This window comes from Streptomyces sp. NPDC048411 (assembly GCF_040704695.1).
In the GTDB taxonomy this organism is placed as follows: domain Bacteria; phylum Actinomycetota; class Actinomycetes; order Streptomycetales; family Streptomycetaceae; genus Streptomyces.
The window spans coordinates 1-42,907 of sequence record NZ_JBEZKL010000062.1 but is presented as its reverse complement, the minus strand read 5'-3'; the positions used below and the strand labels follow the sequence as shown (position 1 = coordinate 42,907).

36 protein-coding genes, 3 pseudogenes and 1 riboswitch are annotated in these 42,907 nt (G+C 69.0%); of the genes and pseudogenes, 29 read left to right on the top strand and 10 right to left on the bottom strand.

What is annotated here, in order from left to right; translation table 11 throughout:
- Positions 1 to 214 precede the first annotated feature (214 nt).
- A complete protein-coding gene (locus AB0915_RS22095; RefSeq protein ID WP_366692706.1) occupies positions 215 to 520 on the bottom strand; it encodes a hypothetical protein in 306 nt (101 codons plus the stop codon).
- A 127-nt stretch (positions 521 to 647) separates the two neighbouring features.
- On the opposite strand from AB0915_RS22095, the gene AB0915_RS22090 reads away from it, so the two are divergent.
- From AB0915_RS22090 to AB0915_RS22080, 3 genes are all read left to right on the top strand, one after another.
- Positions 648 to 2,081: a transcription antitermination factor NusB gene (locus AB0915_RS22090; protein ID WP_366692705.1), complete on the top strand. Its 1,434-nt coding sequence runs from the start codon at positions 648 to 650 to the stop codon at positions 2,079 to 2,081.
- 123 nt (positions 2,082 to 2,204) lie between these two features.
- A complete protein-coding gene (gene rpe / locus AB0915_RS22085) occupies positions 2,205 to 2,888 on the top strand; it encodes a ribulose-phosphate 3-epimerase (RefSeq protein ID WP_366692704.1) in 684 nt (227 codons plus the stop codon).
- 176 nt (positions 2,889 to 3,064) lie between these two features.
- On the top strand, positions 3,065 to 4,081 hold the full coding sequence (locus tag AB0915_RS22080) for a sugar-binding domain-containing protein (RefSeq protein ID WP_358861707.1): 1,017 nt from the start codon (positions 3,065 to 3,067) through the stop codon (positions 4,079 to 4,081).
- 136 nt (positions 4,082 to 4,217) lie between these two features.
- On the opposite strand, the gene AB0915_RS22075 is transcribed toward AB0915_RS22080, so the two are convergent.
- Positions 4,218 to 5,273 carry a terpene cyclase gene (locus AB0915_RS22075; RefSeq protein WP_366692703.1) on the bottom strand — a complete coding sequence of 352 codons (1,056 nt, stop codon included), beginning with the start codon at positions 5,271 to 5,273 and terminating at the stop codon, positions 4,218 to 4,220.
- Positions 5,274 to 5,579: 306 nt separating this feature from the next.
- Between AB0915_RS22075 and AB0915_RS22070 the strand changes: the two genes are divergently transcribed.
- Entirely contained in the window at positions 5,580 to 7,046 is a 1,467-nt protein-coding gene (locus AB0915_RS22070; RefSeq protein ID WP_366692702.1) for a GuaB1 family IMP dehydrogenase-related protein, read from the top strand.
- Between the two features lie 22 nt (positions 7,047 to 7,068).
- On the opposite strand, the gene AB0915_RS22065 is transcribed toward AB0915_RS22070, so the two are convergent.
- Positions 7,069 to 8,094, bottom strand: coding sequence for a GDSL-type esterase/lipase family protein (locus AB0915_RS22065; RefSeq protein WP_366692701.1), 1,026 nt, complete (start codon positions 8,092 to 8,094; stop codon positions 7,069 to 7,071).
- A 156-nt stretch (positions 8,095 to 8,250) separates the two neighbouring features.
- Here AB0915_RS22065 and AB0915_RS22060 point away from each other — a divergent pair, with 156 nt between their 5' ends.
- Complete coding sequence (locus tag AB0915_RS22060; protein ID WP_266987999.1) at positions 8,251 to 8,706, top strand: Lrp/AsnC family transcriptional regulator; 456 nt, start codon at positions 8,251 to 8,253, stop codon at positions 8,704 to 8,706.
- Positions 8,707 to 8,727: 21 nt separating this feature from the next.
- Here the strand turns inward: AB0915_RS22060 and AB0915_RS22055 are convergent, their stop codons facing one another.
- On the bottom strand, positions 8,728 to 9,291 hold the full coding sequence (locus AB0915_RS22055; protein ID WP_366692700.1) for a Repetin: 564 nt from the start codon (positions 9,289 to 9,291) through the stop codon (positions 8,728 to 8,730).
- Between the two features lie 306 nt (positions 9,292 to 9,597).
- Here AB0915_RS22055 and AB0915_RS22050 point away from each other — a divergent pair, with 306 nt between their 5' ends.
- Together AB0915_RS22050 and AB0915_RS22045 are read left to right on the top strand one after the other, a co-directional pair.
- The gene (locus AB0915_RS22050; protein ID WP_366692699.1) at positions 9,598 to 10,395 is read left to right on the top strand and encodes a carbon-nitrogen hydrolase family protein; all 798 of its coding nucleotides are present in this window, start codon (positions 9,598 to 9,600) and stop codon (positions 10,393 to 10,395) included.
- 49 nt (positions 10,396 to 10,444) lie between these two features.
- Positions 10,445 to 12,151, top strand: a complete 1,707-nt coding sequence (locus AB0915_RS22045) for an NAD(P)/FAD-dependent oxidoreductase (protein ID WP_366692698.1) — start codon at positions 10,445 to 10,447, stop codon at positions 12,149 to 12,151.
- Between the two features lie 71 nt (positions 12,152 to 12,222).
- Here the strand turns inward: AB0915_RS22045 and AB0915_RS22040 are convergent.
- Both AB0915_RS22040 and AB0915_RS22035 read right to left on the bottom strand, forming a co-directional pair.
- A pseudogene (locus AB0915_RS22040) lies at positions 12,223 to 12,339 on the bottom strand (fumarylacetoacetate hydrolase family protein); the annotation flags it as partial.
- A 139-nt stretch (positions 12,340 to 12,478) separates the two neighbouring features.
- Positions 12,479 to 12,847, bottom strand: a pseudogene (locus tag AB0915_RS22035) (DUF5995 family protein); the annotation flags it as partial.
- A 25-nt stretch (positions 12,848 to 12,872) separates the two neighbouring features.
- On the opposite strand from AB0915_RS22035, the gene AB0915_RS22030 reads away from it, so the two are divergent.
- The 9 genes from AB0915_RS22030 to AB0915_RS21990 all read left to right on the top strand — a co-directional run bounded on the left by AB0915_RS22030 (position 12,873) and on the right by AB0915_RS21990 (position 25,263).
- Complete coding sequence (locus AB0915_RS22030) at positions 12,873 to 14,453, top strand: recombinase family protein (RefSeq protein ID WP_366692697.1); 1,581 nt, start codon at positions 12,873 to 12,875, stop codon at positions 14,451 to 14,453.
- Positions 14,454 to 14,867: 414 nt separating this feature from the next.
- Complete coding sequence (locus AB0915_RS22025) at positions 14,868 to 15,575, top strand: hypothetical protein (protein ID WP_366692696.1); 708 nt, start codon at positions 14,868 to 14,870, stop codon at positions 15,573 to 15,575.
- Positions 15,576 to 16,945: 1,370 nt separating this feature from the next.
- The gene (locus AB0915_RS22020) at positions 16,946 to 17,848 is read left to right on the top strand and encodes a hypothetical protein (protein ID WP_366692695.1); all 903 of its coding nucleotides are present in this window, start codon (positions 16,946 to 16,948) and stop codon (positions 17,846 to 17,848) included.
- 18 nt (positions 17,849 to 17,866) lie between these two features.
- On the top strand, positions 17,867 to 18,244 hold the full coding sequence (locus AB0915_RS22015; RefSeq protein WP_366692694.1) for a hypothetical protein: 378 nt from the start codon (positions 17,867 to 17,869) through the stop codon (positions 18,242 to 18,244).
- 53 nt (positions 18,245 to 18,297) lie between these two features.
- The gene (locus AB0915_RS22010; RefSeq protein WP_366692693.1) at positions 18,298 to 18,468 is read left to right on the top strand and encodes a hypothetical protein; all 171 of its coding nucleotides are present in this window, start codon (positions 18,298 to 18,300) and stop codon (positions 18,466 to 18,468) included.
- 1,162 nt (positions 18,469 to 19,630) lie between these two features.
- Complete coding sequence (locus tag AB0915_RS22005; RefSeq protein ID WP_366692692.1) at positions 19,631 to 20,176, top strand: bifunctional DNA primase/polymerase; 546 nt, start codon at positions 19,631 to 19,633, stop codon at positions 20,174 to 20,176.
- A 73-nt stretch (positions 20,177 to 20,249) separates the two neighbouring features.
- Positions 20,250 to 20,579, top strand: coding sequence for a hypothetical protein (locus AB0915_RS22000; RefSeq protein ID WP_366692691.1), 330 nt, complete (start codon positions 20,250 to 20,252; stop codon positions 20,577 to 20,579).
- Positions 20,580 to 20,677: 98 nt separating this feature from the next.
- Complete coding sequence (locus AB0915_RS21995; RefSeq protein ID WP_366692690.1) at positions 20,678 to 20,944, top strand: hypothetical protein; 267 nt, start codon at positions 20,678 to 20,680, stop codon at positions 20,942 to 20,944.
- Entirely contained in the window at positions 20,941 to 25,263 is a 4,323-nt protein-coding gene (locus AB0915_RS21990) for a hypothetical protein (RefSeq protein WP_366692689.1), read from the top strand. The genes AB0915_RS21995 and AB0915_RS21990 overlap by 4 nt, the downstream gene beginning before the upstream one ends.
- Before the next feature lie 308 nt (positions 25,264 to 25,571).
- Here the strand turns inward: AB0915_RS21990 and AB0915_RS21985 are convergent, their stop codons facing one another.
- On the bottom strand, positions 25,572 to 25,850 hold the full coding sequence (locus tag AB0915_RS21985; RefSeq protein ID WP_366692688.1) for a GntR family transcriptional regulator: 279 nt from the start codon (positions 25,848 to 25,850) through the stop codon (positions 25,572 to 25,574).
- A gap of 809 nt (positions 25,851 to 26,659) precedes the next feature.
- Positions 26,660 to 27,001: pseudogene (locus AB0915_RS21980) on the bottom strand (DUF5995 family protein); the annotation flags it as partial.
- A 154-nt stretch (positions 27,002 to 27,155) separates the two neighbouring features.
- On the opposite strand from AB0915_RS21980, the gene tnpA reads away from it, so the two are divergent.
- Together tnpA and AB0915_RS21970 are read left to right on the top strand one after the other, a co-directional pair.
- Complete coding sequence (gene tnpA, locus AB0915_RS21975; protein WP_366692707.1) at positions 27,156 to 27,584, top strand: IS200/IS605 family transposase; 429 nt, start codon at positions 27,156 to 27,158, stop codon at positions 27,582 to 27,584.
- Complete coding sequence (locus AB0915_RS21970; RefSeq protein ID WP_366692687.1) at positions 27,581 to 28,789, top strand: transposase; 1,209 nt, start codon at positions 27,581 to 27,583, stop codon at positions 28,787 to 28,789. The genes tnpA and AB0915_RS21970 overlap by 4 nt, the downstream gene beginning before the upstream one ends.
- A 503-nt stretch (positions 28,790 to 29,292) precedes the next feature.
- Here AB0915_RS21970 and AB0915_RS21965 read toward each other — a convergent pair.
- A complete protein-coding gene (locus AB0915_RS21965; protein ID WP_366692686.1) occupies positions 29,293 to 30,684 on the bottom strand; it encodes a solute carrier family 23 protein in 1,392 nt (463 codons plus the stop codon).
- 456 nt (positions 30,685 to 31,140) lie between these two features.
- Complete coding sequence (locus AB0915_RS21960; RefSeq protein ID WP_366692685.1) at positions 31,141 to 32,370, bottom strand: MFS transporter; 1,230 nt, start codon at positions 32,368 to 32,370, stop codon at positions 31,141 to 31,143.
- Between the two features lie 149 nt (positions 32,371 to 32,519).
- On the opposite strand from AB0915_RS21960, the gene AB0915_RS21955 reads away from it, so the two are divergent.
- The 11 genes from AB0915_RS21955 (at position 32,520) to AB0915_RS21905 (ending at position 42,684) form a co-directional block, all read left to right on the top strand.
- On the top strand, positions 32,520 to 33,710 hold the full coding sequence (locus tag AB0915_RS21955) for an ROK family transcriptional regulator (protein ID WP_358861540.1): 1,191 nt from the start codon (positions 32,520 to 32,522) through the stop codon (positions 33,708 to 33,710).
- Positions 33,711 to 33,808: 98 nt separating this feature from the next.
- A riboswitch (FMN riboswitch) is annotated at positions 33,809 to 33,939 on the top strand.
- Between the two features lie 159 nt (positions 33,940 to 34,098).
- The gene (gene ribD / locus AB0915_RS21950; protein WP_366692684.1) at positions 34,099 to 35,199 is read left to right on the top strand and encodes a bifunctional diaminohydroxyphosphoribosylaminopyrimidine deaminase/5-amino-6-(5-phosphoribosylamino)uracil reductase RibD; all 1,101 of its coding nucleotides are present in this window, start codon (positions 34,099 to 34,101) and stop codon (positions 35,197 to 35,199) included.
- Complete coding sequence (locus AB0915_RS21945) at positions 35,200 to 35,808, top strand: riboflavin synthase (protein WP_366692683.1); 609 nt, start codon at positions 35,200 to 35,202, stop codon at positions 35,806 to 35,808.
- The gene (locus AB0915_RS21940; protein ID WP_366692682.1) at positions 35,805 to 36,449 is read left to right on the top strand and encodes a nicotinamide mononucleotide transporter family protein; all 645 of its coding nucleotides are present in this window, start codon (positions 35,805 to 35,807) and stop codon (positions 36,447 to 36,449) included. Before AB0915_RS21945 ends, AB0915_RS21940 begins: the two co-directional genes overlap by 4 nt.
- Positions 36,446 to 37,741, top strand: coding sequence for a bifunctional 3,4-dihydroxy-2-butanone-4-phosphate synthase/GTP cyclohydrolase II (locus AB0915_RS21935; RefSeq protein WP_366692681.1), 1,296 nt, complete (start codon positions 36,446 to 36,448; stop codon positions 37,739 to 37,741). Before AB0915_RS21940 ends, AB0915_RS21935 begins: the two co-directional genes overlap by 4 nt.
- A gap of 29 nt (positions 37,742 to 37,770) precedes the next feature.
- The gene (gene ribH / locus AB0915_RS21930) at positions 37,771 to 38,256 is read left to right on the top strand and encodes a 6,7-dimethyl-8-ribityllumazine synthase (RefSeq protein WP_366692680.1); all 486 of its coding nucleotides are present in this window, start codon (positions 37,771 to 37,773) and stop codon (positions 38,254 to 38,256) included.
- A 35-nt stretch (positions 38,257 to 38,291) separates the two neighbouring features.
- A complete protein-coding gene (locus tag AB0915_RS21925; protein WP_018524273.1) occupies positions 38,292 to 38,564 on the top strand; it encodes a phosphoribosyl-ATP diphosphatase in 273 nt (90 codons plus the stop codon).
- Positions 38,565 to 38,630: 66 nt separating this feature from the next.
- On the top strand, positions 38,631 to 39,479 hold the full coding sequence (hisG, locus tag AB0915_RS21920) for an ATP phosphoribosyltransferase (protein ID WP_358861546.1): 849 nt from the start codon (positions 38,631 to 38,633) through the stop codon (positions 39,477 to 39,479).
- Between the two features lie 44 nt (positions 39,480 to 39,523).
- Positions 39,524 to 39,988 (top strand): PH domain-containing protein, encoded by a 465-nt coding sequence (locus tag AB0915_RS21915; protein ID WP_366692679.1) that lies wholly within the window; start codon positions 39,524 to 39,526, stop codon positions 39,986 to 39,988.
- Between the two features lie 183 nt (positions 39,989 to 40,171).
- On the top strand, positions 40,172 to 41,542 hold the full coding sequence (locus tag AB0915_RS21910) for a hemolysin family protein (protein WP_366692678.1): 1,371 nt from the start codon (positions 40,172 to 40,174) through the stop codon (positions 41,540 to 41,542).
- Positions 41,539 to 42,684, top strand: a complete 1,146-nt coding sequence (locus AB0915_RS21905) for a hemolysin family protein (protein ID WP_366692677.1) — start codon at positions 41,539 to 41,541, stop codon at positions 42,682 to 42,684. The genes AB0915_RS21910 and AB0915_RS21905 overlap by 4 nt, the downstream gene beginning before the upstream one ends.
- Positions 42,685 to 42,907 lie beyond the last annotated feature (223 nt).

Below are 42,907 nucleotides of genomic sequence, written 5' to 3'. Positions count from 1 at the left end.
GCCGCAGGACCGGTGGCTCCGCCACATGACCTGCGACACCGCACGCCGATCGCACGCACCGACCACCGCTGCGCCCGCGCTTCGCGCGGACGACGGGGAACTCAGAACAGGCCCTAGGGGCTTCCGTTCGGATCGGGCCGGATCGCGGAGCGGCCCGCCGACCGAAGTGCCTCGGGGGTATGGCAGAGACCGGGGCCGGTGCTGGGCGGTCGCGTTACCGGGGGACGAGGCCACCGTTCACGGCCCGTTTCCAGAGCGTGCGGTGCCACTCATTGGCGCTGGGGTCGGGCTCGGCGGTCAGCACCGGGTTCGGACCGGTCTCGATGAGGTGCAGCAGCGACCAGGCGACGCCGTAGCAGTCGTCGGGCCCGAAGCAGGCCACCAGCGCCTTCGCCTCCTCCGCCGTAACCGGTCGGGAGATGGCCACCAGCTGCTTGTCCCGCCTGTCGATCTCCTCCTCGCTCGCGTCCCAGTCGGGCAGTGGGCCATCGGCGACGAACGCATGCACCGCGGGTCTCATCCACCCATGATCGGTTACCACCGATGCCCTGAGCAAGGCGTCCCGGCAGCTCACTGAGCCACTGTCCCGGTACGGAGGGATTACGCTGGGAGGATTCGCCCCTCACCATCAGCGGAGCACCTTTCACGTGAACGACCAGCAGCGTCGCCGTCCCGCCAAGCCGCATCGCCGGCCCCAGAAGGACCCGGTCCGGTTCCTCGCCTTCGAGGCGCTCAGGGCCGTCGACGAACGCGACGCGTACGCCAACCTCGTCCTGCCCCCGCTGCTGAAGAAGGCACGCGCCAAGGGCGATTTCGACGCCAGGGACGCGGCGCTGGCGACCGAACTGGTCTATGGGACGCTGCGCCGCCAGGGCACGTACGACGCGATCGTCGCGGCCTGCATCGACCGGCCGCTGCGGGAGGTCGACCCGCCGGTTCTCGACGTGCTCAACATGGGCGTGCACCAGCTGCTCGGCACCCGTATCCCCACCCACGCCGCGGTCTCCGCCAGCGTGGAGCTGGCCCGGGTGGTGCTCGGCGAGGGGCGCGCCAAATTCGTCAACGCCGTGCTGCGGAAGGTCGCCGCGGACGACCTCGACGGCTGGGTGGCGCGCGTCGCCCCGTCGTACGACGAGGACGCCGAGGACCACCTGGCGGTCGTGCACTCGCATCCGCGCTGGATCGTCTCCGCGCTCTGGGATGCGCTGGGCGGCGGCCGCGCCGGGATCGAGGACCTCCTCGAAGCCGACAACGAGCGACCCGAGGTCACCCTCGTCGCCCGCCCCGGCCGCTCCACCACCGAGGAGCTGCTCACGGCCCTCGGCGACGAGAACGGCCTCCCCGGCCGCTGGTCGCCCTATGCCGTGCGGATGGCGGAGGGCGGCGAGCCCGGCGCCCTGGGCGCCGTGCAGGAGGGCCGCGCCGGGGTCCAGGACGAGGGCAGCCAGCTGGTGGCCGCCGCCCTCGCCAACGCGCCGGTGGAGGGCAGCGACAGCCGCTGGCTCGACGGGTGCGCCGGACCGGGTGGCAAGGCCGCCCTGCTCGCTGCCCTCGCCGCCGAACGCGGAGCCGCGCTGCTGGCCGCCGAGAAGCAGCCGCACCGGGCCCGTCTCGTGGAGCGGGCGCTGGCCGGCAACCCCGGCCCGTACCAGGTGATCACCGCCGACGGCACCCGCCCGCCGTGGCAGCCCGGCGTCTTCGACCGGGTCCTGATGGACGTACCGTGCTCCGGCCTCGGCGCGCTGCGCCGCCGCCCGGAGTCCCGCTGGCGCCGCCGCGCCGAGGACCTGGAGAACTTCGCGCCGCTCCAACGCGGTCTGCTGCGGGAGGCGTTGAAGGCCGTGCGGGTCGGCGGCGTCGTCGGTTACGCGACCTGCTCGCCGCATCTCGCGGAGACCAGGGTGGTGGTCGAGGACGTACTCAAGGGACGCGGCGGTGAGCCGGTCGAGGCGGAGTGGGTGGATGCGCGTCCGCTGATGCCGGGTGTGCCCGCGCTGGGCGACGGACCCGACGTCCAGCTGTGGCCGCATCTGCACGGCACGGACGCGATGTACCTCGCGCTGTTGCGTCGTACGGCCTGACGGCGACCTTCCGGGCCCTCGGCGCGGGCCGAATCGCCGGGATTGCGCGAACTGTAATGATCCCGTGAGGCTTTGGGGCGCACCGAGGCAGGGAAGTGCCGCGGAACGTGGCAGGCTTGGCACATGGCCCAGATCAACCCGAGCATCCTGTCCGCCGACTTCGCCCGGCTCGCCGCGGAGGCGACAGCCGTCGAAGGCGCCGACTGGCTCCACGTCGATGTGATGGACAACCACTTCGTGCCCAACCTGACCCTCGGCGTGCCGATCGTGGAATCGCTCAGCCGGGCCACGGAGACGCCGCTGGACTGCCATCTGATGATCGAGGACCCGGACCGCTGGGCGCCGCAGTATGTCGAGGCGGGTGCCGGTTCCGTCACCTTCCACGTGGAGGCCGCGGCAGCGCCCGTACGGCTGGCGCGGGAGATCCGGGCCAAGGGCGCCCGCGCCTCGATGGCGCTCAAGCCGGCGACGCCCATCGAGCCGTACGAGGACCTGCTCCCCGAGCTCGACATGCTGCTGATCATGACGGTGGAGCCGGGCTTCGGCGGCCAGGCCTTCCTCGACATCATGCTGCCGAAGATCCGCCGCACCCGTGAGCTGATCTCCAAGCACGGTCTGGAGCTGTGGCTGCAGGTCGACGGTGGCGTCTCGGAATCCACCATCGAGCGGTGCGCCGAGGCCGGTGCGGACGTCTTCGTCGCCGGCTCGGCGGTGTACGGGGCCAATGACCCGGCCGAGGCGGTACGCGCCCTGCGCGCCAAGGCGGACGGGACGATCGCCTCGGCGGCCTGGGCGTGCAACCACTGAAGCCGACGGGGACGTCGGCAGGGATTGCGGCACCGACTCCGGCCCCCGATTGTCGGTCGGCTCGGCCACGTGCAGATGAACGCGGTCCGACGGGACCGATCAAGGATTGCCGTATCTGACAGGATGAACGGCGTATCGAGCGTGTGAACAGCAGTGAGGAGATCGCGGTGTCTGCAATGTCGGCGGGCAGGTCCGCCCTGCGGATGGGGCCCGCGGAGCTGGTGCAGGCGGCGGCCATGGCCCGTCGCTTCTACCTTGAGGGGAAGTCGAAGATCCAGATCGCCGAAGAGTTCGGCGTCAGCCGCTTCAAGGTGGCCCGGGTCCTGGAGACGGCCCTTGAGCGTGACCTCGTACGGATCGAGATCCGGGTCCCCGCAGAACTGGACGCGGAGCGCTCCGACGCGCTGCGGGCCCGCTACGGGCTGCGGCACGCAGTCGTCGTCGAATCGCCGGCAGAGGAGGAGGACGACGCCCCGGACCCGGAGAATCTGGGCGAGGTCGCGGCCGACCTTCTGGGCGAACTGGTGAACGAGGGTGATGTGCTGGGCCTGGCCTGGGGCCGGTCCACCATTCACATGGCGGCGGCCCTCGACCGGCTGCCGCCGTGCACGGTCGTCCAGCTGACCGGGGTGTACGACGCGGGAACGGCCGAGCGCGGCTCGGTCGAGGCGGTCCGCAGGGCCGCCCAGGTGTCCGGCGGCGAGGCCCACCCGATCTATGCGCCGATGCTGCTGCCCGACCCGGCCACGGCCGCCGCGCTGCGTCACCAGACCGGCATCGCCCGTGCCTTCGAATACTTCGACAAGGTGACGGTCGCCGCGGTCTCCATCGGCTCGTGGGAGCCGGGTATCTCCACCGTCCACGACATGCTCACGGACGAGGAGCGGGCGCACTACGCGTCGCTGGGCGTCGCCGCCGAGATGTCCGCCCACCTCTTCGACACGCAGGGGCGCCGGGTCGGCCGCGACCTGGGGGAGCGGTGCATCACGGTCGAGGCGGACCGGCTGCGCCGGATCCCCGAGGTGGTGGCGATCGCGGGCGGCCAGCGCAAGGCGGCGGCGATCGGGGCGGTCCTGCGGTCCGGTCTGGTCACCAGCCTGGTGACGGACACGGCCGCTGCCGACTATCTGCTGACGGAGTCGGCGGCGCCGCAGCGGCCCGCGCTGGAGCGCGCCGACCCGGACGGTGCTTAGACCGACCGGCCCATGGGAGGCGGCGTCGCGGGGCTGGGCACGCACATCTGCCGCGTTGTCGTCAGTCAGGAGGAAAGCCGGGTGCGGCACGCGCACCCGGCTTTCTCCGTACGGTCTGCTCTTTTCTGCGTGATCCTCAGCCGACGCGTCCCTCGGCCCCGCAGTCGGCGGGTTCCGCTCCGATGCCCAGGACCGTCGCCTCCAGGTACTGCTCCGGCGCCTTGTACTGGCTGACGTCGGCCGGGTTGTAGCGGGGTGTCTGCTGTGTCCAGTCCAGATTGCCGCGCATCCAGCTCCGCATCCCGTCCAGGTACGGGAGGAGTGTCCCGGACAGCTGGGGATAGGTCAGGAGCAGTTCGGCCTCGGCCGCCAGGAAGCGCTCGGTCTCGGTGGCGATCTCCGCGCAGACGTGTTCGAGCGCCTGCTGCTTTCCGTAACCGCGGTGGTGCCGGACCAGATGGACGAGGTTGTGGATCTCGCCGAGCACCTGTTCCTTCTCGTACGAGTACACGTCGTTGGCCCAGCACACGACGTTGCACGAGGCTTCCACGGCGACGATGAACCGGGGGTCGTTGTGGATCGACTCGGGCGCCTCGATGCCGGCCACGATCTCGATCAGGTCCATGCAGACGTGTATCGCGCCGCTGTGCCGCCGGTTGGCGATGTAGGTCTCCTCGGACGGCACGACACCGTTCGCCCGGTTCCCCGCCTCCCAGGTGGTGGCCGTGGTGAGGTAGGTGACCAGGTGCCAGGCGAAGCGCCGGAGCCAGTGCGCCGCCGCGTTGGGCGTCGTACGTTTCCACAGGTCGGCCAGGGCGACCACGGCGGCCGGGAGGTCCTCGTCCGACAGTGGGCCGGTACCGGTGCCCTCGACCACGCTGCGCATCAGGGCGACCACGTCCCGCACCCGCTCCGGGCTGCGGCCGAGATGGCCGTCGTCGAGCTGGTCGTCGACGAGGAACAGCCACACGAACCAGTCGGCGACGAGGTCGAGATCGTGCTCATTCGCGGTCGGGTGCACCATGCCGACGAAGGCGCCGAAGTCGGCTTGCTCGAAGCGCTCCCTGGCTGAATCGCGTTGCACCAGACCGGTGTTGCGCGTCCAGTTGGCGAGATGTTCGCGGGTGTGCGCGACGTGCGGATTCGTCCGCGGCGGGAACGGGCAGTAGATGTCCGGCAGTTCGTTCTCCACGGGCGGGTCTGGATCCTCTCCGGTCGTACGTATGACGGAAGTTGGGGCCGTTCCGCCTGTTCCCCGGGACGTCGTCGTGACCCGCGGGACCTGCGCGTTTGAAGCTACCTGACCCCTTGTCATCAGGTCCAGGGAAGATGATCACGAATGGTTCGCATGTCATTCGGGTAGGGTCCCCGCACAAGGCAGGTTTCACTTGCCCCGGGCTCCCGCCCTCGCTCCTTGGAGGAACGTACGAACGCGGGGGTCATTTGCTGTGTCTTCGGGGCAGCGACTTGCGCTGTTTCGCGTGAAAATATGAGTGTCATGCGTTTTCTTGAACCCGGCACTGGTCGTTATACACAGTCCCCCGCGGTCCCGTACGACCTCACGTACGACGATGTCTTCATGGTTCCGGGCCGCTCAGCGGTCGGTTCCCGCCAGGGGGTCGACCTCTCCTCGCCGGACGGCACCGGCACCACCATCCCGCTCGTCGTCGCCAACATGACGGCGATTGCGGGCCGCCGGATGGCCGAAACGATCGCCCGCCGAGGCGGTCTGGTCGTCATTCCGCAGGACATCCCGATCGATGTCGTCACCGACGTCATCTCCTGGGTGAAGACGCGCCACCTCGTGCTCGACACACCGATCGTGCTCGCCCCGGGCCAGACGGTCGCCGACGCCCTGTCCCTGCTCCCGAAGCGTGCCCACGGCGCGGGTGTCGTCGTCGACGAGGAGCAGCGGCCGATCGGCGTCGTCACCGACCACGACCTGACCGGCGTCGACCGCTTCACCCAGCTCTCCGTGGTCATGTCCAAGGACCTCGTGCTGCTCGACGCGGACATCGACCCGCGCGACGCGTTCAACAAGCTCGACGGCGCCCACCGCAAGCTCGCCCCCGCGGTCGACGCGGACGGCCGGCTCGTCGGCATCCTCACCCGCAAGGCGGCGCTCCGCGCCACGCTCTACACCCCGGCCACCGACGCCGACGGCAGGCTGCGGATCGCCGCCGCCGTCGGGATCAACGGCGATGTCGCGGGCAAGGCCAAGCAGCTCCTCGACGCGGGCGTCGACACGCTCGTCGTCGACACCGCGCACGGCCACCAGGAGTCCATGATCAGCGCGGTGCGCGCGGTCCGGGCGCTCGACCCGCAGGTGCCGATCGTCGCGGGCAACGTCGTCGCCGCCGAGGGCGTGCGCGACCTCATCGAGGCCGGCGCGGACATCATCAAGGTCGGGGTCGGCCCCGGTGCCATGTGCACCACGCGGATGATGACCGGTGTCGGACGGCCGCAGTTCTCCGCGGTGCTGGAGTGCGCCGCCGAGGCGAAGAGGCACGGCAAGCACGTCTGGGCGGACGGCGGCGTCCGCCACCCGCGCGATGTCGCCATGGCACTCGCCGCGGGCGCGTCCAACGTGATGATCGGCTCCTGGTTCGCCGGTACGCACGAGTCGCCCGGCGACCTCCAGCAGGCCGCCGACGGCCGGTACTACAAGGAGTCCTTCGGCATGGCGTCCGCGCGCGCCGTGAAGAACCGTACGTCGGACGAGTCCGCGTACGACCGGGCCCGCAAGGCGCTCTTCGAAGAGGGCATCTCCACCTCGCGGATGTTCCTGGACCCGGCCCGTCCCGGCGTCGAGGACCTGATCGACTCGATCATCGCGGGCGTCCGCTCCTCCTTCACGTACGCCGGTGCGGCGTCCCTGGAGGAGTTCGCCGAGAAGGCGGTCGTCGGTGTGCAGAGCGCCGCCGGTTACGCCGAGGGCAAGCCGCTGCACGCCAGTTGGAGCTAGGCGTATCGCCCTGTGAGGTTGTTCACGAGGACTGCGCCCGGGCCGCCGTTGCGGCCCGGGCGTTCTCCGTTGCCAGGGGTACGTACGGGGTGAGGGCATCTGCGACCGCCGCCGCCAGCAGGGCGTGGCCGCTGTCGTCCGGGTGGAGGCCGTCCATCAGGTGTTCCGGGCCCAGGACATCCCGTCCCGGCAGCACCGACAGCCGGGCGTCCCCCGCCCGGATGAGGCTCGCGCCGGCCCGCTCCAGCGCCGTCCGCAGCTCGGACAGCGTGGCTCCGAGGGCGTTCGGGGTGTCCTCCGCGTCCGGGCGCAGGAGCGGCGAGACCAGCAGGATCGGCGTCCCCGGGTGGCCCGCGCGCACCAGGGCGACGAAGGCGTGCACCGTTTCGTACAGCAGCGGTGCCGAGAACGGTACCGACGACCAGCAGTTCGTACCGAAGGCCAGCGTCAGTACGTCGGCCGGGAGCCCGGCGATCTGCTCGGCGACGCACAACTCCCCGCGCGCCGAACCCGCGTACCCGAGGTTGACCGGGTCGAGGCCCAGCGCGCGGCCCGCCACGGCGGGCCAGGCGTGGGCCGGGCGCGTCGACCACCAGCCCTCGGTGATCGAGTCCCCGTGGACCACCCACCGCGGCCGCACCGGGGCGGGCAGCAGCGCCCCGCCCACCGCCCGCAGCCCCAGGATCGCCGGGCCCAGCGTCTCCGGCGGATGGACGGTGAACGGGCCTTCCCCCGGCGGGAGTCCGATCACGGTGACGGCCTCCTCGGCGGGCGCGACAAGGACCTCCGCGACACACCGCCCGCCCTGCCACAGTGCGAAGAGCCCGGCTTGGACGTCCGCCACACCCCGGGCCGCGGCGCGGTAGCGGATCTCCACCGCACGCGCTCCCGGTGCCAGGAACTCCAGCCGGATCCCGGTCGGCAACAGCGCCCGCTCCGCGGTGTCCCACGGCAGCCGCGCCAGATCGGCCGGGTCGGCCCGGACCGGGCGCACGCCGTCCCGCCAGGCGACACCTCGCAGGAAGGGGTCGGGGTCCAGCCAGGTCATCGGAGCTCCATTCGCCGGGTACGCACTCCACCCCTACCACCGTTGCACCGTGCCGACGTCCGTACGGCCCCGCCCACCACCACGTGTTCTACTTCGGTTGCGGCACCGTGCTGCCGACGCCCCGACCGGCCATCGCAGAGAAGTGATCCACCTGAAGTGCGACTGAACGATCTCGACGAACGCATCGTCCACGCCCTTGCCGAGGACGCCCGCCGCTCCTACGCCGACATCGGCGCGATCATCGGCCTGTCCGCGCCTGCGGTGAAACGCCGGGTCGACCGGTTGCGGGCGGAGGGGGCCATCACCGGATTCACCGTACGGGTGGACCCGGCGGCGCTCGGCTGGGAGACCGAGGGTTTCATCGAGATCTACTGCAGCCGCAACACCTCCCCGGAAGCGATCAAAAGCGGTCTGGCGCGCTACCCCGAGATCGCCTCGGCCTCCACGGTCACCGGGGAGGCCGACGCGATCGTCCAGGTCTTCGCCGCCGACATGCGCCACTTCGAGCAGGTGCTGGAGCGGATCGCGGGCGAGCCCTATGTGGAGCGAACCAAGTCCGTGCTGGTGCTGTCGCCGCTGCTGCGGCGGTACTCCTCGGGGACGCCGGGCTGATCCTGCGGGCGGGCATCAGCTCTACTGCTCGTACTCCGGGTGCCAGGGCAGCACCGTGAAGTCGCCGGTGCCCGCCTCGACTTTCTCGAACGGGGCCGAGGACACGCATGGGGGCAGGTGGTCCTCCGCCTCCTGGTTCACCCAGCTGTACCCCAGCCGGTCGTGCCTGCCCAGGTCGTGGACCGACATGCCGACCCGCTTGCCCTTGATGCCGATGTCGGTCGCCGTGATGACGCCGGTGACCACGGCCACCTTGCCGCCGGTCAGCAGGCAGTCCACCGAGCCCTCGGCCCAGCCGGACGTGCCGTTCGGGAAGACGTGGCGGAAGCGGAAGGTGCCGTACGCCCGCTCCGGGTGCATGTTGTCCTTCGCGGCGAGGTGGGCGTCGAAGGTGAAGGTGATGTCGTCCCCGGCCGGGCGGTACAGCTTCGCGGTACCGGTCAGGGCGGCTGCTTCCCGTTGCTCCCTCGCAGATCCGGGGACGGAGTCGCCGAGCGCCGCTGCCGAGCCGGCGGCGCTCGCGGTGATCAGCAGCGCAGCTGCGATCGCGGCGAGCCGGGTGCGGGTGTGCGCGATGCGGGTCATGACAGGCCTTCCGTAGGGCGGAGCGGGAGTCGCTCGGACGACTCCCACTCTTCCGGCGGGACCGCCGCCGCACATCGCGCCAGGGTCCCTGTCCGCTCTCCGCCGCGCGGCGGGGACCTACTCCGACGCGAGACCGATATCACCCCTCTGACCTGCCCAGACGCTCCACGCAACGAATCACCGCCGGACCGGCGTATCGCGCAATGGATCGACGGTGGGCGCGCAACGCTCGCGCCTTGTCCGGCCGGATTACCGGCCCGTACCGTCTATACGTCCCCGCTCCGCCCGCACTGCCCGAGGTCAGCCATGCCGCCGTTGCGCACCGCCCTGCTCCAGAGCTCCGGACGTCCGGGCTCGGTGGCCGAGAACATCAAGGCCCTCGACGAGGCGGCAGAGCGCGCGGCAGCCGCCGGGGCGCGGCTGCTCGTCTGTCCCGAGCTGTTCCTGACCGGGTATGCCATCGGCGACGACGTACCCCTGCTGGCCGAGCCCGCCGACGGCGCCTCCGCGCAGACCGTCGCCTCCATCGCTGTACGGCACGGGCTCGCGGTCCTCTACGGGTACCCGGAGCGCGCGAACGAGCTGATCTTCAACTCCGCGCAACTGATCGGCCCCGACGGCGCCCGGCTTGCCAACTACCGCAAGACCCACCTCTTCGGCTGCTTCGAGCAGCAGTGGTTCACCCCCGGCGAGCAGACCGTCGTCCAGGCAGAACTGGACGGCGTACGCATCGGGATCATGATCTGTTACGACGTCGAGTTCCCGGAGAACGTACGGGCGCATGCCCTCGCCGCCACCGACCTGTTGCTGGTGCCGACCGCGCAGATGCACCCCTTCCAGTTCGTCCCCGAGTCCCTCGTGCCGGTCCGCGCCTTCGAGAACCAGATGTATGTCGCGTACGTCAACAGGACTGGTCCGGAAGGCGAGTTCGAGTTCGTCGGGCTGAGCTGTCTGGCGGGTCCCGACGGCACGGTACGCACCCGCGCAGGACGTGGCGAGGAGCTCGTGGTCGGCGAGGTCGACCCGGAGTTCCTGACTGCGTCCCGCGCCGCCAACCCGTATCTGCGCGACCGCCGCCCCGGTCTGTACGGCTCCCTCGTCTGAGCCCGCCGCGCCCTTCTCTTCCACTGCCCCCGTAAGGAGTCCCCACCCCATGACGTCCACGGTGCCCAACGCCGTCCAGCACACCGACGCGCAGCCGCCGATCACCATGTTCGGTCCGGACTTCCCCTACGCGTACGACGACTTCCTGGCGCACCCCGCGGGGCTCGGGCAGATACCGGCGACCGAGCACGGCGCCGAGGTGGCGGTCATCGGCGGCGGGCTCTCCGGCATCGTGGCGGCGTACGAGCTGATGAAGATGGGCCTCAAGCCCGTCGTCTACGAGGCGGACCGGATAGGCGGCCGGCTGCGTACCGTCGGCTTCGACGGGTGCGACCCTTCACTGACCGCAGAGATGGGCGCGATGCGCTTCCCGCCGTCGTCCACGGCGCTGCAGCACTACATCGACCTGGTGGGCCTGGAGACCAGCCCGTTCCCCAACCCGCTCGCGTCGGCCACCCCGTCGACCGTCGTCGACCTCAAGGGCGAGTCGCACTACGCGGAGACGATCGACGACCTGCCGCAGGTCTACCGCGACGTCATGGACGCCTGGAACGCGTGTCTTGAGGAGGGCGCCGACTTCTCCGACATGAACCGGGCGATGCGCGAGCGCGACGTCCCGCGGATCCGGGAGATCTGGGCGAAGCTCGTCGAGAAGCTCGACAACCAGACCTTCTACGGCTTCCTCTGCGCCTCCGACGCCTTCAAGTCGTTCCGGCACCGCGAGATCTTCGGCCAGGTCGGGTTCGGCACCGGCGGCTGGGACACCGACTTCCCCAACTCCATCCTGGAGATCCTGCGGGTCGTCTACACCGAGGCCGACGACCACCACCGCGGCATCGTCGGCGGCAGCCAGCAGCTCCCGCTGCGGCTCTGGGACCGCGAACCGCAGAAGATCGTGCATTGGCCGCTCGGTACCTCGCTGTCCTCGCTGCACGACGGGGAGCCCCGTCCCGCCGTGACCCGGCTGCACCGTACCGCCGGGAACCGGATCACCGTCACCGACGCGACCGGCGACATCCGCACCTTCCGGGCGGCGATCTTCACAGGGCAGTCCTGGCTGCTGCTCTCCAAGATCGCCTGTGACGACGAGCTGTTCCCCATCGACCACTGGACGGCGATGGAGCGGACCCACTACATGGAGTCGTCGAAGCTGTTCGTGCCCGTCGACCGGCCGTTCTGGCTGGACAAGGCCGTTGACGACAACGGGGTTCCCACCGGGCGCGACACCATGTCGATGACGCTCACCGACCGGATGACCCGGGGCACGTACCTTCTCGACGACGGGCCCGACAAGCCGGCCGTCATCTGCCTCTCGTACACCTGGTGCGACGACAGCCTGAAGTGGCTGCCGCTCTCCCCGAACGAGCGCATGGAAGTGATGCTGAAGTCGCTCGGCGAGATCTACCCGAACGTCGACATCAGGAAGCACATCATCGGCAACCCGGTGACGGTCTCCTGGGAGAACGAGCCCTATTTCATGGGTGCGTTCAAGGCCAACCTGCCGGGCCACTACCGCTACCAGCGGCGGCTGTTCACCCACTTCATGCAGGACCGGCTGCCCGCCGACAAGCGGGGACTCTTCCTCGCGGGCGACGACATCTCGTGGACGGCCGGGTGGGCCGAGGGCGCCGTGCAGACCGCGCTCAACGCCGTATGGGGTGTGATGAACCACTTCGGCGGCGCCACGGACGCGACGAACCCCGGCCCCGGCGATGTCTTCGACGACATCGCCCCGGTTGAACTTCCGGAGGACTGAGCGGCGTTACGCGGGCCGGCAGACGCTGCGCTGCCGGCCCAGGCCGGAGATCTCGACCTCCATCACGTCGTCGACTCCTCCAGTTGGAAGGCGCGCTCCGAGACGTCGTTGCTGACGGCGCAACCGGCGATGTACGAGGCGGCGTCGGCCGGCGAGTCGAGGCAGGCGGCGCGGCGGCCGATGACGACGTACGCGGTGGCGGGGGAGGAGCACGTGGGCATGGCCGGTCCGTTGCCGGCCGACCCGGCGGCGGTACGGGCGACGGTCACCGCGCCCGGAGCGGTCCACTGGTACGGCGACGGTTTCTGAGGACCCGGTGGGGCGCGGTCAGCGGCAAGGAGTGAGCAGACAGCGCCCCACCAGACCGGCCCCCGCGTCCATCCGCTGCCGGAACTCCTCGGCGAGGAGCGGGAGATCGCGCAGCCGCCACAGCACCCGGGTCGCCGACCACGCCGCCTCGCGGGCCCGCTCCAGGCTCCACGATCCCAGCAGATGGGTGAGCGGATCCGCGACCTCCAGCAGATCGGGCCCCGGCATCAGATCCTCCCGGATCTGCTCCTCCAGCATCACGAGGAGATCGCCCACCTGCTCGAATTCGTCCTCCAGCTCCGGCGGAGCGCAGTGCAGCGCATGGCAGGTGTCCACGACCGCGAGTGCCAGGTCATGGCCGATGTGTGCGTTGATACCCGCCAGTGCGAGATAACGCGATACCCTCACACGCATGGAGCAGCCGCGCGGAGTAGTTCCCGCCACCTTCAAGGCACCCCTGCGCATCGTGGGTGCAGTCCGACTCAGCCGGTACCACGACGCCACCACATCCCCTGACGTTCAGGAAGGCATGATCACGCACGCCGCTGGACGGATAGGGGGTGATTTCATCGGGTGGGCCCACGACGTCGACGTGTCCGCACTCAAGACGACGCCGTGGGAGCGCGAGGAACTGTCGTACTGGCTTGAGCGGCCCGACGAGTGGGACGTCATGATCTGGCAAAGGCTTGATCGTGCGGTGCGCTCCATGGCTGACATGGCGGACCTAGGACGGTACGCCAAAAAGCACGGGAAGCGGCTCGTGTTCGCGTCAGGTCCGGGCGGGGACCGGCTGGAGCTGGACTTTACCTCGCCCATGTCCGAACTGATCATGCTCATCCTCGCCTTCGCCGCCCAGCTCGAAGGTCAAACCATCATGGAGCGCAACCAGGGGACTGCGGCGCACCTCCAGTCGATGGGGCGCTGGACTGGTGGGCCCGTGCCGTACGGCTTTGAGCCTGTACGCAAGGTGTTTCCCGACGGGAACGAGGGGTGGTGGCTGGGGGAGCACAAAGAGACCGCGGACATTCGACGGGCCGCTGTCGCTCGCGGCATCGCCGGATCCTCGTACGCCGCCATCACGACGTGGCTCAACAAGTCCGGTGCGATCACGCCTGCCAACCACCGGGCACTGCTGGCAGACCGAGAAGCGGACCCGTCAAGCCGGTGGATGAGCACTACGGTTCGGTCAATGCTGCTGTCTGACATCGTGCTGGGGCACATCGTCACGCGGGACGGCGTGACGATCCGGAATGCCGACGGATCACCCACACTGCAAGGGGATGCGCTCGTCGACGCCGCAACGCAACGGCTCCTGAAGGAGAAGCTGAAGGAGCGTGTCGTTCCTGCGCTCGCTGCGCCTCGTCGGAAGGACGCGCACGAACTTCTAGGTGTGCTCGTGTGCTATGCCTGCGCGGCGAACGTGCACTCAGGGAGCCGAACGGCGCGGGATGGGGGGCGAAACCCCGTCTTCCGCTGCAACAGTGGAGCCCACCCCGAGGGCGTCGCATACCCCGCAATCAACAAACACGAGACGCTGGCGTGGGTCGAAGAGCAGTTCCTGAAGCGCTTCGCACGCTTCCGGCGCACGCAGTCGGTGCGTGTGGCTGGCGTCGACAACCGCCCGGAGATCGAAGAGCTGCGGGACAACCTGCGTGAGCTTGGCTCGCGCATGGCCTCCATGCGTGGAGCTGCGGCCGACATCATCATGGAGCAGATGAACGGCATCGGGGACCGGCTGGCGGAGCTGGAGAAGGTGCCCATCGTGCCCGCGCGGGAGGAATTGGTCGAGCTGGACACCACATGGGCCGACGACTGGCACGCCTCCGATGCGGAGGAGCGACGTCAGATGATGCTTGACCTATGCGTGCGCGTCACGGTCGGCCCTCCCACGGGATGGCGTCGGCCGGTGGGGGAGCGGCTCTCGTTCGACATCGTCAGGCCGGACCCGGAGGCCGACGCCCTGGAGGAAGCGGCGCTCCAGGCTGCCCCCTAACCCACATGACAGAGCGGCCCTCGTCCTTTTCGACGGGGACCGCTCTCGTGTGCGCCTACTTGGCCGGAGGGGGCGCACTCCACGGTCCGGCCGGCGGACGTTCCGGAGCATCGTCAGAGCGGCCGGTGAACCACTCCATGAACTCCTTCAGAGTGGCGGAGCGATCGCTCCCCCCAGCCTTGGTCGCAGCTTCGAACTCCGACCAAAGATCTCCGTCGATGCCGCGCAGACCGCGGACCGGGTGCTTATGCATGTTCGCCATGACAACAGCTTGCCAGGGTGGTTGACCACCTCGCAACCGTGTGTCATTCTTCAGGGGTGGTCAACCACCCGGGAGCAGCCCGGGAGCATGACACAGCCCCGCATCAACTTGGCGGAAGACCGGGGCTGCGTCCTACACGAGGAGTGTCCATCATGGCATACACCACGATCACCGTCCCCGGCATCGAGATCATCCCTGGCGACATACTGAAGCGCCTTCCTGGCGTCCCCGTCGCCTCTGTGGCCGACGTCGACCCCGCGTTCCCTCACTCCCGCACGCTGCGGATGGCGGGCGGCGGATGGTACTTCTGTGACCCGACACAGATGTACGTGGTGGTGCGGAATGTCGCGGATGAGACGCCGACCGCCAACTCCGTGCTCGTCCTCGGTCCCACCGCTTCCGAGGGCGACGTCAGCGATCTCCGGGCCTACGCCTACAGCGTGGCGGACGAACTGGGAGTGCCGGCCACGTTCGCCACACACAACGACTACCGCGTGACCGACTTCAGCGCGGTCTACGTCCGGTGCGCGGCGACGGAGTTTCATGACACGGTCGGCCTCGTCCTCGTCGCGGAGGCACTGGCAGCCGGAATGCCCGTGCACGAGCCGCAGAGCCCGCAAAACGCAGCCCCGTGCGTCTGTGGCCAGGTGCAGACGATTCGCACGGTGGTCGGCGACGACGGTGATGTGTGGTGCGCTGAGTGCCGCGGAGAGACCGGCGGGTGCAGCCATTGCGGCGAGTCGATGGAGTACGACGACGCGGAGAACGTCGAAGAGGGGCACACGTGGTGGCCGGTTCACGCCTCATGCCTCGCTGAGGCGCAGCGCATGCGTCCCGACGTGGAGTTCGTGACCGCCTGATTGCTACTCGCTGTGACGAAAGGCCGGTTGCCCGCCTCGGTGGGGACCGGCCTTCGGCATGCCCGTTCGCCCTCGTCGACGTCCTCCGCGGGCCGGCCGCTGAGTTGCTGGCCAAACTGCGGCACCTACGCGCGATCACCCCGCGCTGTTGACCACTTCTGGGAACAGGGTCGAAGTTTGACTTCAGATACAGAGTGTCACTTCTTGTGGCTCATTCTCACTCCCCGTCACCGCCTGGAGCGCCAAAGTGTCCAAAGTGTCAAACTAACCCCTTACTTCATAAACCCTATAGGCCCCTTTAGGGGTTTCTGGAACAGGTAGTTAGTTTGGCATTTTGGCTTCAGTTTGGTTCTCCGGGCGGGGCGGAGGCGGACCTCGTCGACGTCGGGTCGATCCCGCGCGCGGGCGCGATGGAGGCGGAGGGGCGAGCGACGGGCGAGAAGATACCTGAGAGCCGTTCTACGGGCCTCTGGGTGGCGGGCACGTGAATCTGACCACCGAAGTGCTCATAGCGCCCCCTAGGGCCCTTCTAGAGCTTCGCGTCTCGTCGGGCCATGCCTGACGGGGCGCTGTAGGCGCACGGTAAGCCGGCGGGGAGGGTGGCGATCAAGGGTCCGGAGCCCGGTCGAGCCGGCATATCTCACAGTATGAGACACGTCGTCACGATCAGGTAACAGAGTTGAGACCCCCCTGAGTGGTCGACAGAGCGAATTTTGCTAGGGGCGCCTGGGGTTCAGGCACCTTGCCGCTTCGGTGACCAAGATCCAAAAACCGTCACCCCCGCCCCAAAACACATATGAGGGGAGCTATTCTCGCGCGCCCGCACGTGCGCGGGTGGTTGCTACAGAGAGTAGCTACGCCCTGTTGGCTGCGCCGCCTCGTGACTCCTCTCGCACGGGACGTCGGCGCACGGCTCCGGCATGGCAGCCATCGACGTAGACCGCGAACTCTCCTCCGCGCGTTCCGTCGATGGCTCCGCCGGAGCCTCAGACTTCAGCCGTCCTTCGGGACGGCTCCCCCCATTTACCCGACACAGCGGGAACGCGCGAGAGCGAGACGAATAGGAGATCCCCATGTCTGACGTACCTTCGGCATCCGCGACGTCGTGCCGCACCTGCGGCCAACACTGGCCACGCACAAGGGAGTACTACCACGTTGACTTCACCTGTGTGGGCGGCCTGAAACGGCAGTGTCGGTCATGCGCAAACGCGGAGGCCCGTCGACGGTACGCGGTTGACCCTGCCCCCGCTCGTGAGCGCGTGCGTACGCGCCGAGCAGAGATGGCGGCCTACTGGACGACCCAGTGGGCCGAAGAGGCCGCCTAGTAGAGGCACAGAGCTTTCTAGACATCACACAGCCCCTGCCGACCGGTGGGGGCTGAGCTATTTCGAGAGGCAACCATGAACGGTCAGCTTGAGGCCGCCCACGCGGCTGTACCCGCCATCGCGGAGTACCACGAGCGCAAGGCGCGCGTCGCGGACCTCCTCAACACCCTTCCTCGCGTCGACAGCCCAGAGGCTGAGGCGCAGCGCGTAGCCAACGAGGCGGTAGAGGATTACCTCACAACCGGTACGTGGTCGGCTGACGTCGAAGAGCGCGCACAGGCGGCGTTCATCCGCGCCAGTGGGGCGCGGGCCGTAAGGATTCGTCTGGAGTCTCTGCACCGGGACTTCACCGGCAGTGCGGTGCTGAAGACGCTCCGGGAAGCGTACCGAGCGGAGATCCTGGAGGCGCTGGGAGCGCAGCTTTCTGACCTCCTGAAGGAGGCTAAGAAGCACGTTGTCGCGCTGGGGGCCGTCCGTACTGCCGACGAGGCGCTGACGGCCGGTGGGGAGGCCGCGGAGGCGTACACCAAGCTGCGACCCCTCGTCCCGATTCTGGAGGGCATCAGGGCGGCGCAGTGGGCGGCGCTGTCGCAGGGTGAACTTACCGGTCCTGGCAGCCGGTATGAACGTGCGAAGACGAGTGGCCATGGCGACGTCCAGGGCGTCAACGACGACACCCCCGCGCGTCAGCTCGAAGTGATGCGGGCGCACTCATACGACATTGGCCACCTCGTGTACCTGGCGCAGATCGGCACGGCATACGTGCCGGAGTCCGTGGAGGATGTGATCGCCTCTCAGGACGCCTTCGAGAACCGAAACTCCGTTCCCGATGGCCGGCCTGTGGTCGACATCTCCCCGATGGTCATCCCGACCCCAAAGCCGTCGCAGCCCCGGCGCGAGCGGGGCACCGCTGAGCGCGAAGCAGTAATCCGTGCCCGCAACTCCTGACAGAAGAGGAACCCAAACATGCCTGACGAGATCATCCCGACGCCCCTTGCGGGCGACGCCTTGGAGCTGGCCAAGCTCCGAGCCGGCCTCAGCGCCGGCCTGACCGTGGAACAGAGCGCGAGACTCAGCGGTACCGATGAGGCGACCCTCACGGCCGACGCTGCCGCCTACTCCGCGGAGATGTCCGCGGCCAATCCCGTCCCACAGGCGCCACGTGTCGGTGGCCCACGTGGCACCGACGTCACCGGAGGCGCCGGAACCGTTGCGGCGGGCGTAGCGGCCTACCGGCAGCGCGCAGGTCTGGACGAGAACGGCCAGAAGCCGCCTGTCGCGCCGCGCACTGGCGACGGCCGCAACCCCTTCCGAGAGACCACCTACCGCTTGGAGAACCGATGAGCACTGCTGAGTACGGAATCAAGACCAGGGCAATCGCCCTAAATGGGACAACCGTGAGCGTCAACTTGTTGGGTGGGCAGACCCTGACCGGAACGCTCGCCTACGCCACCACCACCACGGACGGGTGGCCCGCAGGCATGACGAGCTTTCCCGACGTCCTCACGGTCAACGTGTCAACGAAGCTGCATACAGTGCGAGTTGACCACGTGAGCAGCATCGGCTAGGGCTGACGCCCCCGGGGCTCCGTGAGTGACGCGGAGCCCCGCCCGTTCGACGAAAGAGAGAAACCATGGCAATCGGCGGAGCGCGAGGCCCGAAGCCCCAGCCGTTCAAGCCGCGCAGCCGGCACCGCACCGACGAGGCGGCAGAGTGGACGTATCTCCCACCCGGAGGCTGCACCGACCCCGTGCCCGACCCGCCCCGGGGGCGCACGTGGTCTGAGCCGGAACTTCAGCACTGGACAGAGCTGTGGAGTTCCCCGGTCGCGGAAGCGTGGGACGAGCAGATGTCAGGGCTCGTTGCTGCGTACGTCATCGCTGTATCAGCGACGCTCACAGGTCGGATCTCGGCCCAACTCGTAGGCGAGACAAGGCAGTTGGCTAATGACCTACTGCTGACGCCAGGCGCTATGGCGCGCGCCCGGTACCGCATCGGTGAGCCGCCTGCCGACGGGCGTGGGGCGTCGGTGTACAGCCTGCCCGTGGGCGCGTGAGCAGCAGACGAGCAGCACGCACACAGCGTGCGGCCGACGAGGCGAGAGGCGTGGACACACGCACGGGTGAGGTGTCGCCCTACTCGTGTCCGCCTCGCCTACTCGCGCCGGCCGTGGTGGAAGAGTGGCTGTCCGCGGACGAGGTCGCCTCGCTGAGCGACATGGAGGCGAAGATCAGGACTCGTCGACGCTGGGCTGACGGTCGCGACGAGTACGCGCGAGCGCACGACAGCGAGGCTCGTCATGTGCGCAGCCTCGCGGCGCGGCTGTGTGGCCCCGTGAGCCGGCCCGTGTGGGCGGATGAGCTGGGGCAGCCATGGCACACACGACGTGCCTGACAGAACCGGACATACCCCACCTAGAGACCCCCTCGGCCCCTCATTTCCCGACCGGAGAGTGCTGGGTCTCGCCCTCTAACTGGGACGCAGTTTCCCTCGCGGGAGCCCGCAGAACGGCCCTTACGGACCCCCTGGAGGCCGTTCAGGCGCCCTCCGGCCGGCTCGACACGGCGGATCCCGTGCGCCGAACGATCAAGCGGGAGGCGTGGACGGCCCCGGAAGTGTTACACCAAGAAAAGGTAAAGTCGCAGGTGAGGGCGCCGAAAAGGGGACGTCGGCGCGTAGAATGAGTGCATGGATCGCACTTGTGGGCACTGCGGGCAGCCGATGCCGATCATGGCGCGGAGCCACGCTAAGGCGTGTTCGCCCCGGTGCCGAAAGGCGCTGTACCGCGCGTCGAAGAAGGACACGCTCCCCGCTGAACTGACGTGCCGCGCCAGGTGGGTACGTAGATCCGCAACGAAGGTTCCGCTGACGACGGCCGGCAGGGCAGCCTCCAGCACCGACCCGCGGACGTGGAGCAGCTATAAGGAAGCGTCCAAGTCCCGCGCCGGCGTCGGTCTGGGCTTCGTCCTGAACGGCGACGGCATCGTCTGCCTGGACTTGGACCACGCAATCGCCATTGACGGCTCATTGAAGCCGTGGGCCGCGGACATTGTCCGCACGGCAGGCGCGACATACGCAGAGATATCGCCCTCCGGCGACGGACTCCACATCTTCGGATACGCCGACGTCCGACATGGACGGCGAATCCGACGGAGTGGCGGCTACGCCGTGGAGATATACGGCACCGGACGCTATCTCGCCATGACTGGAGACCGCTTCCGCGACGCTCCGTCGGCGCTTGCCGACATTTCAGTGCTCGTCGACAAACTGACGTAGCGCACTAACTACCTCTCGCCACACCCCCTCGTCCCTGTCGACGTGGGGGTGTTCGGCGTGCTCTGGAGGAGCAATGACCAGCAAACCCGCCCACGCTAACCGTCGGCCGATCTGCCCCCGCGCGGGGTGCAGGCTGCCCCGATGGACCAAGCGGGACGCCAAGGGGCGTCAGGTGCTCACCGCATTTTGTTCCGCGTACTGCCGCCATTGGGACATTGCCGCTAGGAACGCCCTCCACAACGGCAACGAACGTCAGGCCGCCACGCTGCTGGAGGCCGCAGCCATTCTCGACGCCCGGAAGAGCGGAGGCGACCCCGTGCACGGGGTTCAGATCGTCGCCGGTAAGTGGATTGTGCATACGGGCGAACACTCGTCCAGGCTGCGCCACCGACGGGCCGCCTAACGGCCTACAGCGGAGCCGCAGCAGAACAACCCCATAGACCACTTCACAGGCCTCAGCGGACGCGCTGCGGGCCTTTCTCATGCCCCGGAGGATCCCCCTTGAACATCCCTGAAGACAACATCTGCGCGCGTGACGGCTGCGGATTTCACGTCGCGCTCGTCATGGTCGCAGACATGGCGATGCCTGGCCGCTGGTGCGGCGAAGCCTGCGCGGACTACGAGTGGCTGCGACGTGGACTCGCCGCCATGGAGCCGACGGCAGAGACAGCCGCTCTGTACGGCAACCTGCGCGGCGTCGCTGACGTCCTGGACGCTCGCACCGACCCGACGCAGGTCGGGCCACTCGTCGGCGGTGACGCCGGATGAGCGACTTGGATATCGTCGGTGGTGCGGCCGTTGACGTCGTACCGGTCATCCCCAATTTCCACACCAAGCTGAAGGCGCTCGTCCTCCCCGTCGCTGACCGGGTGGGTGAAGAGGCGGGTCGTCGCATGGGCGACGCCATCTCGCGGAACATCGTCATCAGCATTCCGGACGCCATCACCCGCGGGGGACGCGCCGGAGCAGTCGCGGCCGGCCGCCAGGGTGACGACGCTGGAGGCGCGTTCTCCCGCAGCTTGAAGAGGAAGCTCGAAGTCGCCTTCCGGGCAATGCCGAAGCTCCAAGTGGGCTTGGCCGACACGGGAGTTGACGCCGAACTGGCGCGCCTGCGCTCCAAGCTGGAGCAACTGAGCGGGAAGCGGATTGGCATCGATGTTGACGCCATGGCCGCCCGCGCTGAGGTGGAGCGCATCGAGAAGGAGCTACTCCGGCTCGGTGCCCAGCATCCAAACGTTCAGGTACGCGCCGACACGGCCACGGCTCGCGCGGCACTGGCGGAACTGCGCGCGGAGATCGACGCAGTGGACCGGAAGCGGATCCAAGTGCCTGTCCGTGTGGACACGTCACAGGCAACGAGCGCTCTCTTGTCCCTGGGTATCCAGGCTGCGGCGCTGACTGCGATCCCGCTTGGGCCGGTCCTGGCCGCCGGTCTCGGTGCGGTGGTTTCGATGGCTGCGTCCGCCGGTGCAGGCATCGGCGCCCTGGCGCTCGTCGCCGTTGGCGGTATCAAGGAGGTGACCAGCACTCTCCAGCTTCAGAAGGCCGCGGAAGCCGAGGCCGCGCAGGCGACCGACCGAAGCGCCGCATCGACGTCGAACGCTGCGAGCAGGGCGCTGCAACTCGCGGGCGCACAGGCACAGTTGGCGAGCGCTCACCGCAACGCCGCACAGTCCATCGCCAATGCTCAGCGTCAGGTGGAGCAGGCGGAACGGGCCGTCGCGGACGCCGCCCAACGTTCCGCAGAGCAGCGTCAGGCAGCTGCTGCGGCTGTGCGTCGCGCAGAGCAGTCGTTGACGGATGCCAAGCGCACCGCACGGGATGCGGAGATGGATCTCACCCGCGCTCGCCTGGACGCCGCTCAGTCGCTCGCGCGACTGAATGACAAGCTCACTGATGGCGCCCTGGATCAGCGGGAGGCGACGCTCCGCGTCCAACAGGCACAGGCTGATCTCAACGCCACTCTGGCGGACGCCGACGCAGGTAAGGCAACTCAGCTTCAGGTGGAGGCCGCTCAGCTTGCCTTCGACCGCGCGAAGCAGAACGCCAAGGAAACGGCGCAGTCATACGCGGACCTCCAGAAGTCAGCCGCCGCACAGAAGAAGGCGGGCGTCGAAGGATCAGATGCCGTCAAGGCCGCTACCGAGCGCGTCCGCCAGGCGCAGCGCGGGGTGACCGATCAGACCGACGCACTCCGACAGGCGCAGGCGTCGGCAACGAAGGCAGCCACTGACGGGGCACGCGCGGTTGCCGACGCTCAAACACGCGTGGGCGACGCCGTCAGGAACGCAGCAAACGCTCAGGCTTCGGCCGCGGACAGCATCGCGGGTGCCCAGCGGAGCATTCAGAGCGCGCAGCTTTCAACGTCGAAGGTTACGGGCGCAGCGACGACGAAGCAGGACGAGTACCGCAAGGCACTGGCGAACATGACGCCGGTCGCACGGCAGCTCTTCACGGCAATTGCGGGTCCGTCGGGCCTCTCTGCGGCGTTCAAGGCGTGGTCGACGTCGCTACAGCCAGCCGTCCTACCGCTCTTCACCCGCGGCATCGACGGAGCGAAGAACTCACTCCCAGGGCTGACGCCACTGGTACTCGCGGCAGCGCGCGGGGTCGACACGCTCATGAACTCGGCATCCGCGGAGATGAAGTCTCCGTTCTGGCAGTCGTTCAAGGACGATATATCCAATAGCGTGGAGCCGGCGATCGTCGGGCTTGGCAAGACGATCGGCAACATCTTCAAGGGTGCTGCGGGTGTCATCGACGCCTTCCTGCCGCACATGGACGGCATCGCAAAGAAGTCCGACAGCATCACAGCGAAGTTCGCCAAGTGGGGGACGTCGCTAAAGGGCTCGCCGCAGTTCGAGAAGTTCTTGAGTTACGTCAAGGACACAGCGCCCGGACTGGGCAAGTTCCTCGGCGACCTCCTGACGGCTGCTCTCGACGTCGCAAAGGCGGCGTCGCCGCTCTCAACGACGATGATGGCTGTCGTTGGGCCCGTTTTCTCGGCGATTAGCAAGTTGGCAACGGAAAACCCCGGCGTTGTGCAAGCGTTGTGGGGATTGTGGGCGGCGCAAAAGGCAATCGCTCTCGGAATGGTCGCGTTCTCCGCGGCGATGGCCGTTTACCAGTCGGTGATGTTGCTCTCCACCATCGCAACGGCTGGGTTCGGCACCGTTTTGAGCGCAACGGGTATTCTCCCGATCATCCGGGCAGTGCTGATCGTCGTTGGGCTGCTTGTTGCAGGATTCGTTCTCGCGTACAACAACTCAGAGACCTTCCGGAAGGCCGTCGACGGTGCATGGAGCGGCATCAAGGAAACCGTTTCGTTCATCTGGGACCAAGTCCTGAAGCCAGCTTTCTCCGGTATCTGGACCGGGATGAAAGCCGTCGGCGACATCGCAGTGTGGCTCTGGGAGAACGCCCTAGGTCCGGCATTTAGCTTCATCGGTGAAGCTGCTCAGCTCCTGATCACAGGCTTGATCACCCTCCTGCTCCTCCCCGCCTACCTGGCCATCAAGGCTCTGGGTGAGATCGGAATGTGGCTGTGGAAGGAGGCCTTGGGCCCTGTTCTCGGCTGGATCGGCGACAAAGCGAAGTGGCTGTACGAGAAAGCTATAAAGCCCTCCATGGGCGAGTCGAAGAAGACGTTCGACGCCCTTGGTAAAGCCGGTAAGTGGCTTTGGAAGGAGGCATTGAAGCCGGCGTTCGGCTGGATCGGCGATAAGGCAACGTGGCTGTACGAGAAAGCGATTAAGCCGTCGATGGACAACACGATGAAGGTCGTGGGGTTTATGGCGGATTCCTTCGAGGACGCCCGTAAGGCCATCAAGAAGGCGTGGGACCAAGTCCAGGACATCGCCAAAAAGCCCGTCAAGTTCATGATCGAGCACGTCTATAACGGCGGCATCGTCCCCCTGTGGAACAAGGTTGCGGCGATCACTGGCGCGGACAAGCTGAAGAAACTGGATCTGAAGGGGTTTGCAACCGGCGGCATCATGCCCGGCTATTCGCCCGGGATAGACAACCACGTGATTGCGGTCTCCGGCGGCGAAGCCATCATGCGCCCGGAGGTCACTCGGGCCGTCGGTGCGTCGCGTATCCACGAGCTGAACGCAGCTGCCCGCTCCGGTGGCATCAGCGGTGTTCAGCGTGCAATTGCCAACGGGATGCCTGCGTTCAAGGATGGCGGCATATTCGGCAGCATCTGGGGCGGGCTGAAGTCGGCCGGCGGAGCTGTCGTCAACGGCGCGAAGGACACTGCCGAGTTCCTCACCAACCCTGACAAGGTGTTCAACTCCGCGATGGGTTGGGCGCGCGAGCAGATGCGCCAGTTCGCCTCGTCCGACTGGGGCAAGCTGACAACGGAAATCCCCATCGGACTGCTGAAGAGCCTGAAGAACTCCATCTTCGGCGGCGACGGAAGCGGCACGACCGCAACCGGCGGCGTGGGACGAGCCCTGATGTGGGCACGCTCGCAGGCCGGCAAGCCGTACCAGTGGGGTGGCGCCGGTAATCCGTCCTTCGACTGCTCCGGGTTCATGTCGTCGATTCAGAAGGTGATCCTGGGGCAAGTCCCGAAGGGCCGTCTGTGGTCGACGTTCAGCTTCCAGGGCGACAACGCCCCCGCGGGATGGGTGCGAAACCTGCGCTCGCCGTTCCAGATCGGCATCACGAACGACGGCGTAGGCCACACGGCCGGCACGCTGGCGGGCGTCAACGTCGAATCCAGGGGCGGGGACGGCGTGGTTGTCGGCAAGGGCGCACGGGGCTGGAACGACTCGCTCTTTACGTCGCACTACGGATTCGCCCCGGCGATCGGCAACCCGAAGCTGTACGACAACGGCGGCTATCTCCCGCCCGGTCTGAGCCTCGTGGCCAACGGCACTGGCAAGCCGGAACCGGTATTCACCTCCGGTCAGTGGGCGGACGTCCGCGCAGCGAACAACGGCGGTACGTCGGTACCAAACATCCAGGTGGTCTCGAAGACGTACCTGGACGGCCGCGAGGTGTCCGGTGTGATCGACCAGCGCATCGAGCTATACGACGCCGACACCGGCCGCGCGCTCACCGCTGGTCGCATCCTCTGACGCACACGCACACGCACACGCACACGCACACAGAGGCCGCCTCCCGCCATGGGAGAGCGGCCTCCACGCAATCACCCCACCCGCTCCGTACGGCACCGACAGGGAGCCGTACGGAGCCCCCATGCCATCGAGAGGAACCACCATGGACTACACCGACGCCGCGAAGAACCAGTCCGTCACCTGCCCACACTGTGGCGCCAGCGTCGCGCAGACTCCGGGCCGCGGACGGGTCAAGCAGTTCTGTACCCCGCAGCATGGCCGCTCCTGGCGCCAGCGCGTTCGTGCGCTGGGTTGGCCTGTCTGACCGTTCATGGTCCAGTCGGCGCGTTCCCGTCCCGATCCTGCGCGACGGGAACCGTGCGGATTACGAACGTTCCCTTTGCTGGCAGCGCCTTGACCAGACCGCGCCGCACCAGTTCACGGCGTACCCGCCGCGACGTACTCACGCTCACGCCGTGCAGTTCGGCGAGTTCCTGCTCGCCTGGCAGCCGGGCACCGAGTGGCAGGCCGCCCGACGCGATCTCTCCCGCGATCTCGTCGGCGATGCGCACGTATTCGTACGTGACCTCTTGGGCGTCGTCGCTCATGAGCGAATGGTCACGCACGCCACCGCAGGCCGCCTCTCGGCAGCGCGGCGCACCGCGGAGGTACGTAGTCGTACGTAGAGGGGTGTGGAGGGACGCGGTTCGGGTACCGTGAGCTACAGAGCACCCCCGCGACCGACGGCACGGTCCGGGGGCATGGCCGACGCTACGGAGGAGCGACGACATGCAGAAGATTACCGAATCGGTTCAGCTGGGTGATCCGTCAGTACTGCCAGCACCCGCCCCCATCCCTGGCTGCGACGTCTGTAGTGCGCTGACCAAGCAGTGGCGCCAGGCGTCGGATGTGGGCAGCCCTGCGTTCGACCGGTCGCACGCCACGGATCTGGCCGTCGAAATCTCGCGGCATCCACACGCGAGGAGGGTCGTCAAATGAGCCCCCGCGCGACGATTCGCAGCGTCTCCCACCGCATCACCCAGCACCCTGACACCGACGTCACGTACGAGGCGGAGTGTCTGGCATGTCAGTGGTCCGCGAAGCCGTCGACGGACGTGCGGGCGGTCGACATCGAGTGCATGCGCCATGCCGGCCGCAGCAACCACCGCGGGTACCGGAGAATTGTCACGGGGTTCGCGTTCGTCGTCCGCGACGGAGAAGGCTCCGTACCTGGTCCCACGGCTCCCCCGTATTCCGCTGGGAGATAGGTACGGCCCGTGTGCGCCGACGCACACGGACGAGGGGCAGCGTCATCCCACCCGGCGACGCTGCCCCCACCACACAGAAGCCCCTCACTTCCGAACCCCCGCGGAGGTGAGGGGCTTTCTCGTGAGGGTGTGCGCTTGTTTCGTTATCTCGCCAGTGCGAACTGCAGCGGCCGTACGCCGGGATGGCGCCGGTACTGGAACAGCGGACGCCAGCAGTCGGGCGGCCGCTGCCCGGCCGTCGCCGCGTCGACCGCCGTCAGATAGTGCTCCGCGAACCGCACGTCCAGGGTGGCGGCGGCCACCCGGTCCGGGAACGTGCCACCGGTGATCCGCCGGCCGACGGTCTCGGTGACCGTCAGATAGATCCGGTTGAAGACGGCCACCCCGTCCACCGGCGGCCAGGAGGACTGAAAGTCACGCATCCGCCCGATCACCGCGGTGACATCGGGCGGCGCGGCGCCGGGACCGGCCCGGTCCGTGGACTGCTCCATCAGGACCTAGCCAGGGGACGCCCCGCTTTAGCGGGGTGGGGAATGGCTTCTCTGGACTGCTCTGGCCTCAACCTGGTCCACGGATCTGCACTGTTCACCTGTCCGCCTTTCTGCTGCACTAGACCTGTCGCGTGTGTATAGTGATCACGTGGCCGTGACCAGGAAGGTCCGCCGATTCTCCGGCGGCGTGTATGACCTCGGACTTCACGTGGTGTGGTGTCCGAAGTACCGCCGTCCGGTCCTCGACGGCCGGGTCGCGGAACGTCTGGAGGAGCTGATCCGGGCCAGGGCCGACGAACGCGGCTGGGAGATCATCGCCCTTGAGGTGATGCCCGACCACGTGCACCTGTTTGTCAAGCACGACCCGAAATCGTCGGCGTCGTACGTGGCCAACCAGTTCAAGGGCTTCACCTCCCGCGTGCTGCGCGAGGAGTTCCCGCACCTGAAGTCGCGGATGCCCACCTTGTGGTCTTCGTCGTACTTCGCCGCCTCGGTCGGCGCGGTCAGCGCGGCCACGGTGGAGAAGTACATCAACACCCAGTGGGAACGCCCCTGGAAGAAGGACAAGGAGGCGCGGGGTTGATACGCGCCTACAAGTTCCGCCTTCGCCCCACCGCCGTTCAGGCCCGCGCCCTCGGCGAGATGCTGCGGGATCACTGCTCGCTCTACAACGGCGCGTTGCAGGAACGGCGGGATGCCTACCGACACGTCTCGAAGACCAGCATCAAGTACGGGGATCAGTCCGCGCAGCTCAAGGAGATCCGGGCGTTCGACCCGCAGCGCCAGGGTCGCTGGTCGTTCTCCTCCCAGCAGGCCACGTTGCGCCGGCTGGACAAGGCATTCCAGGCGTTCTTCCGCCGGGTCAGGGCCGGGCAGACGCCGGGCTACCCGCGCTTCAAGGGCGTTGGCCACTTCGACACGGTGACCTTTCCCAAGGACGGGGACGGATGCCGCTGGGACTCCACACCCCACGATCCGGTCACCCGCGTACGCCTCCAAGGCGTCGGGCATGTGCGCGTGCACCAGCACCGGCCCGTGAAGGGCCGCGTCAAGACGATCTCGGTCAAGCGCGAGGGCAAGCACTGGTACGTGCTCCTCGCCTGTGACGAGGTTCCCGCCGAGCCGCTTCCCGCAACGGGCAGCATCGTGGGCATCGACATGGGCGTGACGCACTTTTTGACCACGTCCAACGGCGAGCACGTGGCGAACCCGAGCTTCCTCGAAGCCTCGGTCGAAGCCCTTGCCGAAGCACAGCGGCACCTGGACACCTTCCCCAAGCGCACCCGCCGCCGCACGAAGAAACACCGGGCCGCCGCCCGAGCCGTGGCGAAGATCCACGCGAAGATCCGGCGGCAGCGTCTCGACCACCACCACAAGCAAGCCCTCGCCCTGGTCCGCGAGCACGACGTGATCGGACATGAGCGGCTGAACATCACGGGCATGACCCAAACGCCCGCACCCAAGCCCGACCTCGCCCAGCCCGGCAGTTTCCTGCCGAACCAGGCTGCTGCGAAAGCCGGGCTGAACCGCAGCATCCTCGACGCGGGTTGGGGGCAGTTCCTCGCGATCCTGGCGAACAAGGCTGAGAGTGCCGGTCGCCGTCTGGTCGCGGTGGACGCCCGCAACACCTCCCGCACCTGCCCCGACTGCGGGCACGTGAGCAGGGAGAACCGCGTCACCCAAGCGAAGTTCGAGTGCACCGCGTGCGGATTCGGCGCGAACGCCGACCACGTGGGCGCGCTGAACGTCCTCAACAGGGCCGGGCTGGTCCTCTGCGACGTGGCTTAGCCACCGACACAGGAAACCCGCCGCTTCAACGGTGGGTGGAGTCACCTGCTTGAACTGCGCCATGGGGGCAGCGTCCCAGCCGCGGGCACGTCCTGGCGCCGACCGGCCGCGGGTTCATCGGAACGGGGGAACGACGGCAGAGCCATCGGTGACCCTGGGGTCGGTCCCCGGACGCTCCGGACGGGGCAGCGCGGCGGTTCGCGGTCTCCGGATCGTGGTGGACATCAGTTCCTTTCGGCAGCCCGGTGCGGCACCCCACCCGGTGCCACGGCCGACGACGCTATCGGCTGGTCCGAGCGAACTGTCCGTCCACGACGTGCCGTGTGCCTGCGTTTCCCTGACGGCCGGTCGGGTCCATGTCCTGGCGTGACCCGGCGCGGCCGCCCCGGCGGCCGCAGCATCGACTCCGCATCTGTTCGCCCCGGCGCCATACCGGGGGCCGACCGCGGCCCGGCAAGCGGTCGGCTCACCCGGAGGGCCCGCGGAATCTCTGCCGGGCGTGGCTACTGCGTGGGCGGCCTGGTGTCGTCGTACGAGGACGTACCCGCGTCCAGCAGGGGCTCCTGGGTCTTCAGATGGGCCGGGGCGAAGGCCCGAAGCACGTGGTAGCCGGTGATCACGACGATGGTGCCGAGGGCGATTCCGCTCAGCTCGAAGTTGTCGGTGATCTTCAGGCTGACCCCGCCGACGCCGATGATGATGCCCGCGGCGGCCGGTACCAGATTCAGCGGATTGCGGAGGTCGACGTTGCCGCTCATCCAGATCTGGGCGCCCAGCAGGCCGATCATTCCGTACAGGATGACGGTGATGCCGCCGAGGACCCCGCCCGGAATCGCGGCGACGACCGCACCGAACTTGGGGCAGAGGCCGAACAGCAGGGCGAAGCAGGCGGCGGCCCAGTACGCGGCGGTGGAGTAGACGCGGGTGGCGGCCATGACGCCGATGTTCTCGGAGTACGTGGTGTTGGGCGGGCCGCCCACGGCGGTGGAGAGCATGGAGGCCACGCCGTCCGCCGAGATGGCGGTGCCGAGCTTGTCGTCGAGCGGGTCACCGGTCATCTCGCCGACGGCCTTGACGTGCCCTGCGTTCTCCGCGATCAGCGCGATCACCACCGGCAGCGCGACCAGGATCGCGGACCACTCGAAGCTCGGGGCGTGGAAGGACGGCAGTCCGATCCAGTCGGCCTTGGAGACACCCGACAGGTCGAGCCGCCAGTGGTCGACCACCTCGGCGCCGCCCGCCGGTGAATGGATTTTGCCGAAGACCTGGTCCAGGACCCAGGACAGCACATAGCCGAAGACCAGGCCGAGGAAGATCGCGATACGCGAGAAGAATCCGCGCAGGCACACGACGGCCATTCCGGTGAACAGCATCACCGCCAGCGCGGTCCACTGGTCCTGCGGCCAGTACGTCGATGCGGTGACCGGTGCGAGGTTGAAGCCGATGAGCATGACGACGGCGCCGGTGACCACGGGCGGCATCGCCGCATGGATGATCCGAGCGCCGAACCGCTGCACCGCGAGACCCGCGAGGAAGAGCGCCGCGCCGACGACGAAGACCGCCCCGGTGACGACGGAGCTGTCGCCGCCACTGGCCCGGATGGTCGCGGCCACGCCGACGAAGGAGAGCGAGCAGCCCAGGTAGCTGGGCACCCGGCCGCGGGTGGCCAGCAGGAAGATGGCCGTCGCGACACCCGACATCATGATCGCGAGGTTCGGATCCAGACCCATGAGCACGGGAGCGACGAACGACGCGCCGAACATGGCCACCACGTGCTGGGCGCCGAGCCCGAACGTACGAGGCCAGGAGAGCCGCTCGTCGGGCCGGACCACGGCCCCCGGTGCGGGGGTCTTTCCGTCGCCGTGCAAGGTCCAGCGCACGCCGAGGCCGCCCATGGTCGCTCCCTGTGTGTCCGTGTGTGGGTCTGCGCGGTGCCCGGTGCCGTTCGTCCGGCCCGGCGTGGTCCGCGGAAAAGATCAGCGTCATGGTAATGCCGGAGCGTCCATTGACTCGTGTCGGGGTCCGTTTGCGTCGGCCTCTCGACCTGGTCCCATCCATGAATCGTGCGCGAGGCATGGTGACTCCGAACAGGCGTCTCTACGCCCGCACGGCCTTGCTCGTGAACGTCATTCGCATAGTTGATTCTGTGATGGGGGTGCTCGATGTGTGGGAGACCCCGTCTGCGTCTCGGGCCCTGCTCACCGCAGCGGCCACTCCGACCGCCGTTCCGGTCCCGGCCGCCTCCTCGGTGGCCGGGACCGATCACGGGCGCCGCCCGCCGCCCCGCGTGCCGAGGACCGTGGTCGTCGACGGACACCGCATCCGGACCTTGTTCCGCCTGGTCGAATCGTTCAGGCGCGGGGCTCGGCCGCCGCCGTGCCGGGCGTGCCGACCCCCTTCACCGCGACCCGGCGGTCGCCCGCCCGCAACACGCCGGCGCCCAGCACCAGTCCGAATGCCAGCACCGTCACCAGGCCGAACGAGACGATCAGCGAGGTCGCCTCGGCCAGCGAACCGATGGCCGACGGGGCGATGAGTCCCGAGGTGTACGTGATGGTGGCAACGCCCGCGATCGCCTGACTCGGGTTCGGTCCACTGTGCCCGGCCGCCGCGAAGGCCAGGGGGACGACGACGGCGACACCGAGGCCGAGCAGCCCGAAGCCGCACATCGCGAGCGCCGAGTTCGGCGACGTGACCACGAGCAGCCCCCCGGCCGTCGCCAGCGCGCCGCCGACCCGCACGGTCCTGACCGCGCCGAACCGGTCGACGACCCTGTCCCCGGCGATCCGCGCCACCGCCATCGTGAGCGCGAACGCCGTCGTCGAAGCGGCCGCGAGTCCCGCGGAACTGTCCATGATGTCCCGCAGATAGACCGCCGACCAGTCCAGGCTGGCCCCCTCCGCGAACACCGCGCAGAAGCCCACCGCGCCGATGACCAGCGCCGACCTGGGGGGCAGCGTGAACCGCGGCGGCGGCTCCTCGTCCGGCTCGCTGCGCAGATCCAGCACGCCCTGACAGGCGATCAGGCCGAGCACGGTGAGCGCGAGGGCGGCGACGGTGTGGTGCAGCCGGGCGTCGGTGCCCAGGTGTGCGGCCACCGTGCCCGCCGCCGAACCGATGAGGGCACCCACGCTCCACATCCCGTGCAGCCCGGACATGATCGACCTGCCGAGACGGTTCTCCACCTCGACACCGAGGGCGTTCATCGCCACGTCCGACATGCCGGCCGATGCCCCGTACACGAGGAGTGCCGCGCACAGCGTCAGCAGGTTCGGTGCCAGCGCGGGCAGGACCAGCGCCAGTGTCCACAGCGCCAGCAGCCCGCGCAGCGCCGTCCTGGCGCCGAAGCGATGACTGATCGCACCGGCCAGCGGCATGGCGAGCGAGGCACCGATCGCCGGGAACGCCAGGGCGAGACCGAGCTGCCCCGCGCTGAGCCCGGCGTGGTCCTGGATCCAGGGCACGCGGGTGGCGAAGCTGCCGGTCACGGCGCCGTGCACGGTGAAGACCGCGGCGACGGCGAACCTGGCCCGCCTCACTTGCTCCGCGCCGAAGGCCGTCTCTGCGGAATCCGTCGTCATGCCGGCCGTTCCCTCCCCTGGGAATTCTCTGCCACCGGTGGCCCCAGCGCCCCGCTCCGCGGTGCGGCCAGTAAACTATCAGGAACCCTGCCTGATAAATAGACATGACGGTTCGTTCCCGTGCGGCAGTGATCTGGAAGGATCTCGGCATGCCCGCATCACCGAGCACCGCCCGGGCCATCAACGACCGGCTCGCCCTGCGACTGCTCCAGCAGGACGGCCCGCTGACGGCCACTCAGCTGAAGACCTTGACCGGACTCTCCCGCCCCACCGTCGCCGATCTGGTGGAGCGGCTGCAGGGCGCCGGGCTGATCCGGGTCGTCGGCGAGAGCGGCGCCGCACGCCGCGGCCCCAATGCCCGGCTGTACGGAATCGTCGCCGACCGGGCCCACCTCGCCGCTCTCGACGTACGGACCGACAGCGTCGCCGTCGTCGTCGCCGACCTCCTCGGTGTCACGCTCGCCGAGGCCACCCTGCCGATCGGCAGCGACACCGGAACCGATGCGGCCGCCGAGCAGGCCGCGGCGCTGCTGGAACGCACCGCGCGCGAGGCGGGCGCCGTACCGCTGCACAGCGTCGGCATCGGCGCCCCCGGCCTGATCGACCCGGTCACCGGCGAGCTCCATGACACCACCGGCCTGCCCGCCTGGCACCGCCGCCTGGTCCGGGTGCTGCAGCAGCGGCTGCCCGCGACCGTGCTCGTCGAGAACGAGACCAACCTCGCCGCCGTCGCCGAGCACCGCGCCGGAGCGGCCCGCGACCGTGACACGTTCGTCCTGCTCTGGCTCGGCCACGGCATCGGCGCCGCCGTGATGCTGGACGGCAAGCTGCGCCGCGGGGCCTCCGGCGGCGCGGGCGAGATCGGCTTCCTGCCCGTGCCGGGCACGACGGGAGTACCCTCCGCGGTCAGTTGCGACGGAGGGTTCCACTCCCTGGCCGGCTCCGTGCCGGTCTGTGAACTGGCCCGGGGACACGGCATCGACGTGCATACGCGGCCGGGCTCCGGGGAACAGGAACCCGCCGCCGCGTCCGCCGTACGGGCAGCTCTGGCGGGGGAGGGGGAGGGCGAGGCGTTCCTCGGCGCGCTCGCGGACCGCCTGGCGGTGGGCGCCGCCGCCGTCGCGTCGGTCATCGACCCCGGCTGTGTGGTCCTCGCGGGCGAGGTCGGCCATGCGGGCGGCGACGCGCTGGCGTCTCGGGTCGAGGAACGGCTGGCCATGATGTCCCCGCTGCGCACGGAGGTCAGGGCAGGCGCTCTCGGCGGCTCCGCGGTACTGCGCGGCGCGCTGCTCGCCGCCCGCGAGGCAGCTCAGGACGAGCTGTTCACCGCGGGCGGCTGAGGTACGGAGGGCTCCCCGGGCCGGTCTGTGAGCCACTCCACAGGCACTCCTTCGCATGGCCCATGAGTGGGCGTGGCACACTGACCGTGTACCAGTAGCAGCGCACTCCGGGGTCGGTGCAATTCCGAACCGGCGGTTATAGTCCGCGACCCGTCCGCATCCAGCGGCCGGTTGACCAGGTGGGATTCCTGGACCGACGGTTAAAGTCCGGATGGGAGGCAGTGCGCGGCGGGCCGTCACAGGTACGCCGCCGTCGGCGGACGCATGTCCGGGATCCCCGGAACACGTGCGTCCGTGTCTTCGGTTTCGGCGTCCCCTGTTGCGTTCCGCTTCATCTGTCGTCATCGACAGGCCCCGGAGTCCGTGCCCGAAGAGGCAGGAGGACCCGGTGGACACCGCAGCCGACATCACCGCCATGCGCCGAGCGATCGCGCTCGCCGCCCGCGGACTCGGCTCCACCAGCCCCAATCCGGTCGTCGGATGTGTGATCCTCGACGCCGAAGGACAGCCGGCCGGTGAAGGCTTCCACCAGCGGGCCGGCGAGCCGCACGCCGAAATCCACGCCCTGCGCGAAGCAGGCGAGAAGGCCCGTGGCGGCACCGCCTACGTCACCCTCGAACCGTGCAACCACACCGGTCGCACCGGCCCCTGCGCCCAGGCGCTGACCGAGGCCGGCGTCAGCCGCGTCGTGTACGCGGTCGCCGACCCGAATCCGCAGGCCACCGGCGGCGCGGACACCCTCCGCGCCGCCGGGGTCACCGTGGAACAGGGACTCCTCGGCGAACTCGCCGAGGCGGGCAACACCGCCTGGCTGACCTCGGTGCGGCTCGGCCGTCCGTACGTGCTGTGGAAGTACGCGGCGACCCTCGACGGCCGGATCGCGGCCGCCGACGCCACCAGCCGTTGGATCACCTCCGCCGAGTCCCGCGCCGACGTCCACCGGCTGCGCGCCGAGGCCGACGCCGTCGTGGTCGGTTCCGGCACCGCCCGCACGGACGACCCCCAGCTCGGTGTACGTGGCATCGAAGGCGCCGTGCAGCCGCTCCGGGTCGTCGTCGACACCGATGCCACTGCGGTACGGCCCGGCGCCCGCGTCCTCGACACCACGTCGCCCACGCTGATCGCGGTCGCCGACGACGCCGACACCAGCCGTCTTCCCGAGGGAACCGTCCTGAGACTGCCGCGCGCCGCCACCGGCCGCGGCCTGGACATCCCCGCCCTGCTTGCCGCCCTGCACGGGCGCGGCGTCCGATCCGTACTCCTCGAAGGCGGCCCGACCCTGGCCGGGGCCTTCGTCGCGGCGGGAACGGTCGACAAGGTCGTCGGCTACCTCGCCCCCGTGCTCCTCGGCGCGGGCCCCGCAGCCCTCGCCGACGCCGGAATCTCCACCATCGCCCAGGCGTTGCGCCTCGATGTGACCGAGACCGTACGCATCGGCCCCGATCTGCGCATCACCGCCGTCCCCGGCCCTGCCCGGAAGGGAAACTGAGTGTTCACCGGAATTGTCGAAGAACTGGGTGAGGTCACCGCCGTCGAGAAGCTCGGCGACGCCTCCCGATTCCGCCTGCGCGGTCCCGTCGTCACCGAAGGCGCGAAGCACGGCGACTCCATCGCCGTCAACGGCGTCTGCCTCACCGTCGTCGACCTCGGCGACGGTGAATTCACCGCCGACGTGATGGCGGAGACCCTGAACCGGTCCAGCCTCGGCGCACTGGAGACCGGCTCCCGGGTCAACCTGGAGCGCCCCATGGCACTCGGCGGCAGGCTCGGCGGACACATCGTCCAGGGACACGTCGACGGCACGGGCCGCATCGTCGAGCGCAAGCTCTCCGAGAACTGGGAGATCGTGAAGATCTCCCTCCCGGCGGAGCTGACCCGCTACGTGGTGGAGAAGGGATCGATCACCGTCGACGGCGTGAGCCTGACCGTCGTCGACGCCGGGCCCGACTACTTCACCATCAGCCTCATCCCCACCACCCTCGCCCTGACCACGCTCGGCATCAAGGAGCCCGGCGACCCGGTCAACCTCGAGGTGGACGTCATCGCGAAGTACGTCGAGCGGCTGCTCGGCGACCGGGACCGGGAGGACACGAAGTGAGCGCGGCCGGCTGGCTCAACTCGGAGGCCTTCGCCCTGTTCGGCCAGCACATCAAGTGGTCCGACATGATGGGCAACACGGTCGGTCTGGTCGCCCTCGCGCTCGGCTGGCGGCGTTCCATATGGACCTGGCCCGCACAGCTGCTCTCCGGGGTGATCCTCCTGGTCGCCTTCGCCTCCGCGCACCTCTCGGGCAGCGCGGGCAAGCAACTGGTGGTCATCGGCGTGGCCACCTGGGGCTGGTGGTCGTGGAACCGCGGCAGGCAGCAGGCCCAGGACGGCTCCATCGCCGTACGGTTCGCCACCTGGCGCGAGCGCGCTTACCTGGTCGGCGGCGCGGCCCTCGGCACGCTCGCCGTCGGCGGCCTGTTCACCGCGTTCCCGACGCTGTCGTGGGACCCGTGGCCCGACGCGTACATCTTCGTCGGCACGGTCGTCGCGATGTACGCACAGGCGCGCGGCATGGTCGAGTTCTGGTTCGCCTGGCTCCTGGTCGACCTGGTCGGCGTACCGCTGAACTTCGCCAACGGCTTCGCCTTCTCCGGCTTCGTCTACGTCATTTACGGCGCCCTCGTCCTGTGGGGCATGCGCGACTGGTGGCTGCGTACGCGGACACCCGCTCTGGAAGGAGCCACGGCATGACTGCCCAGCCCACCTGGCTGCACCGGGAAGACAGCACGGCCGAGGACCTGTCCCTCGACCCCGTCGAGCAGGCGATCCGCGACATCGCCGCCGGCCGCCCCGTCGTCGTCGTCGACGACGAGGACCGGGAGAACGAGGGCGACCTCGTCATCGCCGCCGAGAAGGCCACCCCCGAGATCGTCGCCTTCATGATGAGCGAGTGCCGCGGCCTGATCTGCGCACCCATGGAGAACGACGAGCTGGAACGGCTCGACCTGCCGCAGATGGTCGCCCACAACACCGAGTCGATGCGCACGGCGTTCACCGTCTCGGTCGACGCCTCCGCGGCGCACGGTGTCACCACCGGCATCTCCGCCGCCGACCGGGCAACCACGCTCCGGATGCTGGCGGGCGGCCGGGCCCGCCCCAGCGACTTCGTGCGCCCCGGCCACATCTTCCCGCTCCGGGCAAGGACCGGCGGGGTCCTGGTCCGCAACGGCCACACCGAGGCCGCCGTCGACCTGGCCCGGCTCGCCGGGCTCCGCCCCGCCGGAGCGATCGTCGAGATCGCGGGCGAGGACGGCGTCATGCTGCGTCTGCCGGAGCTGGTCCCGTTCGCCCGCAAGCACGGCCTCACGATCATCTCGATCGAGGACCTGATCGCGTACCGCCGCTCCGCCGAGCCGACCGTCCGCCGCGAGGCCGAGGTCCGGCTGCCGACGTCGTTCGGAGAGTTCACCGCGTACGGCTACCGCTCCACCGTCGACGGCGTCGAGCACGTCGCGCTCGTCCACGGCGACCTCGGTGACGGCGACGACATCCTCGTCCGGGTCCACTCCGAGTGCCTGACCGGCGACATCTTCCAGTCCCAGCGCTGCGACTGCGGCCCCCAGTTGCACGCCTCCATGCAGCGCATCACCGACGAGGGTCGCGGCGTCGTCGTCTATCTGCGCGGCCATGAGGGCCGGGGGATCGGCCTGCTCTCCAAGCTGCGCGCCTACGAACTCCAGGAGCGCGGCGTCGACACCCTCGACGCCAACCTGGAGCTCGGCCTGCCCGCCGACGCCCGGGACTACGCGGCAGGTGCCCAGATCCTCAAGGACCTCGGCGTCCACGGCGTCCGGCTGATGACGAACAACCCGGACAAGACCGCAGCGCTCCTGCGGCACGGCCTCGCGGTCACCGGACGCGAGCCGATGCCCGTCCAGGCCGGCGAGCACAACCTGCGGTACCTGCGCACCAAGCGGGACCGCATGGGACACGACCTGCCCTGGCTCGACACCGCCTCGGTGTCGACCTGCGGAAACCAGTAACGAGCACGGAAACGAGCGGTAGGAGAGACATGAGCGGCAAGGGCGCACCCGAACTGTCCGTACGCAACTGCGGTGACCTGCGAGTGGCGGTGATCGCCGCCCAGTGGCACGAGAAGGTCATGGACGGCCTCGTCGACGGCGCGCTGCGCGCCCTGCACGAGCTCGGCATCGACGAACCGACCCTGCTCCGGGTCCCCGGCAGCTTCGAGCTCCCGGTCGTCGCCAAGGTTCTGGCCGGCCGTGGCTACGACGCGATCGTCGCCCTCGGCGTGATCATCCGCGGCGGCACCCCCCACTTCGAGTACGTGTCCCACGGCGTCACCAACGGGCTCACCCAGGTCGCCGTGGACACGGGTGTCCCGGTCGGCTTCGGCGTACTGACCTGTGACACCGAGGAGCAGGCGCTCGACCGGGCCGGGCTCGAAGGTTCCCACGAGGACAAGGGGCACGAAGCAGTCACCGCGGCCGTCGCCACCGCCGCCACGCTGCGCACCGTCAGCGAGCCCTGGCGCTGAACGGGGGTGCCGGACCCCGTACGCTAAGGACCATCATGGCGAACAAAACCTTCGAAGAGCTCTTCGCCGAGCTGCAGCTCAAGGCCGCCAACGGCGACCCCTCCACCTCCCGCACCGCCGAGCTGGTGGACAAGGGCGTCCATGCCATCGGCAAGAAGGTCGTCGAGGAGGCCGCCGAAGTCTGGATGGCCGCCGAGCACGAGAGCAAGGACGCCGCCGCCGAGGAGATCTCCCAGCTGCTTTACCACGTCCAGGTGATGATGGTTGCCCGCGGAATCTCGCTCGACGACGTCTACGCCCACCTCTGAGCACAGTTCCGCACCCCGCACGTCACGTCCGTAGAAATCCCCTTCGCACAAAGGAAACCTGACCTCATGCTGCGCATCGCCGTCCCCAACAAGGGTTCTCTCTCCGGGCCTGCGATGGCGATGCTCCATGAGGCCGGTTACCAGCAGCGCAAGGAGTCCAAGGAGCTCGTCCTCGTCGACCCCGACAACGAGGTCGAGTTCTTCTACCTGCGCCCGCGCGACATCGCGATCTACGTCAGCTCCGGCCGTCTCGACATCGGCATCACCGGCCGCGATCTGCTGCTGGACTCCGGCGCGCAGTCCGAGGAGATCCTGCAGCTCGGCTTCGCCCGCTCCACCTTCCGCTACGCCACCAAGCCCGGCACGGCCGCCGGGCCGCAGGACTTCGACGGCATGACGATCGCCACCTCCTACGAGGGCATCGTGGCCAAGCACCTCGCCGACGTCGGCGTCACCGCCTCCGTCGTCCACCTCGACGGCGCGGTCGAGACCGCCATCGAGCTCGGCGTCGCCCAGGTCATCGCCGATGTGGTGGAGACCGGCACCAGCCTGCGCAACGCGGGACTCGAAGTGATCGGCGAGCCGATCATGAAGTCGGAAGCCGTCGTCATCCGCCGGACGGGTGCCGCCGAGGACGACCCCAAGGTGCAGCAGTTCCTCCGCCGCCTCCAAGGCGTCCTGGTCGCCCGCAGCTACGTGATGATGGACTACGACTGCCGCGTCGAGCACCTGGAGCGCGCCGTCGCCCTCACCCCGGGCCTGGAGTCGCCGACCATCTCCCCGCTGCACCACGAGGGCTGGGTCGCCGTCCGCTCCATGGTCGCCGCCAAGGAGGCCCAGCGGATCATGGACGACCTGTACGAGCTCGGCGCCCGCGCCATCCTCACCACGGCCATCCACGCCTGCCGCCTCTGACGGCCGGACCGCCAGCGATCACCCCCAAAAGACAGAAGAGCACCATGTCCACTCCCGCCCCCCGGCCCGAACTTCCCACCCTCCCGGTCACCTTCCGGCCGACCCGCACCCGGGTGGTCCTGCTGACCGTGGGAGCGGCGATGTTCGTCGTCATCACCGTCATCGCGATGAGCCTTGAGCAGCTCAGCCCGGGGGAGCGGCTCAGCTTCATCTTCACCGCGCTGCTCTTCTTCGCCGTCCTGGCGCTGCTCAGCCGCCCCAAGGTCGTCGCCGACGACCACGGGGTGACCGTGGTCAATCTCACCCGCACCCGGCGGCTGTCCTGGGCGGAGATCCTCCGCGTCAACCTGCGCGTCGGCGACCCGTGGGTCTTTCTCGACCTCAGCGACGGGACCAGCATGCCCGCCCTCGGCATCCAGCCCGGAATCGCCAAGGAACAGGCCATTCGCGACGCCCGTACGCTCCGCACACTCGCCGAGAACCACGGCACCTGTACGGAGAACGGCTGAGCCCCCTGCACCGCACGGCCACTTCTTGATTACTCTGGAGGGCGGTGGCGCCCTGTGCGCCCCGCCCCGCACCAGAGGCCCCAAGGCCGGCGGGGCTTTCCTGCGACCCAAGGAGTGACTCCCTCCATCAATGGACGGATCGTCCGGTAGTACCTGCGCCGCCCCTTCCCAGGAGGCGGCGGCATGACCATCCCCCTGCTGCTTCTGAGTGCAGCATTCCTTCTCATCCTCGCCAACGGATTCTTCGTGGCGGCCGAATTCGGGCTCGTCACGGTGGAGCGGCCGGACGCCGAGCGTGCCGCCGCCGAGGGCGACCGGCGGGCCCGTACCGTCGTCGACGCCCTGCGCGAGCTCTCCTTCCAGCTCTCCGGCACCCAGCTGGGCATCACCATCACCTCACTGGTCGTCGGCATGCTCGCCGAACCGGCCCTCGCCCAGCTGCTCGCCGGACCCCTCACCGCGACCGGCCTCCCCGACGGGGCGGTGCCCGGCGTCAGCGTGGTGATCGGGATGATCGTCGCCTCCGCAGTCCAGATGGTGATCGGCGAGCTCGTACCGAAGAACTGGGCGGTCTCCAGGCCGCTCCAGGTCGCCCGGTTCGTGGCCGGCCCCCAGCGCCGCTTCGCCGGTGCTCTGCGACCGGTGATCACGCTGCTGGACACCGTCGCCAACCGGCTGGTCCGCCTCCTGGGCGTCGAACCCACCGATGAGCTGGCCTCCGCCCGCACCCCCGGTGAACTGGTCTCCCTGGCCCGGCACTCCGCCGAGGCGGGCACCCTCGAACAGGACACCGCCGATCTCTTCGTACGGACCCTGTCGCTCGCCGGACTCACCGCGCAGCACGTCATGACCCCGCGCGTGAAGGTCAGCGCCCTGCAGTCGACCGCCACCGCGGCGGACGTCCTCAACCTCACCCGCGCCACCGGCCTCTCCCGATTCCCGGTCTACCGGGACCGGATCGACGAGGTCGTCGGCATGATCCACCTCAAGGACGCGCTCGCCGTGCCCGCCCAGGAACGCCTGCGCACCACCGCGGGCCGGATCGCCGTTCCGCCCCTCCTCGTACCCGAGACACTCCCGGTCGAACAGCTGCTCCAGCGCCTGCGCAAGGAGCAGCCGATCGCCGTCGTGGTCGACGAGTACGGTGGCACCGCCGGGGTCGTCACCCTGGAGGACATCATCGAGGAGCTGGTCGGCGAGGTCAGGGACGAGCACGACGCGGAAGGCGCCGACCGGCCCGAACTGGTCGCCGCCGCCCCCGAGGACGGCCGTCCCGCCTGGGACGCCGAAGGCAGCTGCCGGGTCCTCACCCTGCGCCGGATAGGCCTCGACGTACCGGAAGGACCGTACGAGACGGTGGCCGGACTGGTCGCCGATCTGCTCGGGCGGATCCCCGCCCCCGGCGACCGGGCCGAGCTGCCGGGCTGGCGGATCTCGGTCCGCCAGGTCGGTCACTACCGCGCGGAGCAGGTCCGCTTCGTACGTATCGCCGAAGTGGTCGAACCGGTCGACGAGCCCTCGGCCGCCCGTGGTGTCCTGGAGGCCGCCCGATGAGCGTCGTCCAGTTGCTCTTCGCCGGGCTCCTCGTCCTGGCGAACGGCTTCTTCGTCGGTGCCGAGTTCGCACTCGTCTCCGTACGCCGCAGCCAGATCGACCCCCTCGCGGCGGCCGGGTCCGGCAAGGCCCGCCAAGTGCTCTACGGCCTGGAGAACCTGCCGCAGATGATGGCCGCAGCCCAGTTCGGCATCACCGTCTGCTCCCTGACCCTCGGAGCCGTCGCCGAACCGACCGTCGCCCACCTGCTGGAGCCGGTCTTCCACGCGGTCCACATCCCCGAGGAGCTCATTCACCCGCTCGGCTACGTTCTGGCGCTCGTCCTCGTGGTCTTCCTCCACCTCGTCATCGGCGAAATGGTCCCGAAGAACCTGGCGATGGCAGCCCCGGAGAAGACCGCGCTGTGGCTCAGCCCGGCCCTGGTCGGCTTCGCCCGGTTGTGTCGCCCCGTCACCGCGGCGCTGGGCGCCTGCGCCCGGCTGGTGCTCCAGCTCTTCCGCGTCGAACCCAAGGACGAGGTCGAGGCCGTCTTCACCAGCGAGCAGCTCAACCGGCTCGTCGAAGACTCCGGGCAGGCCGGACTGCTGGAACCGGAGGCGCAGGAGCGGCTGGAGGACGCCCTGGAGCTGGGCAGCAGGCCGGTCACCGATGTGCTCCTCGCCAGGGCAGCCCTGGTGACGGTGGACCCGTCGGTCACCGCGCGCAGGATCGAGGAGCTGACCGTACGGACCGGCTACTCGCGTTTCCCCGTCTGCGCGGAGGGCGGCGGCCCGTTCATGGGGTATCTGCACGTCAAGGACGTCCTCGACCTGGAGGACGGCGAACGGGCGGTCCCGCAGCACATCTGGCGCTCGATGGCGACACTGCGCGCGGAGCTGCCCCTGGACGATGCCCTGACGGTGATGCGTCGCGCCGCCACCCACCTGGCCCAGGTAGCCGATGCATCGGGCCGGATCCTCGGCCTGGTCGCGATGGAGGACGTCCTGGAAATGCTGGTCGGCGAGGTGCGCGACCCGGCGCACCGGGTCTCGATACCCCGCCGGACGGTGGACGTGGCGCCGGCAGCCCCGGTCCCGGACGAGCTGCAATCACTGGCAACCGCATCGGGCCCGTCGGCCCTCTCGAGCCTGTCCGGCGATTGAGAACGGTCGTGCCAGGTCTCCTCGCCGGACGGGCGCTCAGTGCAGCCCGTCCGGCGATCGAGGACAAACCGCCCACCGGGTGACGCCCGTCACGATGACACCGCCCACCCGGCCGGCAAGGTTACCGGAGCCGGCTGCCCGCGGGGGCGGCGGTGCTGCCGTCGGCCACGCGGTGGCCCGTATCCTGGTGACGGAGACATCGACGGGCACTGACTGGCAGGCC

Bases quoted from the DNA above. Each gene is read 5' to 3' on its own strand.
- AB0915_RS22095 (WP_366692706.1), bottom strand. From the start codon at position 520: ATGAGACCCGCGGTGCATGCGTTCGTCGCCGATGGCCCACTGCCCGAC.
- rpe (WP_366692704.1), top strand. From the start codon at position 2,205: ATGGCCCAGATCAACCCGAGCATCCTGTCCGCCGACTTCGCCCGGCTC.
- AB0915_RS22080 (WP_358861707.1), top strand. From the start codon at position 3,065: ATGTCGGCGGGCAGGTCCGCCCTGCGGATGGGGCCCGCGGAGCTGGTG.
- AB0915_RS22070 (WP_366692702.1), top strand. From the start codon at position 5,580: ATGCGTTTTCTTGAACCCGGCACTGGTCGTTATACACAGTCCCCCGCG.
- AB0915_RS22065 (WP_366692701.1), bottom strand. From the start codon at position 8,094: ATGACCTGGCTGGACCCCGACCCCTTCCTGCGAGGTGTCGCCTGGCGG.
- AB0915_RS22055 (WP_366692700.1), bottom strand. From the start codon at position 9,291: ATGACCCGCATCGCGCACACCCGCACCCGGCTCGCCGCGATCGCAGCT.
- AB0915_RS22050 (WP_366692699.1), top strand. From the start codon at position 9,598: ATGCCGCCGTTGCGCACCGCCCTGCTCCAGAGCTCCGGACGTCCGGGC.
- AB0915_RS22045 (WP_366692698.1), top strand. From the start codon at position 10,445: ATGACGTCCACGGTGCCCAACGCCGTCCAGCACACCGACGCGCAGCCG.
- AB0915_RS22030 (WP_366692697.1), top strand. From the start codon at position 12,873: ATGGAGCAGCCGCGCGGAGTAGTTCCCGCCACCTTCAAGGCACCCCTG.
- AB0915_RS22025 (WP_366692696.1), top strand. From the start codon at position 14,868: ATGGCATACACCACGATCACCGTCCCCGGCATCGAGATCATCCCTGGC.
- AB0915_RS22015 (WP_366692694.1), top strand. From the start codon at position 17,867: ATGCCTGACGAGATCATCCCGACGCCCCTTGCGGGCGACGCCTTGGAG.
- AB0915_RS22005 (WP_366692692.1), top strand. From the start codon at position 19,631: ATGGCGCGGAGCCACGCTAAGGCGTGTTCGCCCCGGTGCCGAAAGGCG.
- AB0915_RS22000 (WP_366692691.1), top strand. From the start codon at position 20,250: ATGACCAGCAAACCCGCCCACGCTAACCGTCGGCCGATCTGCCCCCGC.
- AB0915_RS21990 (WP_366692689.1), top strand. From the start codon at position 20,941: ATGAGCGACTTGGATATCGTCGGTGGTGCGGCCGTTGACGTCGTACCG.
- AB0915_RS21985 (WP_366692688.1), bottom strand. From the start codon at position 25,850: ATGAGCGACGACGCCCAAGAGGTCACGTACGAATACGTGCGCATCGCC.
- AB0915_RS21965 (WP_366692686.1), bottom strand. From the start codon at position 30,684: ATGGGCGGCCTCGGCGTGCGCTGGACCTTGCACGGCGACGGAAAGACC.
- AB0915_RS21960 (WP_366692685.1), bottom strand. From the start codon at position 32,370: ATGACGACGGATTCCGCAGAGACGGCCTTCGGCGCGGAGCAAGTGAGG.
- AB0915_RS21955 (WP_358861540.1), top strand. From the start codon at position 32,520: ATGCCCGCATCACCGAGCACCGCCCGGGCCATCAACGACCGGCTCGCC.
- AB0915_RS21935 (WP_366692681.1), top strand. From the start codon at position 36,446: ATGACTGCCCAGCCCACCTGGCTGCACCGGGAAGACAGCACGGCCGAG.
- ribH (WP_366692680.1), top strand. From the start codon at position 37,771: ATGAGCGGCAAGGGCGCACCCGAACTGTCCGTACGCAACTGCGGTGAC.
- AB0915_RS21925 (WP_018524273.1), top strand. From the start codon at position 38,292: ATGGCGAACAAAACCTTCGAAGAGCTCTTCGCCGAGCTGCAGCTCAAG.
- hisG (WP_358861546.1), top strand. From the start codon at position 38,631: ATGCTGCGCATCGCCGTCCCCAACAAGGGTTCTCTCTCCGGGCCTGCG.
- AB0915_RS21915 (WP_366692679.1), top strand. From the start codon at position 39,524: ATGTCCACTCCCGCCCCCCGGCCCGAACTTCCCACCCTCCCGGTCACC.
- AB0915_RS21910 (WP_366692678.1), top strand. From the start codon at position 40,172: ATGACCATCCCCCTGCTGCTTCTGAGTGCAGCATTCCTTCTCATCCTC.
- AB0915_RS21905 (WP_366692677.1), top strand. From the start codon at position 41,539: ATGAGCGTCGTCCAGTTGCTCTTCGCCGGGCTCCTCGTCCTGGCGAAC.